The 57,507-nt window shown below is 58.5% G+C and carries 51 protein-coding genes (2 of these 51 cut by a window edge); 19 read left to right on the forward strand and 32 right to left on the reverse strand.

The annotated features are described in order from the left end of the window. The 10 genes from DWV57_RS10285 to DWV57_RS10330 all read right to left on the reverse strand — a co-directional run. Positions 1-921 carry the 5' portion of an AEC family transporter gene (locus tag DWV57_RS10285; RefSeq protein ID WP_347562394.1) on the reverse strand. 42 nt of this gene lie to the left of the window's left edge, so only the first 921 of its 963 coding nucleotides appear in the window; it begins with the start codon at positions 919-921; the stop codon falls past the left edge of the window. A gap of 3 nt (positions 922-924) precedes the next feature. Then, the gene (locus DWV57_RS10290; protein ID WP_120020723.1) at positions 925-2,463 is read right to left on the reverse strand and encodes an AAA family ATPase; all 1,539 of its coding nucleotides are present in this window, start codon (positions 2,461-2,463) and stop codon (positions 925-927) included. Positions 2,464-2,474: 11 nt separating this feature from the next. Beyond that, on the reverse strand, positions 2,475-3,905 hold the full coding sequence (locus tag DWV57_RS10295) for a VWA-like domain-containing protein (protein ID WP_347562395.1): 1,431 nt from the start codon (positions 3,903-3,905) through the stop codon (positions 2,475-2,477). Positions 3,906-3,919: 14 nt separating this feature from the next. Continuing rightward, positions 3,920-5,023 (reverse strand): leucine-rich repeat protein, encoded by a 1,104-nt coding sequence (locus tag DWV57_RS10300; RefSeq protein WP_120020724.1) that lies wholly within the window; start codon positions 5,021-5,023, stop codon positions 3,920-3,922. Between the two features lie 143 nt (positions 5,024-5,166). Next, on the reverse strand, positions 5,167-7,086 hold the full coding sequence (locus DWV57_RS10305; protein WP_120020725.1) for an ABC transporter ATP-binding protein: 1,920 nt from the start codon (positions 7,084-7,086) through the stop codon (positions 5,167-5,169). Beyond that, positions 7,086-8,837: an ABC transporter ATP-binding protein gene (locus DWV57_RS10310; RefSeq protein ID WP_120020726.1), complete on the reverse strand. Its 1,752-nt coding sequence runs from the start codon at positions 8,835-8,837 to the stop codon at positions 7,086-7,088. Before DWV57_RS10310 ends, DWV57_RS10305 begins: the two co-directional genes overlap by 1 nt. A gap of 130 nt (positions 8,838-8,967) precedes the next feature. After that, positions 8,968-9,453 (reverse strand): MarR family transcriptional regulator, encoded by a 486-nt coding sequence (locus tag DWV57_RS10315; RefSeq protein WP_243089089.1) that lies wholly within the window; start codon positions 9,451-9,453, stop codon positions 8,968-8,970. Between the two features lie 407 nt (positions 9,454-9,860). Further along, positions 9,861-10,451: a VTT domain-containing protein gene (locus DWV57_RS10320; RefSeq protein ID WP_242959224.1), complete on the reverse strand. Its 591-nt coding sequence runs from the start codon at positions 10,449-10,451 to the stop codon at positions 9,861-9,863. 155 nt (positions 10,452-10,606) lie between these two features. Then, positions 10,607-11,596 (reverse strand): 3'-5' exonuclease, encoded by a 990-nt coding sequence (locus tag DWV57_RS10325; protein WP_120020727.1) that lies wholly within the window; start codon positions 11,594-11,596, stop codon positions 10,607-10,609. Positions 11,597-11,614: 18 nt separating this feature from the next. Further along, complete coding sequence (locus tag DWV57_RS10330) at positions 11,615-12,430, reverse strand: Cof-type HAD-IIB family hydrolase (RefSeq protein ID WP_120020728.1); 816 nt, start codon at positions 12,428-12,430, stop codon at positions 11,615-11,617. Positions 12,431-12,544: 114 nt separating this feature from the next. On the opposite strand from DWV57_RS10330, the gene DWV57_RS14820 reads away from it, so the two are divergent. Beyond that, entirely contained in the window at positions 12,545-12,910 is a 366-nt protein-coding gene (locus DWV57_RS14820; protein ID WP_243112345.1) for a hypothetical protein, read from the forward strand. Between the two features lie 50 nt (positions 12,911-12,960). Here the strand turns inward: DWV57_RS14820 and mscL are convergent, their stop codons facing one another. From mscL to DWV57_RS10370, 7 genes are all read right to left on the reverse strand, one after another. Next, a complete protein-coding gene (gene mscL / locus DWV57_RS10340) occupies positions 12,961-13,413 on the reverse strand; it encodes a large conductance mechanosensitive channel protein MscL (RefSeq protein ID WP_120020729.1) in 453 nt (150 codons plus the stop codon). Between the two features lie 159 nt (positions 13,414-13,572). Continuing rightward, positions 13,573-14,064: a cytochrome C gene (locus DWV57_RS10345; protein ID WP_120020730.1), complete on the reverse strand. Its 492-nt coding sequence runs from the start codon at positions 14,062-14,064 to the stop codon at positions 13,573-13,575. Positions 14,065-14,368: 304 nt separating this feature from the next. Beyond that, positions 14,369-15,169: a gluconate 5-dehydrogenase gene (locus DWV57_RS10350; protein ID WP_118528677.1), complete on the reverse strand. Its 801-nt coding sequence runs from the start codon at positions 15,167-15,169 to the stop codon at positions 14,369-14,371. Between the two features lie 81 nt (positions 15,170-15,250). After that, positions 15,251-16,099, reverse strand: a complete 849-nt coding sequence (gene kduI, locus DWV57_RS10355) for a 5-dehydro-4-deoxy-D-glucuronate isomerase (protein WP_005944042.1) — start codon at positions 16,097-16,099, stop codon at positions 15,251-15,253. Between the two features lie 19 nt (positions 16,100-16,118). After that, a complete protein-coding gene (locus DWV57_RS10360; protein WP_097777423.1) occupies positions 16,119-17,144 on the reverse strand; it encodes a sugar kinase in 1,026 nt (341 codons plus the stop codon). Positions 17,145-17,237: 93 nt separating this feature from the next. Continuing rightward, complete coding sequence (gene eda / locus DWV57_RS10365; RefSeq protein WP_120020731.1) at positions 17,238-18,200, reverse strand: bifunctional 4-hydroxy-2-oxoglutarate aldolase/2-dehydro-3-deoxy-phosphogluconate aldolase; 963 nt, start codon at positions 18,198-18,200, stop codon at positions 17,238-17,240. A 211-nt stretch (positions 18,201-18,411) separates the two neighbouring features. Continuing rightward, positions 18,412-19,323 (reverse strand): HAD-IIB family hydrolase, encoded by a 912-nt coding sequence (locus DWV57_RS10370; RefSeq protein ID WP_120020732.1) that lies wholly within the window; start codon positions 19,321-19,323, stop codon positions 18,412-18,414. 147 nt (positions 19,324-19,470) lie between these two features. Between DWV57_RS10370 and DWV57_RS10375 the strand changes: the two genes are divergently transcribed. From DWV57_RS10375 to DWV57_RS10385, 3 genes are all read left to right on the forward strand, one after another. Continuing rightward, on the forward strand, positions 19,471-20,106 hold the full coding sequence (locus DWV57_RS10375) for a phosphatase PAP2 family protein (protein ID WP_097777426.1): 636 nt from the start codon (positions 19,471-19,473) through the stop codon (positions 20,104-20,106). Between the two features lie 199 nt (positions 20,107-20,305). Continuing rightward, on the forward strand, positions 20,306-20,980 hold the full coding sequence (locus DWV57_RS10380; protein ID WP_120020733.1) for a GntR family transcriptional regulator: 675 nt from the start codon (positions 20,306-20,308) through the stop codon (positions 20,978-20,980). 210 nt (positions 20,981-21,190) lie between these two features. Then, a complete protein-coding gene (locus DWV57_RS10385) occupies positions 21,191-22,120 on the forward strand; it encodes a hypothetical protein (protein ID WP_120020734.1) in 930 nt (309 codons plus the stop codon). Between the two features lie 72 nt (positions 22,121-22,192). On the opposite strand, the gene DWV57_RS10390 is transcribed toward DWV57_RS10385, so the two are convergent. The 5 genes from DWV57_RS10390 to DWV57_RS10410 all read right to left on the reverse strand — a co-directional run bounded on the left by DWV57_RS10390 (position 22,193) and on the right by DWV57_RS10410 (position 27,611). Continuing rightward, entirely contained in the window at positions 22,193-22,939 is a 747-nt protein-coding gene (locus DWV57_RS10390; RefSeq protein WP_120020735.1) for a J domain-containing protein, read from the reverse strand. A gap of 98 nt (positions 22,940-23,037) precedes the next feature. After that, the gene (locus DWV57_RS10395; RefSeq protein WP_120020736.1) at positions 23,038-23,877 is read right to left on the reverse strand and encodes a DUF5685 family protein; all 840 of its coding nucleotides are present in this window, start codon (positions 23,875-23,877) and stop codon (positions 23,038-23,040) included. A gap of 6 nt (positions 23,878-23,883) precedes the next feature. Then, positions 23,884-24,279: a hypothetical protein gene (locus DWV57_RS10400; RefSeq protein WP_005944061.1), complete on the reverse strand. Its 396-nt coding sequence runs from the start codon at positions 24,277-24,279 to the stop codon at positions 23,884-23,886. A 126-nt stretch (positions 24,280-24,405) separates the two neighbouring features. Beyond that, positions 24,406-26,793, reverse strand: a complete 2,388-nt coding sequence (locus DWV57_RS10405; protein ID WP_120020737.1) for a glycoside hydrolase family 2 TIM barrel-domain containing protein — start codon at positions 26,791-26,793, stop codon at positions 24,406-24,408. Positions 26,794-26,990: 197 nt separating this feature from the next. Beyond that, complete coding sequence (locus DWV57_RS10410; RefSeq protein WP_120020738.1) at positions 26,991-27,611, reverse strand: flavodoxin family protein; 621 nt, start codon at positions 27,609-27,611, stop codon at positions 26,991-26,993. Between the two features lie 189 nt (positions 27,612-27,800). On the opposite strand from DWV57_RS10410, the gene rsmD reads away from it, so the two are divergent. The 11 genes from rsmD (at position 27,801) to DWV57_RS10465 (ending at position 41,442) form a co-directional block, all read left to right on the forward strand. Continuing rightward, positions 27,801-28,388, forward strand: a complete 588-nt coding sequence (gene rsmD, locus DWV57_RS10415) for a 16S rRNA (guanine(966)-N(2))-methyltransferase RsmD (RefSeq protein WP_120020739.1) — start codon at positions 27,801-27,803, stop codon at positions 28,386-28,388. Then, positions 28,385-28,846, forward strand: a complete 462-nt coding sequence (locus DWV57_RS10420) for a hypothetical protein (RefSeq protein ID WP_005944071.1) — start codon at positions 28,385-28,387, stop codon at positions 28,844-28,846. Before rsmD ends, DWV57_RS10420 begins: the two co-directional genes overlap by 4 nt. Before the next feature lie 239 nt (positions 28,847-29,085). Next, positions 29,086-30,051 (forward strand): 16S rRNA (cytosine(1402)-N(4))-methyltransferase RsmH, encoded by a 966-nt coding sequence (gene rsmH, locus DWV57_RS10425; protein ID WP_097777433.1) that lies wholly within the window; start codon positions 29,086-29,088, stop codon positions 30,049-30,051. Between the two features lie 36 nt (positions 30,052-30,087). Next, positions 30,088-30,567 carry a hypothetical protein gene (locus DWV57_RS10430; protein ID WP_005944079.1) on the forward strand — a complete coding sequence of 160 codons (480 nt, stop codon included), beginning with the start codon at positions 30,088-30,090 and terminating at the stop codon, positions 30,565-30,567. 127 nt (positions 30,568-30,694) lie between these two features. Further along, positions 30,695-33,178, forward strand: coding sequence for a penicillin-binding protein 2 (locus DWV57_RS10435; protein ID WP_120020740.1), 2,484 nt, complete (start codon positions 30,695-30,697; stop codon positions 33,176-33,178). 194 nt (positions 33,179-33,372) lie between these two features. Continuing rightward, the gene (murF, locus tag DWV57_RS10440; protein ID WP_118528655.1) at positions 33,373-34,755 is read left to right on the forward strand and encodes a UDP-N-acetylmuramoyl-tripeptide--D-alanyl-D-alanine ligase; all 1,383 of its coding nucleotides are present in this window, start codon (positions 33,373-33,375) and stop codon (positions 34,753-34,755) included. Between the two features lie 29 nt (positions 34,756-34,784). Continuing rightward, entirely contained in the window at positions 34,785-35,795 is a 1,011-nt protein-coding gene (locus DWV57_RS10445) for a glycosyl transferase family 4 (RefSeq protein ID WP_120020741.1), read from the forward strand. A 32-nt stretch (positions 35,796-35,827) separates the two neighbouring features. Then, positions 35,828-37,156 (forward strand): FtsW/RodA/SpoVE family cell cycle protein, encoded by a 1,329-nt coding sequence (locus tag DWV57_RS10450; protein WP_120020742.1) that lies wholly within the window; start codon positions 35,828-35,830, stop codon positions 37,154-37,156. 80 nt (positions 37,157-37,236) lie between these two features. Beyond that, complete coding sequence (gene murG, locus DWV57_RS10455; protein WP_120020743.1) at positions 37,237-38,361, forward strand: undecaprenyldiphospho-muramoylpentapeptide beta-N-acetylglucosaminyltransferase; 1,125 nt, start codon at positions 37,237-37,239, stop codon at positions 38,359-38,361. A gap of 33 nt (positions 38,362-38,394) precedes the next feature. Next, positions 38,395-39,936 (forward strand): FtsQ-type POTRA domain-containing protein, encoded by a 1,542-nt coding sequence (locus DWV57_RS10460; protein ID WP_120020744.1) that lies wholly within the window; start codon positions 38,395-38,397, stop codon positions 39,934-39,936. Positions 39,937-39,963: 27 nt separating this feature from the next. Beyond that, positions 39,964-41,442 carry a UDP-N-acetylmuramoyl-L-alanyl-D-glutamate--2,6-diaminopimelate ligase gene (locus DWV57_RS10465; protein ID WP_097777439.1) on the forward strand — a complete coding sequence of 493 codons (1,479 nt, stop codon included), beginning with the start codon at positions 39,964-39,966 and terminating at the stop codon, positions 41,440-41,442. 58 nt (positions 41,443-41,500) lie between these two features. Here the strand turns inward: DWV57_RS10465 and DWV57_RS10470 are convergent, their stop codons facing one another. The 4 genes from DWV57_RS10470 to serC form a co-directional block, all read right to left on the reverse strand. Further along, positions 41,501-43,603, reverse strand: a complete 2,103-nt coding sequence (locus DWV57_RS10470) for a heavy metal translocating P-type ATPase (RefSeq protein WP_207666257.1) — start codon at positions 43,601-43,603, stop codon at positions 41,501-41,503. Between the two features lie 144 nt (positions 43,604-43,747). Further along, positions 43,748-44,029: a DUF6110 family protein gene (locus tag DWV57_RS10475; RefSeq protein WP_005944105.1), complete on the reverse strand. Its 282-nt coding sequence runs from the start codon at positions 44,027-44,029 to the stop codon at positions 43,748-43,750. 448 nt (positions 44,030-44,477) lie between these two features. After that, a complete protein-coding gene (locus DWV57_RS10480) occupies positions 44,478-45,638 on the reverse strand; it encodes a phosphoglycerate dehydrogenase (protein ID WP_120020745.1) in 1,161 nt (386 codons plus the stop codon). Between the two features lie 15 nt (positions 45,639-45,653). Continuing rightward, positions 45,654-46,736 (reverse strand): 3-phosphoserine/phosphohydroxythreonine transaminase, encoded by a 1,083-nt coding sequence (gene serC, locus DWV57_RS10485; protein ID WP_120020767.1) that lies wholly within the window; start codon positions 46,734-46,736, stop codon positions 45,654-45,656. Positions 46,737-47,067: 331 nt separating this feature from the next. Between serC and DWV57_RS10490 the strand changes: the two genes are divergently transcribed. The 3 genes from DWV57_RS10490 (at position 47,068) to DWV57_RS10500 (ending at position 49,326) form a co-directional block, all read left to right on the forward strand. Next, positions 47,068-47,490 (forward strand): BlaI/MecI/CopY family transcriptional regulator, encoded by a 423-nt coding sequence (locus DWV57_RS10490; RefSeq protein ID WP_118528643.1) that lies wholly within the window; start codon positions 47,068-47,070, stop codon positions 47,488-47,490. Positions 47,491-47,505: 15 nt separating this feature from the next. After that, positions 47,506-48,666, forward strand: a complete 1,161-nt coding sequence (rlmD, locus tag DWV57_RS10495; RefSeq protein WP_120020746.1) for a 23S rRNA (uracil(1939)-C(5))-methyltransferase RlmD — start codon at positions 47,506-47,508, stop codon at positions 48,664-48,666. Between the two features lie 144 nt (positions 48,667-48,810). Then, entirely contained in the window at positions 48,811-49,326 is a 516-nt protein-coding gene (locus DWV57_RS10500; RefSeq protein WP_120020747.1) for a hypothetical protein, read from the forward strand. Positions 49,327-49,384: 58 nt separating this feature from the next. Here DWV57_RS10500 and DWV57_RS10505 read toward each other — a convergent pair whose 3' ends face one another. From DWV57_RS10505 to DWV57_RS10515, 4 genes are all read right to left on the reverse strand, one after another. Then, positions 49,385-50,266, reverse strand: a complete 882-nt coding sequence (locus DWV57_RS10505) for an aldose 1-epimerase (RefSeq protein WP_005944142.1) — start codon at positions 50,264-50,266, stop codon at positions 49,385-49,387. 3 nt (positions 50,267-50,269) lie between these two features. After that, complete coding sequence (locus DWV57_RS14565; RefSeq protein ID WP_005944144.1) at positions 50,270-50,434, reverse strand: hypothetical protein; 165 nt, start codon at positions 50,432-50,434, stop codon at positions 50,270-50,272. A gap of 77 nt (positions 50,435-50,511) precedes the next feature. Beyond that, a complete protein-coding gene (locus DWV57_RS10510; protein ID WP_097777444.1) occupies positions 50,512-52,002 on the reverse strand; it encodes an altronate dehydratase family protein in 1,491 nt (496 codons plus the stop codon). An 85-nt stretch (positions 52,003-52,087) separates the two neighbouring features. Next, on the reverse strand, positions 52,088-53,602 hold the full coding sequence (locus DWV57_RS10515; RefSeq protein ID WP_120020748.1) for a tagaturonate reductase: 1,515 nt from the start codon (positions 53,600-53,602) through the stop codon (positions 52,088-52,090). A 327-nt stretch (positions 53,603-53,929) separates the two neighbouring features. Between DWV57_RS10515 and uxaC the strand changes: the two genes are divergently transcribed. After that, on the forward strand, positions 53,930-55,363 hold the full coding sequence (gene uxaC, locus DWV57_RS10520) for a glucuronate isomerase (RefSeq protein WP_120020749.1): 1,434 nt from the start codon (positions 53,930-53,932) through the stop codon (positions 55,361-55,363). 89 nt (positions 55,364-55,452) lie between these two features. Here the strand turns inward: uxaC and DWV57_RS10525 are convergent, their stop codons facing one another. Together DWV57_RS10525 and DWV57_RS10530 are read right to left on the reverse strand one after the other, a co-directional pair. Continuing rightward, a complete protein-coding gene (locus tag DWV57_RS10525) occupies positions 55,453-56,127 on the reverse strand; it encodes a hypothetical protein (RefSeq protein WP_243112346.1) in 675 nt (224 codons plus the stop codon). A gap of 151 nt (positions 56,128-56,278) precedes the next feature. After that, a protein-coding gene (locus tag DWV57_RS10530; RefSeq protein ID WP_120020751.1) for a M3 family oligoendopeptidase crosses the window boundary here: on the reverse strand, positions 56,279-57,507 show its 3' portion. Its footprint extends 463 nt past the window's final position; only the last 1,229 of its 1,692 coding nucleotides appear in the window; its start codon lies off the right edge, out of view; its stop codon occupies positions 56,279-56,281.

Raw genomic sequence — 57,507 nt, forward strand, 5'->3', positions numbered from 1 at the left:
GGTCAGGCTGAATGCGCTGAACAGGGTGGTGGTAACGCACACGCTGCCGGTAAGCACACCTTCGTGGCCCATCTGCTTTGCCATAACGTAGCACGCCGGGGTGGTGATGCTGCCCAGCATCACCAGCAGGGCCACCAGCTTTTCGTCGGTAAAGCCAAAGCGCACAGCCAGCGGCAGGAACAGCGCAGGCAGCACCATCAGCTTGACCACAGTAGCCACAGCGGTAGGCTTGAGGTATCCCAGAGCTTTTTTGCCCTTGAAGCCTGCACCAATGGCAAGCAAGGCCAGAGGGCTGGTCAGACCGGCCACATTGGAAAGGGCCTTATCCAGCATGGCAGGCATGGAAATGTGCAGCATGCTCCACGCAAAGCCCGCTGCAATGCCCAGAAGGATGGGGTTCGTCAGGATGCCTTTCACACTCTTTTTGAGCTTTTCAGCCATATTGCCGGTCTGAGCCTGCGCAATGGGCGCTTCCAGCATCAAAATGACCACTGCCATGATGTTATACAGCGGCACACTGCCAAGGATCATCAGGCTGGACATGCTGGCATCGCCGTAGATGCTCTGCAGAAAAGCCGAGCCGAGGATGGCAGCCGACGAGCGGTAACACACCTGAACGAACTCGCCCACAAGGCCGGTGCCCTTTAAAAACAGCTTTGCCAGCGCCCAGATCACAAGGATGCACGCCAGTGTGACCGCAAAGCAGAACAGCACATACCGGCCATCGAAGGTGGCGCGGACATCGTTTTTGCCAAGGTCGCGGAACAGCTGCACCGGCAGTGCCACATAAAACACGAACTTGTTGGCCCCGGCCACGAACGCATCGCTCAGAAAACCGGTGCGGTGCAGCACATAGCCCAGCAGCATGATAAAGAACAGCGGCATGGTGCTGTTCATGCTGAACAGAATATTTTCCAGCAAGGCTCACACCCCGCCATGACGGCGCTGTTCCGCTGAAAGCTCCTGCTGCAGAGCAGCTTTGCGGTGGTCCAGCAGCAGGTCTTTGTTGTACTGGAAGTAGCGTTCGCAGCCGTTCTCGGTGAGGAAGGCGTGGGACACCGGGTCCACCGTCAGCTCGGTGACAAACACCACCATCTCCTGGCTTTCGGCAAAGGCCTGTTCCATAAAGTCGAAAGCGGCTTCCAGCGCGGCGCTGGCGGTCTGCTGGGCCTTTTCGCGCTCATCGGCAAGGGACTGGAACTGCCTGCGCAGCAGGTCGAAGGCTTCCTGTGTACCGGCGGCGTTGGCACGGCGCAGTTCGCCCTCCCACTGGCGCAGTACGGCCAAGACCTGCAGACGGGTGGTCAGAGCATCTTTGCTCAGCAGCCCGGCGGCACGCTTTTGCTGTGTTTCGGTGTCGTAATCCATGATCTGCTGGTGGAACATTTCTGCCGAGCCGTCCGGGATATCCTCCGGAACGGTGGCAAGGGCTTTTTTGGTCTCCCGCAGAAAGGCATAGCAGCTGTCGGCCACTGCATCTGCCTGACGGGAGGCCGTGAACCGGGTGCCGAGGCCTGCAAGGATCAGGCTGACCAGCGAAAGCCGCTCGTCGAAGGGGGCCTGCAGCAGCCGTGCGAACACGGCGGGCTTTGCCTGTCCGGCCAAGATCTCCTCTACGCCGTAGTCGTCGCGGTACTTATAGTAAAGGTCGAGGTAGGCGGAGAAGTCCTCTGCGATCTTCGGGTGCTGGATGTACTCGCGGATCAGGTCTTCATCGGCCTGCAGACCCAGTGTTTCGTAGGTGTCCAGCAGATTGGAAAGATCCTCCCAGCCGCGGGCGGTCACGAACTGGGTGCCGTCCACATCGGCGTTGATCTGGTAGAAGTTCTGCGGGTGCAGCTCCAGATAGCTCAAAATGGCGCTGTGGATGTGGGCAGCGCGGGCATAGTCCTTCCACACGGGCAGGTCCGGCTCAATGTCCATGCGGCGCACGCGGTCCAGCGTAACGATATCAAAGTCGCGCACAGATTTGTTATATTCCGGTGGGTTGCCTGCCGCCACGATCACCCAGCCCGCAGGCACGGCCTGATTGCCAAAGGTCTTGCATTGCAAAAATTGCAGCATGGTGGGGGCCAGCGTTTCCGACACACAGTTGATCTCGTCGATGAACAGAATGCCCTCGGAGAGGCCGGTGGCCTCCATCTTGGCGTAGATGCTGGCAATAATCTCGCTCATGGTGTATTCAGTCACGGAGACATCTTTGCCGCCATAATTGCGCTGGCGGATGAAGGGCAGGCCCACGGCGCTCTGGCGGGTGTGGTGGGTGATGGTGTAAGCCACCAGTGCCACCCCGCATTCCCGGGCTACCTGCTCCATCACCTGCGTCTTGCCAATGCCCGGAGGCCCCATGAGCAGAATGGGACGCTGCCGGATGGCCGGGATGGCGTATTCGCCCAGAGCATCCTTGGCAAGGTAGGCTTTTACGGTGTGTTCAATTTCTTCTTTGGCTCGTTTGATATTCATAACAAATTCCCTCACGAATTGTTCAGGTCACGGTACAGGTCGTCCTCTTCGGCCAGCGCATCTGCAAGAGCATTAGCCGGGCGGGCTGCTGCGCCGGTAAATTCTTCTTCGTCCAGAACCACCTTCATGGCCCACGGCGGCACATTGGCATCATCGAACCGGTCGCCTAGAAACAGAAAAGCGGTGTCGTAGGCCGGGCGCTTGGCGGGGTAGGTGCCCATGCCGTCGGTGAAGTACAAAAGGCCCCGCAGGTTCGAGAACTTCTTCTCGGCGCAAAGCTGGTTCACGTATTCAAAGGCCGGGCGGAAGTCCGTTCCGCCGCCGCCCCGCAGCTCAAAGTGGTTCATGGCGTGGATCAGCTCGTCCTCATTGTGGATCAGGATATCCTGCCGGATGGCGTTATCAGCCTGGATCAGGTGCAGGTTCATCCGGTGAAAAAAGTTCTCCTGTCCTTTCAGCAGAGTGTAGGTCTCCGCAAGGAACGCCCGCACCAGTTCACCGGAGGTGGAGTAGCTGGTGTCGATGACAAGGGCCAGCTCCTCGATCTTTTTGCTCTCCCGGCTTTCCAGAGGCTCGATGAGGGGTAGGTTTCCGTACACCGAAAGGCCGTAGGTGTAGAAGTTCAGGTCGAACTCGTCCGGGTCCAGCTTTACTTCCTCCCGCAGCACGCAGAACCGGCGCAGAAAATCCCGGTAGCTGCGGCGGCTGCGGTTGGCGGCTTTTACCTGCTGCTTCAGGGCATCGGCACCGTCCCCGGCTTCCTTATCCCGCAGGTCCAGCTCTGTCTGCATCCGCTCCCCGATCTTCTGCCACGTTTTCTGGGGCAGCGGCGTGGGCATCTGCTGGGGCTGGTCAGGCGCATCCTTCGGCCACAGACGGTGGTCGTCGGTCACGAACTCCCGCTCCAGCTGGCGCAGCACACCGGGGGTCTGCCGGGTGAGCCACCGATACACCGGCGCGGCTGCCACCACGGTTTCCTCGGCGGTGATCTGCTGGTAGGCGTTCTGGCGCACATAGGTCAGCGGGCGCTTGACGCTGGTGCGGTTCAGGCTGTCGATAACGTTTTCCACTGCGATATCACAGGCAAGGCTCCACAGCTGCGGCTCCCGGCGGCCTTTCAGCCACAAATGCCGGAATACGCAGTGGAATATGGTGTGCAGATACAACCGGTTGAGATATTTTGGATTGTCCTGATAGAGCCGCAGCAGGTGGCTGGGCTGATAAAACAGGACCTGACCGTCCGTAGCCAGCACCCGGCAGCGCTCGTCCGGGGCGGGGGACAAGGCACTGAGCGCCATATCCAGAAAGCGGAAGTCCAGATACAGCCCGCTGCGCACCACCGCCAGCACCTCACCGCCCATGCGTGCCTGCCACTCCTCGTGGGTCTCCGGCCGCTGGGACTGGAACGGCTTGCGCGGGTCAAAAAATTTTTCTTTTGGCAACGTGTGGTCACCTCTCAAAAATCAAAATCGTACCGCTGCTTTTTGGGCTGAGGAGCATACTTTTTGTGCTCCGCATCCGCCAGCAGAGCGGCGGCAGCGGCGTTCCCGGCCTTGGCGGCAAGGGCTGAAGCTTCGGCAAAGCCGGCTTTGTCCAGCACATCCAGCGCAATGAGTGCACGCACGGCATCGTTGTCCTGCGCCTTCAGCAGGCGGGCCAGCACCCGGTCGGTGTTGGCTGCCAGAAATGCCCGGTAGTGCCCGGCGGCGGCTTCGGTCAGCTGCCACGGATACCGCAGCCGGTCAAAGCAGAGCATTGCCATCACATTGGCATCGTCGGCATCGTGGCCCTGCGGGAAGATCGCGTCGTATTCTGCGGGGAGGAATTTGTTCTCTAAAAAACACTGCCGGTAATGGTATCCTTGGCCGGAAAAGGTGTGCAGAAGAATGTGGGCGGGGGTCTCCTCGATATCCTCCCAGTAGGCGGGATACCAAAGCGCCGCCAGCGGGGCTGCTGTACCGGCAGGGCAAAACTCAGCCCGCACCGCTTCGGTGATGTTGTTCACGAGGGCAAACAGGCCGGTAGGTTCTTCAGGGCCTGCCTGCACCCGGATGGTCTCCAGCGCGAAGCAGTTCAAAAACACATCGCTGCCCATGGTCAGGCTGCCCGTGCCCACGGTGAGCAGACGAAGCTTGCGGCAGTTGTAGAATGCGCAGCTGCCGACGACCTGTAAGCTGTCCGGCAGGGTCAGCTCTTCGAGAAAGTTCCCACACACCGGGTGCAGGTCGTCTGCATCCGAACCGGCAGCGGGCGCGTCAAAGTCGAAGTCGTACCGGCGGCAGGTGCCGCCTACCGTCTGCCCAAAGGCCCGAGTCAGCCGCGCCGTGCCGTCCGGGGCCGCCTCGTAGCGGCAGGTCTTGTCTGCCGCAGGCAGGCTGCGTGGCTTTTCGGAAAAGCAGTAGTCGCCCAGTTCGGTAACAGCAAAGCTGCCGCCCTCCGGTGCTGGCAGTGTGCCGGGCAGCGCGATACACGGCTCTGTGCCGTACACCCGCACCAGCCGGGCTGTGTCTGCCGAAAGCGGCAGGATATCCAATGTAAGGGCGTTTTCCGGATATGCCATGTTCTGACCTCGTTTTCCTGCAATTCATTCAAGGTTCAGTATACCGCGAACAGGGGGTGATTGTCCAGAGCGGAGAAGAGAAAAGGAGCCGCCGCACGGCGATGTGCCGGTGCGGCGGCTCTTTTGAGAAGGTAGAAAAACGCTTAGTTTTCGGCCAGATTGCCGGTGTACAGCTGGTAATACTTGCCTTTTTTAGCGATCAGCTCGTCGTGGCTGCCGCGCTCGATGATGCGGCCCTGCTCCAGCACCACGATGCAGTCTGCATTGCGGACGGTGGACAGGCGGTGCGCAATGACAAAGCTGGTGCGGCCGTACATCAGGCCGTCCATGCCGCGTTGCACCAGCGCTTCGGTGCGGGTATCGATGGAGGAGGTGGCCTCGTCCAGGATCAGCACCGGGGGATCTGCCACGGCGGCGCGGGCAATGGCCAGCAGCTGGCGCTGGCCCTGCGAGAGGTTGGCACCATCGCCGGTGAGCATGGTGTTGTAGCCTTCCGGCAGGCGTTTGATGAAGCCATCCGCGTTGGCAAGGCGGGCAGCGGCAATGCACTCTTCATCGGTGGCATCCAGTCGGCCGTAGCGGATGTTTTCCATCACCGTGCCGGTGAACAGATGGGTGTCCTGCAGCACGATGCCCAGAGAACGGCGCAGATCGGCCTTTTTGATCTTGTGGATGTTGATGCCGTCGTAGCGGATCTTGCCGTCCTGAATGTCGTAGAACCGGTTGATGAGGTTGGTGATGGTGGTCTTACCGGCACCGGTAGAACCGACAAAGGCGATCTTCTGGCCCGGACGGCCATACAGGTTGATATCGTGCAGGACGGTTTTTTCCGGCACATAGCCAAAGTCTACATCGGTAAAGGTGATGCTGCCTTCCAGCTTGTGGTAGGTGGTAGTGCCGTCGTGGTGCGGGTGCTTCCATGCCCAGATGCCGGTGCGCTCGGTGGCTTCCACAAGGTTATCGTCGCGGTCATACTTGGCGTTGACCAGCGTGACATAGCCCTCGTCGGTCTCGCTGGGTTCGTCCATCATCTTGAAGATACGCTCGGCACCGGCCAGAGCCATGATGATGCTGTTGGCCTGCATGGACACCTGACTGATGGGCATGTTGAAGCTCTTATTCAACGAGAGAAATGCCACAACGGTGCCCAAGGTCATGCTGCCTACACCGCCTACAGCCATGGCTGCACCCACCAGAGCGCAGATGGCGTAGCTGATATTGCCCAGCTGAGCGTTGACGGGCATCATGATGTTGGCGAAGCTGTTGGCCTGCTTGGCGCTTTCCTTCAGCTGGTCGTTCAGCTCGCGGAAGCCGGCCAGAGCCTTCTGTTCGTGGGTGAACACCTTGACGACCTTCTGGCCCTCCATCATCTCTTCGATATAGCCGTTCACCTTGCCAAGGTCGCGCTGCTGCTGGATGAAGTATTTGCCGGACTGCTGGGTGATCTTTTTGGAGCAGAACATCATCAGCGCCACCATCAGCATGGTAACGATCGTCAGCTGCCAGCTGAGCATGCACATGCTGAAGAACACCGAAACAATGGTAATGGCGCTGGACACCAGCTGCGGGATGCTCTGGCTGAGCATCTGGCGCAGGGTATCCACGTCGTTGGTGTACACGGACATGATGTCGCCATGGGGATGCTGGTCAAAATACCTGATGGGCAGGCTCTCCATATGGGTGAACAGCTGGGTGCGCAGGTTGCGCAGGGTGCCCTGCGTCACATTGACCATGATGCGGGCGTTGAGCCATGCGGCCAGAATGCCGATAACGTAGATGATGCCTACCCGCAGCAGAGCTGCTGCCAGCGGGGCAAAATCGGGGTCCTGCTGCTGGGTCATGGGCACGATGTAATCGTCCATCAAAGTCTGCAGAAACAGGCTTGCCTGAACGTTTGCCAGCGCGCTGACCACGATGCAGACAAGTACAAGGATGCAGTGGGGCAGATAGTGCTGGAACACTTCGCCCATGATGCGCCCCAGCAGCTTGCCCGGATTTTCCACTTTGGGCCGGGGGCCGCCCATGCGGGGGCCGGGGCCGCGAACTTCTTTTGCCTGAGCCATTACTGTTCACCTCCCTGTTTGTCAAAGTCGCCGCCGCCCTGGGTCTGGCTGTTGTAAACTTCCTGATAGATGGCGTTGGTCTTGAGCAGCTCTTCGTGGGTGCCCAGACCATCGATTTTACCGTTATCCAGCACAAGGATGCGGTCGGCATCCTGCACCGAGGAAATGCGCTGTGCAATGATGATCTTGGTGGTGCCGGGAATTTCTTCGCGGAACGCCTTGCGGATCTTGGCATCGGTAGCGGTATCCACGGCGCTGGTGGAGTCGTCCAAAATCAGAACCTTGGGCTTGCGCAGCAGGGCGCGGGCGATGGTCAGGCGCTGCTTCTGGCCGCCGGACACGTTGGAGCCGCCCTGCTCGATCCATGTATTGTATTTGTCCGGGAAGCGCTCGATGAACTCATCGGCGCAGGCAAGCTTTGCCACACGGATGCACTCTTCCTCGCTGGCATTCTCGTCGCCCCAGCGCAGGTTATCGAGAATGGTGCCGCTGAACAGCACGTTCTTCTGCAGCACCATGGACACCTCGCGGCGCAACACGTCGAGGTTGTAGTCGCGCACATCCACACCGCCCACCTTCACGGTGCCGGTCTCGGCATCATACAGGCGGGGGATCAGCTGCACAAGGCTGGATTTTGCGCTGCCAGTGCCGCCGATGATACCTAAGGTCTCGCCGGGCTTGATGCGGAAGGTGATATCATTCAGCACCGGCTGGCCGCTGCCGTGCTTATACTTGAAGGTGACATGCTCGAACTCGATGCCGCCGTCCTTCACCTGCTGCACCGGCTGCTTTGCGGGGGGCAGGTCGGTGGTCTCGTCCAGCACTTCCACAATACGCTTTGCGGAAGCGGCAGACATGGAGATCATGACAAAGGCCATGCTCAGCATCATCAGGGCCATGAGGATGTTCATGATGTAGCCGAACAGAGCGTTCAGCTGGCCGGTGGTGATGGCACCATGCAGAACGTACTTGGCACCCAGCCAGCTCAGGGCGATGTTGCAGCCGTAAACGGCGGTGAGCATGGCAGGGTTATTGAAGCTCAGGCGGCTCTCGGCGTTCACAAACTGGTCGTACAGGCTCTGGCAGGCTTTGGTGTACTTCTCGTTCTCAAAGCCCTCGCGCACGAAGCTCTTCACTACGCGGATGGCGGAGACATTTTCCTGCACGGAAGCGTTCAGGGCATCGTAGTTTTTGAACACCCGGTCAAAGATGTGGAAGGTGGGCACCATGATGCCTGCCAGCACCGCCACCAGAAAGACCACAGCCACCACGAAGATCAGTGACAGCGGGCCGCCGATCATCACGGCCATGAACAGGGCGAACACCAGATGCACCGGGGCGCGCACGCACATGCGCTCGATCATCTGGAATGCGTTCTGTACGTTGGTCACATCGGTGGTCATACGGGTGACAAGGCCCGCAGTGGAGAACTTATCAATGTTGGAAAAAGAATAATGCTGGATGTTCTCATACATGGCATCGCGCAGGTTGCCGGCAAAGCCGGTGGATGCCTCGGCGGCGTATTTGCCGGCCAGAACGCCCAGCGCCAGCGCGACCACAGCCACCAGAAAGGTGAGCAGGCCGTACTTGAGGATGGCGTTCATATCGCCCTTTTCAATGCCCTGATCGATGATAAAGGCCATGATGGTGGGCAAAAGCACATCCATCACGGCTTCCAGAGCGGCAAAGAGCGGTGTCAGGACTGCGGCGCGTTTATACTCGCCCAGATGCGACACTAACTTTTTGATCATCTGAGTTCCCTCCTGTTACTTTTTATTTGTTTGGTACAGAACAATTTTATACAAAACATTTTAATTGTCAAGACGTTTCAAAAAATGTTCATAATTACTAATTTAACAACCCAAAATTTAGCAAACTGCATCACTGCAGAGCTTCCCGCAGCTTGTTTAAAAGCCGCAGCAGCTCGGTATTTTCCTCCGTTGTCAGCAGCCCGGCCACATAGTCGTCGGTCTGGTGGAAGCAGAGCATCGTCTTTTCGTGGAAGCAGATGCCCTCTTCGGTGAGCACCAGCTGCTTGAGCCGGGCATCCTGCGGCACGCTGCGCCGCTCAATATAGCCCTTGCGCTCCATCAATTGCAGGATGTTGGTCACGGTAGAGCGGGTGATGGAAAACTCTCGCTCAATGTCCCGCTGGAACACGGGGGTGTCCCGGTGGCGGTAGAGATACCCAATGATCCACCCGTGCATGGGGGTGGCCTGCTCCACGTCATTTTCGCGGGCAAACTGGTTGATCTTGCGGAAGATCAGGTTGTCCACCCGGCGGATCTGCGCCGGGATGACCTGTGGGCCTTCCCAAGGGGGATCGGCGTGATTGCAGCACTCGTTTTTGGTTTCGTCACACATCATGGTTTTGTCCTTCATGGTTGTTTTGGCATTGAACAGTTTCAAATAAAACTGTTTGATAGCATACATATTATACAGCAGTCAAAGTGAATGTCAAGGGGAAGGGAACGATTTTAAATGCCCTCCGCTTTGCTCTGGGCATAAAATAATTTTTATATTGCAAACCAGCCAAGCCTGCGGGCTTGGCTGGTTTGCTTTTTTACGGAAGGGGCTGTAGTTGCAAGCGGCATATTTTCCGGTTGCGCGGTCATTTCCGAAGGAAATAAGCGCAACAGATGGAGTTTGCCTTTTGGGCCATTACTGTGAAAATGCAACAGCAGACAGCCCGCAGGCTGTCTGCTGTTGCCCTATTATAAAAATATTTTTCCGCTAAATATGCCCAGAGCGAATGTGGAGGGCATTCTGAATTATTATTCCAGATTGTGTTTTTTACAGAACTGTTTGCTCACCCAGTACATCCCGCCCCACAGCAGAACGGCCAGCACCAGATACACCGGGTTCTTCATGGAACTGACCAGCGACTGCCCAAACACTGCCATCATGGCGATCATCACGCCCTTGCCCAGCAGCATGGTAATGAGATAGCGCTTTTCGTCAAAGTCCGAGATGCCAAAGGCCAGATGCATAAAGGAGCTTGGCGCGAAGGGCAGCAGCGTGAGCATGAACAGCGACGAAGTGTCAAAGCGGTTCACCCACTGCTGAGCCTTTTCCAGCTTGGGCGAGCGGGAGGCAAACTTCCAGAAGAAGCACTTGACCACCCGCCGCCACAGCAGGAACATGATGCTGCCGCCCAGCGCCACACCGGCCCAGCTGTACAGGAAACCCAGAATGCCGCCGTGAGCCGCTACATTCAGCGCCACAATGGCAATGAGCGGCAGCGGCGGAAAAAACGACTCCACCATGGCCAGCGTGATGGGGGCAATGGGGCCAAGGTTGCCAAAACTGTCCAGCAGAGTTTCCCAGAACTCCAGCGTTCCCAGCTGGCGCAGCCAAAAGTTCATTGTGCACATCCATCCCTTCCGCCTGCGCTTTCCCATCCGCAGGTTCCTCTATCCGTAGTATATCCATATTGTATGACACAAGCATGAACACAAAGCGACATTTTTTTGCCCTGTGCACAGCCTCCTTGAGATACTACGAAGCTGCCGGTGCTGTTTTACTCCGCAGCCTGCTTTTCTGCGCGGGCCTTCATGCGTTCCAATTGGGCGGTGCGCTGCTTTTCCCACCGGGCAAGAGAAGCATCGTCCGGGATCTGCAGGCAGCGGGCATAGCTCCAGTGCAGGCCGTCGCGGCGGGCCAGCTTGTAGCGCTGGAACACACCCTTGCCTGCGGCATTGCTGCTGCCGGCGCAGTGGGGGCACTGGCTCAGGGTGTACCAGCTGTTGCTGCCCTTTTTCAACCATACATCATCGGGCTTGAGCGGTGCGCCGCACTCCGGGCAGCTCATGGTGTAAATTTTGGGGTCGGTGCGCCAGGTGTACTGCTCTACATAGCCGCGGAATACCTCAAAATCCCGGTAGTCGCCGGGGGTGGGGCACAGGCTGGCCCGCAGGGATTCCTCCTCAGTGGGGTAGGCCGCAAGACCGGCCCGCAGGTCCAGCATCCGGCAGACATCGGCGGTGTACAGTGTGTCGGAAAGGGCATCGTGGAACTGCCGCTCCATGGGCAGCCCTAAGCGGGTGACGACGCTTTCCAGCGTCATGCCCTCGCCCTCTTTGCGGGGATGCTCCCGCAGGAACACCTGCTGCAGGTCGTACCAGACGGTGGGCTTTGATTCGTCGATGTTGCACAGGTACAGGTTCTGCTTGAGCACCGGTACGTCATCCATGCCCCACTCGGCAAATTCGGCATCCGGGCCGCACCACTGCATAAAGCGGCGCAGGCCCTGCACGATGGGCTCACCCTTGTCCAGATCGGCCTGCGTCAGGCCGGTGACTTTAGCAATGTGATGCTGCAGCTTACGGAAGATGCGGGGCCGCAGATGGATGGAAAAGGTGTCCAGCACGTTGGCATCCTCGTCGATCTTCACGGCACCGATCTCCACGATCTCGCCCCGGAAGGTCTGCTGCACGCCATGGTAATTAAAGGTATACGGCTGGTAGCCGATATTCCATTCCAGATCAAATAAAACCAGATTGCGTGGCATTGTTTTGTGTTCCTCTCGTTACTTTAAAATAAACTTCTCCACAGCCTCGGCCACACCGTCGTGGTCGTTGTCGGCGGCAGTCACATAGTCGGCCACGGTCTTTACCGGCGCTTCAGCGTTCTGCATGGCCACGCCCACACCAGCGTACTCGATCATGGAGCGGTCGTTCAGGCCGTCGCCGCAGGCCATCAGGTTTTCGCGGCCAAGGCCCATGTGCTCCAAAAGGGCGGCAAGGCTGCCGTCCTTGGCAACGCCCAGCGGCACGGCTTCAATAAAGAACGGGCTGGAGGGGTACAGGTCGATGCGACCGTCAAACTGCTTTTTGCCGGCGGCCCACACCTCGTCCCGGCGGGCGGGGTCCAGCGTGATGAGCATTTTGCAGATGGGGTAATCCACATACTTGGCAAGATCGTCCACGCCGGTCATGGGCAGTTTGCAGGTAAAGCACTCGCGCAGTGCCCACTTGTCGTCCGGGTGCTCGGTGACAACGCCCTCTTTATTATAGGTGATAATGGTCACGTTCTGTGCGGCGGCAAAGGCGCACAGCTCGGGTACGTACTGGGCATCCAGCTGTTTCTGGTACAAAGTCTCGCCGGTGCGGCAGTCGATGATCTTGCCGCCGTTGTAGGAAAGGATGCAGCCGCCCTTTTTATCCAGCCCCAGTTCCTTTGCCAGCGGCAGCACGCCCGCGGTGGGACGGCCGGATGCCAGCACGATGGTGACACCCTTTGCAATTGCGGCATCCAGTGCGGCGCGGGTGCGGGGTGTAACTTCCTTCTGGCTGTTGGTCAGGGTGCCATCCAGATCCAGTGCCAGAACTTTGATCTCTGCCATATAAAATCCTCTCAATTTATATAAAGGTAAAAAAGCACTTACTCTCTTATTGTACAATGAAATGCCATCATCTTTCAACCCTTGCAGAGACGTTTGTGGAAAAAGTGGTGGCACTTGAGCAGGATTTTACATCCCTTTCCGGCTTTTTACGTTGGCGCGGATGCCGCAGCCGACGAGGAGAACTGCATGCTGGGCCTGTTCCAGAAACCCAAGTACATCTTCCTGTTCATCGGCGACGGCATGGGCACTGCCCAGATCCAGTCTGCCCGCTTCTACAAGGGCACCGTGGACAACAACGGCGCTGTGACCGAGGCCGACTTCCACATTTTCCCGGATAAAGTAAAACCTCCCCGCTCTGGAACCGCAGCGACTGCGGCCGGGCAGGGAGGTTTTGCGTTGATTATGCTGTTTGCCTTTGCGGCTCCGCGGGTGAAAAAACAAATCGGGAAAGTCCGCAGACTTTCCCGATTTGTAATTTAGAAAATGATTCCGCTGAATATGGCCAGAGCAAAGCGGAGGCCATTCAAAATTTAATTGTTGATCTCCGGGAAGCCCTCCAGCTTGCTGGTGCAGTGGGGGCAGCGCACTGCCTTGATAGAGATCTCGCTCTGGCAGTAGGGGCACACCTTGGTGGTGGGCTCTGCGGGAGCTTCCGGCTCAGCAGGCTTCTTGTGCAGGGCGTTGATGGTCTTGATGACCACGAACAGCACAAAGGCCACGATCAGGAAGTTGATGATGGCGGTGATGAATGCACCAATGCCGATCATCACATCACCCACATGGATGCCCACTTCCGAGAAATCTGCGTTGAAGAACAGGCCGATGGCAGGGTTGATGATGTCGTTCACCAGTGAGTTGACGATGGCCGTGAACGCACCGCCGATCACAACACCGACTGCCATATCCAGCACGTTGCCGCGCATGGCGAAGGCCTTGAATTCTTCAAAAAACTTTTTGATGCCCTTGATCTCTTTTTCTGCCATAAGAAAATCCACTCCTTTATGCCGCAAGGGAACGTATTTGCGTCTATGATAGCGGATTTTTGGCGTGATTGCAAGGGAAAATGACAGCCTCAGCCCTCTTTAAAAAACAAAACGGGAAAGTCCTGCAGACTTTCCCGTTTTGCAAGGATGAAACAGTTTTTACTTTTCCGGTGCAGTAAAAGCGATGGGGGTAGCGCCTGCAGCGGCATCCACACTCAGCAGGGAGATGGGAGCGACCTCATAGTGCAGGGTCTCAAAGCTCTGGGTCTGGCCGTCCTCGGTGGTGAACTCCAGAATGTAGGTCACGTCGGACTGCTTGTCAGCCTCCACATCGCGGGTGATGACGATGTTCTCACCGTCAGCCAGACCGTTCTCGCCGGCCAGATTGTCGCCCTTCTCGTCGCTGCCTGCATCGTACAGGTACAGCTCGGTGACGGTAGAACCGGTGGTGTTGTACACAGTGTACTCAGCGGTGGTGGGCTCAGTAGCTTCACTGGAAGCAGCCTCAGAGCTTGCAGCCTCGGAAGAAGCGGCAGCAGAAGAAGCCGCAGAAGAGGAAGCGGCGGTGGAGGATGCGGAAGAACCGCAGGCGGTCATGCCAACAGCCAGTGCTGCAGCGGCAGCAACGATCGCAATGTTCTTGAGTTTCATGTGAAATATACTCCTTTGAAATTTCTTCGTATTCAGATCAACCAACAGGGTGTGATGGATGATGAAGACGATTATACGGGAATTTCGACAAAAAATCAAGACGTATATGTGCATTTTGAACGATGAAACAGGAACTGTTACCGATTTGACATGAAATTGGAACATTTTAACATGAGTTCACATGAAGCAATGTTTTGTAGGAAAGGCCGCTTGCCGCTTCGTAAAAAGACAGCCCCATGCAGATCTTGGTCTGCACAGAGCTGTCTGGTCGGAAGATTAAGGAAGGCGCAGCGCCCAAATGGCTTTACTTGGGCTGGCGGCCGATGTAAGCCAGAATGCCGCCGTCGGCGTACAGGATCTGGCCGTTCACAAAATCGGAGGCGTGGCTTGCAAGGAACACGCAGGGGCCCACCATGTCGTCCGGCTCACCCCAGCGGCCTGCGGGGGTCTTGGCAGTGATGAACTGGTCGAAGGGGTGGCGGCTGCCGTCCGGCTGCACCTCCCGCAGAGGTGCGGTCTGGGCGGTGGCGATGTAGCCGGGGCCCATGCCGTTACACTGGATGTTGTACTCGCCGTACTCGGAGGCGATGTTCTTGGTGAGCATCTTCAGTGCACCCTTGGCGGCAGCGTAGGCGGAGACGGTCTCGCGGCCCAGCTCGCTCATCATGGAGCATATGTTGATGATCTTGCCCTCGCGCTTTTCCATCATGTCCGGCAGAACGGCCTTGGAGCAGTTGAAGGCACCGCCTACATGCACATCGATGACCCGCATGAAGTCGGCGTGGCTCATCTCGGTCATGGGCACGCGCTTCATCAGACCGGCATTGTTTACCAGAATGTCCACCGGGCCGACCTCGGCCTTGATCTTTGCAACCATGGCGTTCACAGCGTCCTCATCGGACACGTCGGCCACATAGCCGTGTGCGTCGATGCCGGCTGCCTTGTATGCTGCAAGGCCCTTTTCAAGGCTTGCTTCGGAAGAGCAGTTGAAGCAGATGGCGGCACCGCACTTGGCCATGCCTTCGGCGATGGAAAAACCGATGCCGTGGGCACCGCCGGTGATCAGAGCCACCTTGCCCTGCAGGTTGAAAGCGGAAAGATCCATGATGTTCTCCTTCTCAAGTTAAATTTTTAGCAAAAAGCCCCGTACCGGTGGACCCGGTACGGGGCTTGTGTATGGTGCTTTTTAGCGCAGGTCAGTGGTAGCGATGTTGTCCATGTCGTCAAACTCCATGTTCTCGCCGCCCATTGCCCAGATAAACGTATAGTTCGAGGTGCCTACGCCGCTGTGAATGCTCCAAGAAGGGCTGATGACAGCATCCTCGTTGTGCATCACGATGTGGCGGGTCTGGGTAGGCTCGCCGCACATGTGGAACACCACCTGCCCCTCGGGCAGTTCAAAGTAGGTATAAATTTCCATGCGCCGCTCGTGGGTGTGGCTGGGCATCGTGTTCCAGTTGGAACCGGATTCCAGTTCGGTCATACCCATGCTGAGCTGGCAGGTCTTCAGAACATCCGGGTGGATGAACTGATTGATGGTGCGCTTATTGCAGGTCTCGACGCTGCCCAGAGGACGATGGTTTGCATCAGCCATCTTGATCAGGCGGGTCTCGTAAGAGCAATGTGCGGGAGCGGATACCATGTAGAACTTGGCGGGATGCTCCGGGTCGGCGGAAGCAAAGGTGACTTCCTTGGTGCCCTTGGTGATGTACAGGCAGTCCTTATAGCCCAGCTCGTACTTTACGCCGTCGGCCACCACGATACCGGTGGAATCCTTGCCGATGTTGAACATGCCGATCTCGCGGCGCTCCAGAAAGTAGTGGGTGCCGAAGTTTGCCCACACGTCGATGCCCTTGTCGATTGACACGGTCTCGTGCACCGGCATGCAGCCCAGCGTGACCATGCGGTCCACATGGCTGTACACAGCAACGACCTCATCGGCCTTGTACAGGCCGGTGATGAGCATTTCGTCCCGCATTTCCTCGGTGGTATAGCGCTTGAAATCCTTCTGGTTGCAGGAGTAGCGGATATCCATTCTGGACTCCTCCCTGCTCTTAGCGCTGGATACGGCCGGAACCGTCGCCGCCAGCCAGCTTCTCGACCTCGGACACGGTCATCATGTTGTAGTCGCCCTCGATGGAGTGCTTCAGAGCAGAAGCAGCAACAGCGAACTCAACAGCTTCCTGAGTGGTCTTGCCAGTCAGCAGGCTGTAGATCAGGCCGCCGCCGAAGGAGTCGCCGCCGCCAACGCGGTCGATGATGTGCAGGTCGTACTTCTTGGAGAAGCAGTACTCATTGGAAGCAACATCGTACAGCATAGCGCTCCAGCCGTTGTCGAAGGCGCTGTGGCTCTCACGCAGGGTGATAGCGACCTTCTCAAAGTGGAACTTGTCAGCCAGCTGCTTAGCCACGCTCTTGTAGCCCTCGGCATTCAGCTTGCCGCCGTAGATATCGGTAGCCTCGGCCTCGATGCCGAACACGTCCTTTGCGTCTTCCTCGTTGGAGATGCACACGTCAACATACTGGCACAGATCGGTCATGGCAGCGCGGGCCTGCTCACGGGTCCACAGCTTGCCGCGGTAGTTCAGGTCGCAGCTGATCTTCACGCCGTGAGCCTTAGCAGCCTTGCAGGCCTCGCGGCAGATCTCGACGACATTCTCGCCCAGAGCCGGGGTGATGCCGGTGAAGTGGAACCAGTCCACGCCCTCGAAGATCTTATCCCAATCAAAGTCGGAGGGCTGAGCCAGCTGGATGGCACTGTTGGCACGGTCGTAGATGCAGACGGAACCACGCTGAGAAGCACCCTTCTCGTTGTAGTAGATGCCAACGCGATCGCCGCCGCGGGTGATCATGCTGGTGTCAACGCCGTAACGGCGCAGGCTGTTGACAGCGGCCTGACCGATTGCGTGTGCGGGGAGCTTAGTGACGAAAGCTGCGTCCAGACCGTAGTTGGCCAGAGAAACAGCAACGTTTGCCTCGCCGCCGCCGAAGGTGAACTCCAGGCTGTTAGCCTGAACGAAACGCTCGTAGTTGAACGGCTGCAGACGGACCATCAGTTCGCCAAAAGTAACGACTTTCATTGGTTATTCTCCTTTTATTTACAGGTGTTTATGACCTTCTGCTGCGGGGCATCCCCGGCGCAGCAGGGCTTTCACGGATAAGGGAGCCGGAGCTCAGGCCTGAACCAGGTGGAATGCGAAGCCGCCGATCTCGTCTGCAAAGTAGCAGGCGATGGTCTTGCCGTTCTTCACAACCTTGCTGTCCAGATCGAACTTGGCACCGCGCTGAGACAGGTGATAGATGGCACGATCCACGTTGTTGCAGCCGATGGCGATGTGGCCATTGGTGCCGCGGCCGACCTTCTTCATGATCTCGAACTCCTTGTTGCCGACGAAGATGCTGGAGTTGCCGGGAGCGACCTTCATGTTCAGCAGGCTGCCGATGATGTTTGCCACCTTCATGGCCTCTTCCTCGTTCTCGGTGTTGATGCCAATGTGCATCAGCTTCAGGCCCAGCATGGTGTCAACAGCTTCCTTGCTCTGAGCAGTGATCTTTGCCCAGTCGCCGGCTTTGATCACGTCACTCTTGCACATCCAGGTGCCGCCCACAGCAAAGATCTGGTCATAGCCCAGATAGTCGTTGACGTTCTTTGCGTTGACACCGCCGGTGCACATCCAGCGTGCGCTCTTCAGGGCAGCGCCGATGTTCTTCAGCATGCCGACACCGCCGTTTGCCTCAGCGGGGAAGAACTTCAGGGCCTCGCAGCCCATGTTCATAGCCTGCTGCATCTCGCCTGCAGAGCAGGTGCCGGGCATCATGATGCCGCCCTTGTCGATGACGTGCTTGCAGACTTCGGGGTCGAAGCCGGGAGCAACGATGAAGGAAGCACCAGCTGCCATTGCACGGTCAGCCTGCTCGGTGGTCAGGACAGTGCCTGCGCCCAGCAGCATCTCGGGCATCTCCTCGTGGATCTTGCGGATGCAATCCTCAGCACATGCGGTGCGGAAGGTGACCTCAGCTGCGGGCAGACCGCCGTCAGCCAGAGCCTTGCACAGGGGCAGGGCTTCATCAACGCTGTTAAAAGCGATAACAGGGATAATGCCGATCTGATAGACCTTTTCTACGATGGGATTCATAACGCATTTCTCCTTTTAGTTTGAACTCTCTTGGTGCGCGTGGGCTGCCGTTTGGGCATGGTGCACCCACTGTGCGCTCATATTATTAGTATAAACGACGGAAATGAGTTTGGAAATGCTCAACAAGCACAATGTTTTGCATAAGAGCTTGTATACATTGCACAAAAATGACGAATGACCTGAAAATTGGGGCTGTTTTGACCCTGTTTGCTCAAATACCAAGCCTGCCGAACAGCTCTGCAACGCCGTCGTGGTCGCAGTCGGCTTCGCTCACAATGCTGCCAATGGCCTTGATCTGGGGCATTCCGTTGGCCATAACAGCGGCGATCCCTGCCTTTTCCAGCATGGCGCGGTCGTTCTCGCTGTCGCCCACGGCAAGGGTGTTCTCGTGGGGGATGCCCAGCAGGTCGGCCAGAGCCAGCAGGGCACTGCCCTTATCCACACCGGCAGCAGTCACTTCAATGTTGTCCGGCGAACCCTGCACCACGGACACGCCCGGGATAGCCTGAAACTTTGGCAGGGCAGCGGCGGTCTTTTCGGTGCTGTCGAAGAACATGCACAGTTTTTCAATCTCGTGCGCATGGCGGGACATCCAGCTCTCGATGCCGGGAATGACGGTAAAGCGGCCGTCGGTCAGGTTCTGCCGCGCCTCGGAGGAGAGAAAGTGGGCGGTGCGGGAGGTGAGCTTTGCAATGCCCTCCGGAGTCTTGATGGCAAGGCCGTCGCTGAATACGCTCAGCTCGCCATCGTACTGCTGGAACAGGTCAAAAGCTTCCCGTGCCACTTCTGCCGGCATCAGGCGGTGCATCAGGCAGGCGGGCTCACTGGTATGGCGCTGGGCGGCATTGGCATAGCGGCTGTGCACAGCACCCATGGGGGCATCGCCAAGGTCCCACACGGCGGCACCGTTGGAGGTGATGGCATACCGGATGCCGGGCAGCTTTGCCACAACAGGCGGCAGGCTGGCCAGCGGGCGGCCTGTGGCGGGCACCACCACCACGCCATGCTCTACAGCGCGGGCAATGGCTTGACGGGTGGCAAGGGTGACCTCGTTGTTCCGGTTCAGCAGGGTGCCGTCCAGATCCAGCGCGGCAAGGCGGACAGGGGGAAAGCTTTGCAACATAATGGCTCCTTTTATAATAGATACGCTCAAAAACAGAGCGCAGGTTTACAACACTCTTTTTATTTTATCGCACCGGAAAGGTTTGCGCAAGATGGCGTGATGTGGTATAATCATACGTCATCACATTGAAAATATAGGAGAAATACCATGAATCCCAAACAATTGTGGAGCCGGCGCCGCCCGCACCTGTGGTTCCAGCTGTACTGGGTGGTGTATCTGATCTGGTTCTTCTGGCTGGATCTGACCATCAAAGATCCCAAATATATCATCCACGCCCCACTTGATGATCTGATCCCCTTCAATGAGTGGTTCATCTTTCCGTATTGCAGCTGGTTTGTGCTGCTGGCTGGTGTGACGGCCCTGCTGTGGTGGTGCGACACCCAAAGCTACGATAAGCTCTGCCTGACCATGTTTTCCGGCATGACCTTCTGCCTGATCCTGTACATGCTGCTGCCCAACGGTCTGGATATCCGCCCCACAGTGGATGCGGTGGGCCGCAGCAACATTGCAATGAGCATCATGCAGCTGATCTGGAGGGCGGACGCCTCGGTCAATGTGTGCCCGTCCATCCATTGCCAAAGCACGGCCTGCATGGCAATGGCGTTCAGCCACAGCAAGCTGGCAAAGGAGCGCCCGGCCCTGAAAATTCTGGCCTGGGTGTGGGCTGCACTGATCTGTGCGTCCACCGTGTTCACCAAGCAGCACTCCATCATTGATGTGGTGTGCGGTCTGGCTGTGGCCTTTGTGTGGGCGCCGGTGGTGTACCGTTCCGCTAAAAAGTAAACGCAGCAAAAGCCCTTCACCCGGAGGGCTTTTGTGCTGCCATGAGGCCTGTCTTGACAAAACAGAGAAAAATGTTGGCGATTTTTAGTTGCAGCTACACTTGACAGCCGCCCTGTGGTTGGGTAATATGGTCTTGATAACTTCAATACTAGTATATCAATTTTTGCTTTACACCGGAGGTTGAAGGGAGAGAGACCACATGTCATCACTGAGTGCGCGCGAAACGGCATACCAGACTATCCGCAGCCGGATCATCACGATGGAGCTGAAGCCCGGTGATCCGCTGAATGACCGGGAGCTGGCCGAAGAGCTGGGCATCAGCCGCACGCCCATGCGGGAGGCTTTGCTGATGCTCAATCTGGCCCGCATGGTGGACATCAAACCGCAGAGCGGCACCCATGTGGCACCCATCAACCTGAAGTTGATGGAGATGGAGCAGTTTGCCCGCTATACACTGGAAAAAGAGATCCTGAACCGGCTGCGCGGCCATGTGACACCCCGGCAGGAGGAAGAATACCGCAGCAACATTGAGACATACCGTGAGCTGGAAGCGGATATGAGCCAGCCGGACCGCACTGCCCGTATGCTGGAGCTGGATAATGCATTCCACCGCAAATCCTTTGAGTTGTGCGGCATGGAAGCTCACTACGACCACATGCTGGCCAGCCTGCAGCATGTGGAGCGCATCCGCAAGTTCAGCCTGCAGACCGAGGAAAACAAGTCGGTCTGCTCCTCGCACACGGCAATTCTGGAAGCACTGCTGCACGGCAGCGCGGACGACGTGAGCGAAGCGCTGGAAAGCCACCTGAGCCGGTATAAGCAGTCGGTGGCGCAGGCCCGCAGCGTCCACCCGGAATATTTTATTGATGAATGAACTTGAGGGAGAAACCACTGGAAGAGGGCAGGTTCCTCTTTTTTGCATAAAATGTAAAAAAATTGAATTACTTGAATCACGTTATTGACCAAAACAGCGTTTTGCGGTAAAATCGAGGCACAACAGGCATGGTATCATGCCGGTTCCCGACGCAGCGTGCCGTGGGGCGCGGCTGTGCGATCCCTTTACAGAATAAGGAGGTCTTAAGCAATGAAGGCCAAACGATTGATAGCTCTTGCACTGGCAGCAGTGTTCATGCTCAGCGCGGCAGCAACGCCGGTGTTTGCCGCAGCAGCTCTGCCGCAGGAAAATGCAGCGCTGGAGCAGCAGAATGATATGGTTTCCATCCGGCTCAAAGCCACGGGCGACCTTGTTTATGGCTCCAACTACAAGCTGGAGGTGCAGACCAAACCTGCCGATACCCAGTATATTGGTGTTGTGGTGGGCGTTGGCGGCGAAGCGAATGGCTATGTGACGCTGGTGCTGTCGGATAAGATCCGCACGCTGCTCAAGATGATCCCGCTGCCCAAGAAGATGTCCAAGACACCGGATCAGGCAGAGGAGTTCAATGTGTACAGCTACCTCAAGCAGCTGATCGACGGCAACGATGTCAGCGTGCTGCTGCGGGTGGCCGATGAGGCCGTCTCGGTGATGGATGTGCTGCACTTCTATGTACCTACCATCGATCAGGTGTCCAACGGCCTGCGCCTTGCGCTGAACCTGATCCGCAAGTATCTGCCGGAGGGCGCGTTCAGCCGTATTTATCTGGACGAGCAGCCGGTGGATGCCGGCAACTATGTGGCCGGTGCACTGGCGCTGGAAAGCAGCGATATGAACACCGCAGGCTTTGCCATGTTCAAGATCAAGCCCAAGACAAACGGCGTGCGCATGTACTGGGCACAGCAGGCCGAAAAGCCCATGACCGCCGAAGAGCTGCAGAGCTTCAATGAAGCGGCTGTGCTGGAAGTGGATGGTCAGGTGGTGCCCACCGATAAGATCCGCTACAGCTACAAGAAGTCCGGCTGGGGCTGTGATGCCACCAGCGAGCTGCCCACAGAGCCGGGCACCTATGTGCAGACGGCAGAGATCGGCGGCAATTACTCCTGCAGCAAGATCAGCCGCAACATCACCGTAAAGTGATGTCGTAAAGCAAAAACAAGACCCCGCACCAGAAGGTGCGGGGTCTTGCTGTATCTTATGAGAAAAACGGGATCACATGCGGAAATGGAAGCCCCAGCCGCCGCAGCAGCAGTTGCAAAGCAGGTTCAGCAGGATCATGCTCCAGCACCACTGCATCAGGCCGCCGGGGCTGGTGTAGGTGGCCTGTGTGGTGCGGTAGGTCTGGCCGGGGTTCTGCATCCGGCGCAGGTGCATCTGGTACTCGGTGTTGCCCGGGTCCAGCTGCACGGCACGGCGGGCATCCTGCAGCGCATCGATGCGGTTGCCCAAGCCCTGATTTGCGAGGGAGGAAAGATAATACCACCGGGCATTGCGGCCGGTCATGCCGTCCAGCACGCGGCGGGCCTCCGCATAGCGGCCATTGGCCACAAAGTTGCGGGCGGCCTGCATCTCCGGGCTGTCGGAGCCAGAATAGCTTGCGCCCTGCTGGCCGTAACCCTGCTGGTAGCCGCCAAAGCCAAACCCGAAACCGAACGGGTCAAAGCCATCGAATCCGTCAAAACCGCCGTAACCGTTCTGATAACCCTGCTGCTGGTAGCTCTGCTGGCCGTAACCCTGTTGTTGGTAGCTGCCGTAGGGATTTCCGCCCATCTGGGGGCCGGTCTCGCCCTTGGTAATGGCATCGTAAGCCGCCTGCACTTCCTTGAAGTGCTCCTCGGCGGTAGGATCGTTGGGGTTCAGGTCCGGGTGCCAGCGCTTGCACTTGGCGCGGTATGCTTTTTTGATCTCGTCATCGCTTGCGCCGCGCGAAACGCCCAGCACCTCATAGGGGTCTCTCATGGATATACTTCCTCACGTCTCATTTCGCGCAGCCACAGTGCCGCGCAATGTTTATAGTCTACCGTATTGCCGTGGAAAAATCAAGACAAAGCCGCCATTCAGCCACGGCTGCGGGCCTGCTTGGCTGTTTTGCAGTTGTATTTGAGCCATACGCCGGAGTAAAGGATGTTGCGCAGCAGGTCTGCGTCCTCCACACAGGGCAGGCGTTCAAAGCTCTGGGCACACTGCGCCAGCAGCAGCTCAAAGATCTCTTTCATCTCTTCCTCATAGCCGGGCTGCTGACTGAGTGCTTTCAGCGGATTGTAGGCCCCCTTGCGCTGGTCGTGCTCCAGATCGTCATAGGCATCCAGCAGGTAGATGAACTTGCCCAGATGGAAGCCGATGCTGCGCAGCTCCGGCGACCAGTGATCCTGCCGGTAGTCGAACAGCTCTGCCATCAGCTCGCCAAAGCAGCCGGACACGGCATCCAGATCTTCGCTCCCGGCAGCTTCATATTCTGCCAGCCTGTCCAGACAGGTGCGGATGGCGCTGCACTGACGGGGCCAGCGGCTCTCGGCAGCCTGCTTACAGCCGGTAAGCAGCTTTTTATATCCAAGGCCCAGCAGGCTGCGGTCGTCCTTCCACTTATCCTCGGCGTTGTAGTAGTGCAAGGCTACGCTCAGATCTGCACAGTAATCGGTGGGGGAGGCCGCCCGCCATTCCACACCGCCCAAGGGGTGGATGGGGCACCGGTCGTGGCCGGAAGAAGCTTCGGTCTCGCCCTCGTACAGGCTGCACAGCAGCAGGTTCAGGAAGGTGAGGTCATAGCTCAGCGTAAAGCGGCCCCGCAGGCCGTGCAGTGCGTCGATGCGGCGGCACAGCCCGCAGTAGGCGGTGCGGTAGCGCTTTTGTGCTTCGTCCGAAAGCGCGGCCTGATTGGGCACAACATAACCAAACATGGCCGCTCAGCTCTTTTTGATGAACTGGGTGCCGCAGCGCGGGCAGGAGATCTGGATGCGGCCGCGGCCACGGGGCACACGCAGCTTCTGGCGGCACTTGGGGCAGCGGTAGTAGTGGTAGAGCTTGCGGTTGGCCCACTGATCCTTCAGACCGCGGAACTTACGGTCTACGCGGTCCTTCAGGGCATAGTACTGGTAGTTCTCCTCCGTGCGCTTGGAAATGTTGCGGCTGAGCGAGCGGTAGTAGCACAGCACCAGCAGCACCAGACCCAGCCATGTGAACAGGCTGAAGCGGGTGAGCAGCGAGATCAGCAGCAGCACGATGGACGCGATGCTCAAAAACTGGTTCAGGCCATCGGTACCGTAGCGGCCGATCATAAACTGACGGAATTTTTCTCTCATAACTCCTGCATCCTTTGTTTTGGAATCAAAGCGGGCGCGCCCGCCGTTATTTTACAGTTCTTAGGATACCAGTCAACCATGATGAAATTTTGAACAGAGTGCAAATCTATCATGAAGGGACGGAAATTAAGCTTCCCGGCAACGGATGGTCACCACGGCATCGGTATCCAGCGCACCTTCCATGCGGCAGTGCAGCACGGCGCGGCCCGCTTCGCCGGTGGTGGCAAGGTAGGTGCCCGCCATGCCGCCGCGCAGCGGCACCACGCTGGGACCAATGATCTTCAGCGGGCCGTCCACGCTCAGCTGAACGGCTTCGCCGCAGTAGGGCAGCAGGCTTCCGTTCTGGTCGATGGCGCGCAGGCTGACAGCGGCGCAGTCCCAGGTGGGGCCGTCGGTGAGGATGGGGTTGTGCACGGTGCATTCCAGCCGGACGCTCTGCACCGGCTCCCGCACCACGGTGCGCACGGTGCGGCCATGCCACACGGCTTCAAAACGGTAGGCTGCGCACGGTGTGCCCAGCACGCCGATGTATTTGTAATACATGCGGGCTACCTCGTTCCAGCTCAGCCGCAGCGAAAGCATCCGCGCCTTGGAAAGCGGCGAAAGCTCCATGGCATCCCGGCGCATCTCGTTCAGGATAGCGGCTGTCATCTGGGCGGAGGCCAGGTCCATGCCCTCGTACTTTTCCAACAAAGAACCCACAAAATCGTTGATCTCAATGGGCGGATGCGTCATGGCGGCAAAACGGCCGTGCCGATCAGGCGTGAACTCGGCAATGTAGTCGTTGCCGCGGTACAGTCGCACGCTTTCGGCGTTGGTGAACACCCAGCAGGCCGTGGGAACGCCGCCGGGCAGGTCGCCCAGTGCCATGCCGGAAGAGACCTCCAGCACGATGTCCGAGGGGGAACGCGGCGTTTTCTGGCTTGCATATACCGCCGCCGAAAGTTTCGGGTTGCGGAACATATCCATCACACCGTGGTAGCAGATGCGGTCGCCGCTGCCAAATTCCCGGTGGGTGTTGTAATCAGCCATGCACCAGCCAAAGCTGCCGGCCACACCCTGCTGCGCAATGGAATCGTTGATCCCGGCGGCATAGCGCAGAGCCTGCACCAGCCGGTGGGTCTCGTCGTCAAAGGGCTTGGTGGGCAGCTGCTGCCCGCCGAATTCGCTGATGAGGTAGCCCTTGCGGGGATCGGAAGTCACCGCGGCGCGGGCTTCGCAGGCGGCACCGCGCCCACGGTAAGAGTAATCGTTGTAGGCGTAAACATCCTCCAGCAGCTGGCTCTTGCGGTGGTTCCGCGCGCCTGCCGTGGGGCGGGTGGGGTCCAGCCGGTGGATGGCCTCGTTGGTGCGCTTATAAAACGCTTCGTCGTCGGCGCTGCCGTTCACACGGGCACCCCACAAAAAGATGCTGGGGTGGTTGCGGCACTGGCACACCATCTCGCGGCAGTTCTGCAGGGCCTGCGCCTTCCAGCTCTCGTCGCCGATGTACCGCCAGCCGGGCATCTCGGTGAACACCAGCAGCCCCAGCTCATCGCAGGCATCCAGAAACGCCGGGCTCTGGGGGGAATGGCTGGTGCGCACTGCGTTGCAGCCAAGGTCTTTTTTCAGGATCTGAGCATCCAGCCGCTGGATGCTGTCCGGCATGGCATAGCCCTGATAGGCGTAGCTCTGGTGGCGGTTCAAGCCCCGCAGCTCCACGCGCTGACCGTTCAGGTACAGCCCACCCGCCACGAACTGCACGGTGCGGAAACCGAAGCGGATGGTCTTTTCGTCCAGCACACGGTCCGGCAGACCGGCAGAGCCGGGGCGGATCAGCTGTACGGTGAGGGCGTACAGGGTGGGATGCTCGATGCTCCACGGGTGCACACCGTTCAGCACGCCGGTGATGGGCAGGGAAAGCTCGCCGCTGTAGGCGGCGCGGCTGCCGGAAGGGCTGCGGATCTCGGCCTGCAGTGTGCAGCCTACCGTCTCACCCACGGTGGAGGTATAGATGCGGAAATCGCCCTCGGCCTTTGCCTCGATGAACACATCCCGCAGGTAAGCGGGCTCCTTGATGTCCAGACTGACGGCACGGTAGATGCCGCCGTAGGTCAGGTGATCGATCTGCCCGCCAAAGGGCGGAATGTTCAGATCCTCGCGGCTGTCGCAGCGCACAGCTACAACGTTTTTCTGGCCCAGACGCAAAGCACTGGTCAGATCTACCGTAAAGGCGGTGTAGCCGCAGGCGTGGTGGAACAGCCGCCGCCCGTTGCAGAACACGGTCGCGTCATGGGCAACGGCACCAAAGGTGAGCAGAACAGTGCGGCCTGTCCACTCTCTGGGTGCAAAAAACTCCCGCCGGTAGCCGCACAGGCACTGGTATTCATTTTCGTTGCAGTAATTGTAGGGCAGCACCCGCACAGTGTGGGGGATGCGCACCGGTTCCAGTTCCAGTCCGCACTCCGGCCGCACCAGTGCCGGGTCGAACCGGGGCGTGAACAGCCAGCCTTCGTTCCAATCGTAGTGTTCCATACAAGGGTCTCCATCCTGCTAAAATCACTTTACATCTTATAGTAACACAAACTTATGAACGAAAAAAGAAGCGGAAGGCGCTTTGAAAAAGGTTTTTTGCTGTTTTTGGCACGAAATGGTGTGGACTGCAAAGAAAAAGAGGCTCAGAGCAGCTTACGGACTGTTCTGGGCCTTTGGATCAGAAATTGATTTTCCGATCAGCGGATAAAATTGGTCATGGGGCGCTTGGGGTTCTGCGGGTGTTCAAAGCCTGCGGCCCTGCCTGCTTCGATGCAGTGCAGCAGCCATGCCATGTTGCGGCCCAGCTCCTGCATTACGGCGCAGCCCTCGGCATCCTGCAGCACCTGCTCGGTGTTGGAGCCGTGCACCATGGCCCAGTAGGAGCCGTTCACCAGCGGCATGTGGAAGAACTGCGGGTACTTTACCAGTTGGTCCAGCGTGGTGGTGGTGCCGGCGCGGCGGGCCGAGCAGCAGATGGCGGCGGGCTTGTAGGCCAGATATCTGCCGCCTGCGTAGGCAAGGCGGTCCATGAAGCTGGTCATGTTGCCGGATGCGGATGCATAGTGCACCGGGCTGCCGAACACGAAGCCATCGGCAGTTTTGGCCTTCTCGATGGCCTCGTTGACCACACCGCCAAACACGCAGCCATTGCCTGCGGCACAGCCGCCGCAGCCGATGCAGCCACCCACGGGTTTGCCGCCGACATGCAGGATCTCAGTGTCCACACCGGCATCGTTCAGTTCCTTTGCAATGAGCGAAAGGGCGGTATAGGTGCAGCCCTTTTCGTGGGGGCTGCCGTTGATGAGCAGAACTTTCATGCAGATACTCTCCTTTTGGTGTCCAGAATGCGCCGCAAAAGCCCGGCGCTGCCGGTTTTATTGTAGCACAAACCGACAGACGGCGCAACGCGCGGCCCTTGACAAGAATATGCAGTTGGGTGATAATAAAGTGATACAAAAATGTGTTTGCAGCCGCATCTTCCGGCTGCAAGGAGGAGGAGAGAGAACATGCGCGTGATCGCAGGAGAAGCCCGGGGCCGCAGTCTGGAGGCCCTGCCGGGAACAGATGTGACCCGGCCCACCCTTTCGCAGGTAAAGGAGGCGATGTTCAGCATCGTCCAGTTCGACCTGCCCGGCGCACGGGTGCTGGACCTGTATGCGGGCAGCGGCCAGCTTGGCATTGAAGCACTGAGCCGCGGCGCGGCGCGCTGCGTGTTTCTGGACGAGAACCGCGAGGCGGTGAACATCATCATGCGCAACTGCAAGGCCTGCGGCGTGTTCGACCGCAGCCGCGTCAGTATCGGCGAGGCTGCGCGGTATCTTTCCGCCTGCCGAGAGCAGTTCGACATCGTACTGCTGGACCCGCCCTTCCGCAATGGTACACTGGAAAAGATCCTGCCTGCGGTGGATAAATGCACCGCGCCCGGCGGCATCGTGCTGTGCGAGAGCGAGACCGGCATCGTGCTGCCGGCCGAGGCTGGCGGCCTGACCCTGAAAAAACAGTACAAGTACGGCAGGGTGTTGCTGTGGAAATACACAAAGCCCATGCAGAACACAGACCCTGCCGAGAACGAACCGAAGGGAGAAGCACTATGAACGTGAACGAACTTTTGGATACCATTGAGGACGCTCTGGAGGAAGGTGCCAATGTGCCCCTTTCCGGCGGCAAAAAGATCGTGGATGTGGAGCAGATCCGGGATTATCTGGACGAGATCCGCGCAAACCTGCCCGGCGAGCTGCGGCAGGCCCAGCAGATCGTGAACGACCGCGCCCAGATCGTGGAGACGGCCAACGCACAGGCGCAGGCCATTGTGAAAAAGGCTGAGGAGCGGGCGCGCATTCTGGTGAGTGAAGCCGAGATCGTGAAGGCTGCACAGCAGCGCGCCGGGGAAATCACCACTGCAGCCCAGAACGAGGCCCGCACCCTGCGCCAGACCGTGACCGACTATTGCGACAACATGCTCAAGAACACCGAGGAAACAATGGTGGAAAATGCGGCACAGGTAAAGAATGTGCGCGCAAATCTGCGCCAGAACGCCAAGAAAAACGGCTGAAGACAGCCTTTTTCACACACAAATTACACATACGGCAAAAACCGAAGTTCCTGCAGGCAGAAATGACGGCCGACAGGGACTTTTTTTGTTGCATTTTGCGGCAAAAACGGGAGCACAAACCCTTGCAATCAGGGGCCTGATTTGTTAAAATAAAACTGTGTTATCGGGTAAAAGTGTGCGCTGTGTGCACAGTGCCCGGAACACGGAAAGCTTATGAACTGAGAAAGGAGGCCGCAGCGATGGAACTTGAAACACAAGCAGCCTTTGACCCGGCCTCGTTTGAGCATATCCCCGTTCTGCTGAACGAGTGTCTGGAGGGTCTTGCCATTGATCCGGCCGGCACCTACCTTGACGGCACCGCAGGCGGCGCGGGACATTCCCGCCAGATCGCCTTGCGGCTGGATGCAGAAAAGGGCGGCAGGCTGATCTCGCTGGATCAGGACCCGGACGCGGTGCAGACCGCGCGTGCCCGCCTTGCGGGCCTGCCTGCCACGGTGGTGCAGATCAACTTCCGCTATGCCGGACAAGCTCTGGAAAGCCTTGGCATCGACAAGGTCAACGGCGCGCTGCTGGATCTGGGTGTTTCCAGCCATCAGCTGGACGATGCGGCCCGCGGCTTTTCCTACCGTGCGGATGCACCGCTGGACATGCGGATGAGCCAGCAGGGCGAAACGGCAGCGGACCTTGTGAACACCGAGAGCCGCGAAGAGCTGGCACGCATTCTGCGGGATTACGGCGAAGAACCTTTCGCATGGCAGATCGCGGGCAGGATCGTGGAGGCAAGGGAGAATTCTCCCATCGAAACGACCCTGCAGCTGGCAGACATCGTGGCCAGCGCCATGCCCCCGGCGGAACGCCGCAAAAACAAGAACCCTTCCCGCCGCACCTTTCAGGCGCTGCGCATTGCAGTGAACCATGAACTGGATGCGCTGGAAGAAGGCCTGGATACCATTTTCGATCACCTTGCGCCGGGCGGCCGGCTGTGCGTGATCACCTTCCACTCGCTGGAGGACCGGCTGGTGAAGAACAAATTCCGCCGCTGGTCCACCGCGTGCACCTGCCCGCCGGAGTTTCCGGTGTGCGTATGCGGCGGCAAAGCCAAAGCGAAGCTGATCACCCGCAAACCCATTGAAGCAAACAGTCAGGAATTGGAAGAGAACCGGCGCAGCCGGTCCGCCCACCTGAGAGTTTTGGAAAAATGCTGAACGGCAGAAGCCGTTGTGTGAGGAGGAGAGCAAACCATGGGTCAGGCAGCATATGATTATAACGCGGTACGCCGCAGAAAAGCCCCGCAGACACAGCGCAAGGCAGATCTGCGGGTAGCAAAGGGCGGCAAGCGTCGGCTTTCGCCGCTGCAGGCAGCGGTGCACAACGCCATGCATCTGGTAGCAGCAGCACTGCTGGTGGGGTTTGCCATCAGCCTGCTGTGGAGCGAGTCCAAGCTGGTGGAGCTGAACGACCAGATTCAGGACGCAAAGGCTCAGCTGGTCAGTGAGCAAAGCCAGTATACTTACTATAACAGCACCCTGAACAGCAAGACCAACATCACCAGCGTGGAAGAGACGGCCGGCAGGCTGGGCCTGATGAAAATTGATCAGAGCCAGATCACCTACATCCGTTTGGGCGAGAGCGACACGCTGGAGCGCACCCAGTCCGCTGTGCGGCAGTGGACCGACTTTATCTACAACGGTGCCGTGAACATTCTTGGCACTGTAAAGTGAACCAAATACGGGAAAGCGTGCGGCAGCGCACGCTTTTTCGGTTTATACACCCTGTTTGCAGGACAGTTCCAAATTTGACAAAAGCGCGGTAGAAGGCAGCAAATGCCCGCTGCCGCAGGAGCATACCATGTCGAAATTCTTCCGAAAATTCATCAAAAAAATAAAAGGCCCCTGGCCGGAAACCAGCACCGGTGCCCGCATGAACCCCAGAACCAGTCTGATCTGCGGCGGTCTGGCCCTTGTGGTCATGGGCCTTGCTGCGGCCCGTGTGACCTACAGCCTGTATGATATCCAGATCAAAAACGGTGACACCTACCGCCAGCTGGCCGCAAAGCAGCAGCTGCTGGATACCACCATCAAGGCCACCCGCGGCGAGATCTACGATACCTCCGGCATCACGCTGGCCTCCACCAGCGTGGTGTGGACCATCTGGGCCGACCCGGACAACAGCAAAATCTTATATGCCACCACCGGCAAGGATGAGGAGGCGGTGCGCACGCTGGACACGGCCATGTGCGCCGAGGTCAGCCGGGAACTGACCCTGCGTCTGCTTTCCGGCGACGGCGAAAGTCTGGACGCGGTGGACACTTCCTCGGAAGCGTACCAGACCCAGTACCAGAAGGTTTACGATGCACTTTCCAAGACGGACACCAAGTATCAGGTGCTGGCCACCAAGGTGAACAACGCTGTCAAGCTGTCCATCGAATCCTACGTTTCCCAGTTCAACAAGGCACACAAGCGTGCCACGGAGACCTCCCGCAAGGGCAACATCTCGGTCGGCAGCGAGAAGAGCTTCCAGCGCAATTACCCCTACGGAGCGTTTGCAGCGGCAGTGCTGGGCTTTACCGATGCGGACGGCATTGGTACTTACGGTCTGGAAAAATCCTATCAGTCCACGCTGGCCGGTGTGGATGGCCGCACCATTACCCAGCGCAATGCCTACGGCAACGCCATTGCGGACGAGAATGCTACCACCTTTGCCGCCAAGGATGGCTCCAATCTGGTGCTTTCGCTGGATGTGAATGTGCAGGAGATCGTGGAACGGTATCTGAACGAAGCCATTGCAGCCAACACGGTGGAGAACCGCGGCTGCGCCATCGTGATGAACGTCAAGACTGGTGCCATCCTTGCCATGGCTTCCAAGCCGGATTTTGACCCCAACGACCCGCTGGACTACAGCGCAAATCTGGATTACCTCAACGAGCTGGTGCGCGCTGAGCCGGAGCTGTACGGCATCTACAAAAAGGATGAGAACGGCAACGAGCTGAAGGATGCAAACGGCAACCGCATTCTGGACGAGGAGGCCGATTACTCCGGCTACTTCCGCGATATCCAGTGGAAAAACAAGACCATCACCGAGTTGTACTACCCCGGCAGTGTGTTCAAGGTGATCACCTCGGCCATGGGCGTGGACTCCGGCCTTGCAAACATCAACACCACCTTTACCTGCGCCGGTGCTTACGGCGTGGCAAAGGAGACCTACCACTGCGCAGGCCACAAAGCCCACGGCACCATCACACTGGCCGAAGCTCTGCGTCAGAGCTGCAATATCTACTATATCCAGCTGGGCCAGCGCGTTGGCTCCCAGACCTTCTATAACTACTTCGATGCCTTTGGCTTTACCAGCCGCACCGGCGTGGACCTGCCCAGTGAGACGGGCTTCATGCAGTATTATAAGGCCAACCAGCTGGGCGAAGTGCAGCTGGCTTCCTCGGCCTTTGGTCAGGCAATGGCCATCACCCCGCTGCAGATGTGCACCGCTGTGGCCGCAGCCGTCAACGGCGGCTATCTGGTCACGCCCCATGTGGTGGATAAGATCACCGATGCAAATGGCAACGTGATCGAGGAGATCGGTGCCAATGTGCGCCGTCAGGTCATCAGCGAGAGCACCAGCAATGTGATCCGCCAGATCATGGAATATGAGGTGGGCGCCGGTACCGGCGGCGGCAAGTATGCCTATGTGTCCGGCTACCGTATCGGCGGCAAGTCCGGCACTTCCGAACAGTTGAACATGGATCGCCGTGCCGACGGTGACTACAAGAAGGTGGCATCCTTTGCCGCTGTCCTGCCCGCCGACGACCCGGAGATCATCGTCTATGTGATGCTGGATGACCCCAACAACGCCAGAACGGACTACTCGTCCCTGCTGGCAGCGCCCGTTGTGGGCAACATCATCAGCGAGATCGCACCTTACCTTGGCATTGCCGCCGACGGCGAGGATCGCAGCCAGACTGTGGTCACTGTGCCGAATCTGGTGGGCACCGAGTGGAGCAGTGCGCAGGTGCAGCTGAATATCAAGGGCCTCAGGCATCAGCTGGCCGAAAGCACCACCAGTCAGGCGGCAGCAGCTGTCACCTACCAGTATCCGCACGCGGGTGCAAAGGTGGCCTACGGCACCACCGTGTACCTGTATACCGATACCTATGAGGGCAGCCATACCGATGTGCCGGATGTGACCGGCAAGAGCGCGGACTTTGCCCGCCAGATGCTGTCTGCCGCCGGATTGAACTGTGTGGTGGAGGGCAATGCGAACGGCACCGTGCAGGCCCAGAGTGCAGATCCCGGTTCCAGTGTGCAGCGCGGCACCGTCGTGACCATTACCTGTGGGTAACAAGAACCCTCTCAGGCGCTTGCGCGCCAGCTCTCCCGAAGGGCGAGCTTTATGAGTGGGTACGGTAAAGTGAATCTTCTGAAGAACTGCACTTTACCGTAAGATGCAAAAGAGCTCCCCTTTCGGGGGAGCTGGCAATGCCGCAGGCATTGACTGAGAGGGTTTTACAAGATAAACGAGAGGGGACATGAACAATGGAAAAAATTTCTGCAAGCAAGCTTCTGGCAGGGCTGGTGCCCGCAGACTTCATCCGGGAAGAGGTGCAGGTGGAACTGGTGACCACCGACAGCCGCGAGGTGCGGCCCGGCTGCATTTTTGTAGCGTTCCCGGGTGAAAAATTTGACGGCCACGATTTTGCGGCCAAAGCACTGGAGAACGGTGCTGTTTATGTGGTGGTGAACCACCCGGTGGAGGGCGTGCCTGCGGAAAAGGCCATCCTCTGCCCGGACAGCTACCACGCCATGATGGTGATGGGTGCCAACTACCGCAGCCAGTATCACCCCAAGATGGTGGGTGTGACCGGCAGCGTGGGCAAGACCACCACCAAGCAGATGACCTACGCCGCCCTTGCAGGCTTTGGCGAGACCATCAAGACCGAGGGCAACCAGAACAATGAACTGGGCATGCCCCGCACCTTGATGCGGCTGGAAAGCAGCACTGAGTATGCCGTGATCGAGATGGGCATGAGCCATGCGGGCGAGATCGACCGTCTGGCCCGGGCCGCACGCCCGGATGTGGGCATCATTACCTGCATCGGTGTGTCCCACATCGGCAATCTGGGTAGTCAGGAGAACATCTGCAAGGCAAAGCTGGAGATCTGCAACGGCCTGCCGGAGGGTGCACCGCTGGTGCTGAACTATGATGATAAGTTCCTGCGCGCCGCAAAGCTGCCCGCCCACGTGAAGCCGGTATGGTTCAGTCTGGCAGATGAGAACGCTGATGTGTGTGCACTGTCCATCCGGCAGGAAGAGGACGGCATGAGCTTTGTGCTGGAAGATCAGGAAGAGGGCACCTTTGTGGTCAAGATCCCGGCCATGGGCAAGCACAATGTGGCAAACGCTCTGGCTGCCTACTGCGCCGCCACTCGCTTGGGCTGCGACCCGCGCGGTGTCATCAAGGGGCTTTCCAATTTTGAGCAGACCGGCCGCCGCCAGAAGGTGGTGCACAGCAAGGGCGTTACCGTCATTGAGGATTGCTACAATGCAAACCCCGACAGCATGAAGGCCGCGCTTGCCATGTTCAAGGAATTCCCCTGCAAGCGCCGCTTTGCCCTGCTGGGCGATATGCTGGAGCTGGGCGAGCTGTCCCGCGAAGCCCACGAGGAGCTGGGCCGTCTGGCTGCGGAGAGTGATCTGTACTGCCTTGTGACCTACGGCGAAAACGCAAAGCGCACGGCTGTGGTGGCTGCGGCCAAGGGGGTCAAGACCCTCCATGCCAACAACTACCGCGAGGCAGCGGATGCTCTGCTGAACCGGATAGAGCCGGGCGATGCCCTGCTGGTGAAGGCAAGCCGCGGCATGGCGCTGGAAAAAGTGCTGGAAATTTTCTACGCAGAGCAGAAAGATGCCGAAGAATAACCCTTTGGCATGAATTTGGAGATTGAAAAATGATTCGTTTCGCCTTGGTCGTCGCGTCGGTGCTGGGTTTTGTGCTGACTGCGGCGCTCGGCAATATGATGGTGCCGCTGCTGCGGGAGCTGCAGCGTGCGGCACGCGGTACACAGCCGGACAGCGATGCCCCGGACAGCCCGGTGCCTACCATGGGCGGGCTGTGCCTGATGGTGGGCACCCTTGCCGCTGTGGGCGTGGGCTGGCTGGCCGCATGTGCTGCACAGCCTTCCCTGCTTGGCAGCGACCGGCAGATGACCTCCCGCCTGCTCATTGCACTGCTGGGGTCGCTGGCCTTTGGCGCAGTGGGGCTGGCCGATGATCTGGCCCGCATCCGCGGCCGCTACCCGAACGGTTTAGGCCTTGGCCTGCGCCGTACGCAGCGCCTTGCACTGGAATGCACTGCTGCAGCGCTGGTGCTGGGTCTGCTGGCGCTGAACGGGTGCCTGCCCACAGGGCTGATCCTGCCGGGAGCAGGCTATGTGGAATGTGCGCTGGCACCGTTGCTGTGGGCTGTGCTGCTGGTGGCGATGGCCGAGGCGGCCCGCGTGGCCGACGGTGCCGACGGCACGGTGTGCGGCGCGGCCTTTGTAGCTATGCTGGGCCTGATGATGCTGGAAACACAGCTGGGCTGGTTTCCGCTGGCAGTATTCCCGGCGGCACTGGCCGGTGCACTGATGGCCTTTCTGCTGTGGGATTTTCCACCGGCAAAGCTGCACCCCGGCCGGTGCGGCTGCTTGTATGCAGCGGGAGCCATTGGCTGCATCCCGCTGTGCATTGGCTACGCAGAGCTGAGCATCCCGCTGGCACTGCCCTTCTGGGTGGAGGGCGGCATGGTGGTGCTGCAGGTCCTGTTCTGCCGCTGGAAGGGCAGGCCGCTGTTTGCGGCGGCACCGCTGCACTGCTGGCTGGAAAAGCGCGGCATGAGTGCAGTGAATATTTTTTACAGCCTGTGTGCACTGAGCGTGTGCGGGCTGGCGCTGGCCGTGCGTCTGGCACGCTGGGCCTGAGCGCCTGATTCTGAAAATAAGGGGGCGTGGCAATGGCAGCCACCCGCAGACAACATAAAAACCAAAAAGAAAGTGCATGGGTGCCGCCGCTGCAGCGGGACCCGGGACCGTGGAACCGGCTGCTGCTCAACTGGCTGGCAACGCTGGCCATTATCATGGTGTTCGGCCTTGTAATGCTGTACAGCGCAAGCTATACCACCGGCTACCTGCGCATGGGCGACAGCCTGCACTACATCAAGCAGCAGGCTATCTGCATGGCCATTGGCATTGGCTGTATGGTAGTCATGAGCTATGTGGATCACCGCTTCCTGCGCTGGGCGAGCAAGCCGCTGTACTGGGTGGTGCTGGCCATGCTGGCCGTCACGCTGACCTTTGCACCGCTGAACGGCTGCCGCCGCTGGATCCGTCTGGGCGGCCTGACTCTGCAAACCTCTGAGGTGGCAAAGTTTGAAATGATCCTGCTCTCGTCCCATCTGGCAGCAAGTGCGCCGCAGATCGGCCGGTTCAGCCCGTCGCTGAGAGAAAAGATCAAGCCAAAGGATTGGCTGTTCATCCGCATCGTAAGGCAGCTGGTCGTGCCGGTGCTGCCGCTGGTGCCGGTGGTGGTGCTGCTGTTTTTAGAGCCGCACATGTCCGGCATCCTGCTGACCACCGCCATCGTGGGCACCATCCTCATGCTGACCGGCTGCGGCGGTGTATTGACATGGTGCGGGGCCGCAGCGGCGGCTCTGCTGCTGAAACCGGCCCTGACGCTGGTGGAATCCATTGGCTATCTGCAGGACCGCCTGAATACATGGTCCGATGATCTGGAAGCGCTGAACGACCAGACCAAGCAAAGCTTGTACGCCATCGGCTCCGGCGGGCTGAAGGGCCTTGGCCTTGGCAACAGCGTGGAAAAGCAGCTCTGGCTGCCGGAAAGCACCAACGACTTCATCTTCAGTGTGGTGTGCGAAGAATTGGGCTTCATCGGTGCGGTGCTCATCATCGTGCTGTTCATACTGCTCATAGCGCAGGGCCTGATGATCGCCTATAAGGCCGAGAACCAGTTCTGCACCATGGTGGGGATTGGCATTATGGCGCAGATCGCCTGGCAGGTGTTCTGCAACATCGCCGTGGTCACCAACACCATCCCGAATACCGGCATCAGCCTGCCGTTTTTCTCGTCCGGCGGCACCAGTCTGATCTTGCTGCTGGCAGAAATGGGCGTGATGGTGAACATTGGGCGCAACGGAGAGCGGGCGGCGCAGCAGAGGGCAGCGGCCCACGCACAGCGGCAGGCTGCAAAGGCTCAGCGTGATGCTGAGCTGAAGGACCGTACCATCAATCTGGACGATGCCCGCCGTGCGCGCAATGAACTGTAACGACTGTTTTGAGGGCGCAGGCCAGTGGGAAGCTCCCCGATGACCTGCCCAGATGCACTAATAATAGAGGAGGAATCGTCATGCGAGTTCTGATCGCTGCCGGCGGCACTGCCGGCCATATCAACCCGGCACTTGCCATTGCAGGTGCTATCAAAAAGGCAGACCCTTCTGCCGAGATCCACTTTGCCGGCCGCAAGGAGGGCATGGAGTACCGTCTGGTAGGACAGGCGGGCTATCCCTTCCACCATATCGAGATTACCGGTTTCCAGCGCAGGCTGTCGCTGAACAACATCAAGCGCAACATCGTTACGCTGTGGAATCTGGCCCTCTCTGGCCCCAAGGCAAAGGCCATTATGAAGGAGGTCAAACCCGATCTTGTGATCGGCTGCGGCGGCTATGTGTCCGGCCCGGTGGTGCGCTGTGCCGCCAAAATGGGCATCCACACCGCCATTCATGAGCAGAACGCCTTCCCCGGCGTGACCAACAAGCTGCTGGCACCGGATGTGGATCTCGTGTTTGCCGCCGTGCCTGCTGCTGTGGAAAAGCTGGGCGCACCTGATAAGACCATCGTGGTGGGCAATCCGGTGCGCCCGGAGGTGTTCACCAAGGCAAAGGACCGCGATGCCATCCGCGCTGAGCTGGGCGCGGGCGACCGCACGGTGATCCTTTCCTTCGGCGGCAGCCTTGGCGCACGCCGCGTCAACGAGGTGGTGGCCGACCTGTGTGCATGGGAACAGCACGAGAAGAAGCCGGTGCTGCATCTCCACGCTACCGGCCAGTACGGTGTGCAGCTGTTCAAGGATCTGGAACAGGAAAAGAACTTCGCGGAGGGCGACGGCCTTGTGGTGAAGGAATACATCAACAATATGCCGGAACTGCTGGCTGCGGCAGACCTTGTCATCAGCCGCGCCGGTGCGCTGACGCTGGCCGAGCTGGAAGCTGTTGGCCGTGCAGCCGTGCTCATCCCCAGCCCCAATGTGGCTGAGAACCACCAGTACTTCAATGCCATGGAACTGCAGAAGGCCGATGCTGCTGTGGTGATCGAGGAAAAAGACCTGACCGGCGAAAAGCTGGTGAGCACGGTGTCCGACATGCTGGCACAGCCCGGCAAGCTGGCTGAGATGGGCAAAAATGCCCGCAGCCTGTCGGTGGATGACAGCCTTGACCGGATTGCAGACGCTCTGATGAAACTGGTGCAGAAGTAAAACAAAACCTAAACCGGAAAGGAGGTGTGCGCCATGCAGCAATACCGCAATAACAGAAACAACGGCAATATCTACGACCTGCGGAAAGACCTGCAGCATACTCCGCCGCCTTCACAACAAAAAGGATCTTCCGGCAGTGCGGACGGGCGCTATGGCTTCAACGGGGAACCGCTGAGCTTTGCGCCGGACCGCACCGCCAATGGTACGGTGCGCCGCACCCGTACCGATAATAGCATCGAGTTCCCTTCGCAGCCGCGCCGCACCGAACAGAGCGGCACCCGGCGCACCAGCGGCCAGAACCGGAACCGTACCGCGCAGCAAAGCCACACGGCCCAGCCGGAGCAGCGTGTATCCGGCACGGCCCGCAAGCCGCAGCAGCGCCGTTCACAGGGGCAGAAGCCGCGCAAGACAGCGGCTCAGGCAGCACAGCAGCGCTACAAAAACCAGCGTCTGCGCCCGGCACAACAGCAGCCACGCGACCCGGTACAGCGGGAAAAACGCAAGAAGCGCCGCCTGACCCGCGCTGCACTGAAGCGGCGGCGGATGCTGCGGCGGCTGATGGCCTTTGTGACCCTGCTGGCCGTGATCGCCGCCGGTGTTTACCTGACCATGACCATGCTGTTTAAGATCGGCACCATTCAGGTGCAGACGGCGGACGGCACCGTGGTGCAGGAGGTGGGCGGCTATTCCAGCAGCCAGATCCTGCAGGCACTGGGTGTGCAGACCGAAGAGAACATTTTCAGCTTTGACCCCGCCGCCAAGGAAGTGGAACTGGAAAAGCAGTTCCCGCTGCTGGAATCCATCAGGGTAGTTCGGGATTACCCCAACACGGTGGTGGTGCAGGTGACCGAGGCGGTGCCTACCTATGCCATGCAGACGAAGAGCGGCTGGCTGACCCTCTCGGATCAGTTCAAGATCCTGGCCTGCGAGTCTGCTCAGCCGGAAGAACTCAAGACCCTATACGGCGGCGAGCCGGTGTCGGTGACACCCGGCGACCAGCTGACCTTTGCAGCGCAGGCAGACCCGGCGGCATCGGATGCATCCGGTTCGGCAGCAGCTTCGGCAGCGGTGCAGACGGACGACCGTCTGGATGCGCTGAATGAGCTGCAGGCAAAGCTGGAAGAGTATGGGATGCTGGACGATGTGACCCGCATGGAATTTGCGGACACCGACCAGATGGCATTTTTGTATCAGGATCGTGTCAGTGTGCTTCTGGGTACACGGAACGATCTGGATTATAAGCTGGACCGCGCACGCTATGTGCTGACCAATGCCGACGGCAAGGGTTGTGCCCCTACCGACACCGGCAGACTGGATTTCAGCCATGTGAGCGCAGGCAGCACCCGTAAAATTTACTTTGCACAGGGCCAGCCGACCCTGCCCTCCGGTTATGTTGTGCCGGAAAAGACCGTGCCGGAAGAGCCTGACACCTCTGCTGCCGAGGATACTGCGGCAGACGGTGCAGAGGATGCCGCTGCGGCCCAGCCTGCGGACGATACGGCGGCAGCTGCGGAAGAAACACCGCTGACCGACCCCGCCCGCATGACCGCAAATAACGAAGAAAACCCCATGTGACAAAATGTTTTGAGGAGCGTGTGCAGTATGAAACTGGAACAGTTACTGGAAGGCGTGCCCTTTACCCTTGCGCAGGGCAGTCTGGACACCGAGATCTCGGATATCATCTACGACAGCCGCAAGGCGGCACCGGGCCTTTTGTTCGTGTGCATCGTGGGCACCCAGCGTGACAGCCATGAGTTTGCCGCCGACTGTGCGGCAAAGGGTGTCAGCGCACTGGTCATCCAGCACGACATCGACCTTTCCGCCATGCCGGGCGTGACCGTGGTCAAGGTGGAAAGCAGCCGCTATGCCATGGCTCTGATGAGCGCGAACCTTTTCGGCAACCCGTCCCGCCAGATGACCATGATTGGCGTGACCGGCACCAAGGGCAAGACCACTACCACCCACATGATCAAGAGCGTGCTGGAAGCTGCAGGCCGCAAGGTGGGCATGATCGGCACCAACGGCATTTATTATATGGGCCGCCACAAGGATACTGCCAACACCACTCCGGAAAGCTACGAACTGCAGAAGACCTTTCGGGAATTTCTGGATGCAGGCTGCGACACCGCGCTGATGGAGGTTTCCAGCCAAGGCCTGATGATGGACCGCGTGGCTGGTGTGCACTACAATGTGGGCGTGTTCACCAACCTTTCGCCGGATCACATCGGCCCCGGCGAGCACAAGACCTTTGAGGAGTACCGCAGCTGGAAGGGCCAGCTGTTCAAGCGCTGCGACGTGGGCGTGGTGAACATTGACGATGAGAATACCGAAGCACTGCTGGAAGGCCACACCTGCCGCCTTGTCACCTATGGCCGCGCTGAGCAGGCGGACTACCGCGAGACCGGCTTTGAACTGCTGCGCACCCACGATTTTCTGGGCGTGAAGTTCCATGTGACCGGCAAGGACGAGATGGATGTGAAGGTGAACATGCCCGGTGAGTTCAGCGTGTACAACGCGCTGGCAGCTCTGGCGGTGGGCAAGGTGCTGGGCCTGCCGGATCAGGCCATCCACGACGGCCTTGGCAAGTGCGTGGTCAAGGGCCGCGTGGAGCTGGTGCCCATCAGCAAGAAGTTCACCATCCTGCTGGACTACGCCCACAACGAGGTGTCCACAGAAAGCCTGCTCACCACTCTGCGGGCCTACAAGCCCCACCGTCTGGTGGTGGTGTTCGGCTGCGGCGGCAACCGCTCCAAGCTGCGCCGCTACGGCATGGGCGAGATCTGCGCCAAAATGGCCGATTTCTCCATCCTTACCGAGGACAACAACCGCTTTGAAAAGGTGGAGGACATCCTTGCTGATATCCGCGTGGGCATGAACAAGGGCAACCCGGACGCAAAGTTCGTGGAGATCCCCGACCGTCTGGATGCACTGCACTACGCAGTGGATCACGCGCAGGAGGGCGACCTGATCGCCGTCATTGGCAAGGGCCACGAGACCTACCGTGACCGCGAGGGTGTCAAGACCCCGTTCCTGGAGCGGGAGCTGCTGGAAGAGTATGCACAGCAGATCGGGCTGGAATAACAGATAAAAAAATAACGCCGTGTCGAATGTTCAGACACGGCGTTATTTTTTGCGGTAATTATGCTTTCAGCTGCGGAGCCTTGTTCTCCGGCAGGAGATTGGTCATGCTCTTCAGGCTGATGCCGATGGTGGAGAGATTATGCAGCATGGCAGAGGAGGCCGGCTGCAGGATGCCCAGAGCACCCAGCGCGATGAGGGCCGAGTTGAAGGTGAGCACGAAACGGTAGTTTGCATGCACGCGCTTTTGCAGAGAGTTGGCGATGGCCTTGAGGGCCACCAGCTCCTCCAGACTGTCGGCTTTGATGGTCACGTCTGCGATCTCGCGGGCGATGGCAGCGCCGGAGTTGATGGCAATGCCAATGTCGGCAGCGGACAGGGCGGGGGAGTCGTTGATGCCGTCGCCGATCATCACCACGGTGTGGCCCTCGGCCTTGGCCTGCTGGACGAAGTTTGCCTTATCCTCGGGCAGCACCTCGGCAAAGAAGCGGTCCACGCCCACCTGCTTTGCAATGGCGGCAGCGGTGCGCTCGCTGTCGCCGGTCATCATGACGGTGTTCCGGATGCCCAGCGCACGCAGACCGTTCAGCACAGCCGCAGCTTCCGGGCGCAGCGGGTCGGAAATGCAGATCACGCCCACCAGCTGCCCGCTGGCAGCCATGTACAGGTGCGAATACGCGGGCTTGAGGGCATCGAACTTCTGCTGCTCGGCTGTGGGGATGGTACACTTTTCATCCTCAAAGACGAAGTGGTGGCTGCCGATGACCACGCGCTGGCCGCCCACGCGGCTTGCAATGCCGTGGGCCACGATGTACTCCACCTCGGAGTGCATCTCTTCATGGGAAATGCCGCGCTCCTTGGCGGCACGCACCACGGCGTTGGCCATGGAATGGGGGAAGTGCTCTTCCAGACAGGCGGCCAGCTGCAGAACTTCGCGCTCGTTGCAGCCGGAGAAGGAAACCACATCCACTACCTGCGGGGTAGCGCGGGTGAGTGTGCCGGTCTTATCAAACACGATAGTGTCGGCCTGAGACAGCGCTTCCAGATATTTGCCGCCCTTGACGGTGATGTGATAGCTGCCGCACTCGCGCATGGCGGAGAGGACGGCCAGCGGCATGGACAACTTGAGCGCACAGGAAAAATCCACCATCAGGCAGGAGATGGCGCGGGTGGCGTTGCGGGTGAGCAGATAGGTGACCACCGTTGCGCCCAGACACCAGGGCACCAGCTTGTCGGCCAGCACCAGCGCACGGTTCTCGGTGCTGGACTTGAGCTTTTCGGATTCCTCGATCATGGCCACGATCTTGTCGTAGCGGTTGGAACCGCCCTCAGCCTTGGCGATAAAGACGCACTCGCCCTCCTCCACAACAGTGCCGGCATAGAGGGTGGAGCCCTCTGCCTTGCGCACCGGCATGGACTCGCCGGTCAAAGCAGCCTGATTCACCATGGCTTCGCCTTCCAGAACGGTGCCGTCCAGCGGGATCATGTTGCCGCTGCGCACGACCACCTCATCGCCGGAGCGTACTTTGGTCAGAGGCACCAGCACTTCGGTGCCCTGGCTGCGCACCCACACCTTGTCCACGTTCAGGGCCATGCTGCGGGCCAGATCGTCCAGACTCTTCTTGCGGGTCCACTCTTCCAGCAGAGAGCCCAGGTTCAGCAGGAACATCACCGACCCGGCGGTGGCAAAGTCGCTGCGCAGGATGGACACGCCGATGGAAAGAGCGTCCAGCACTTCCACTTCCAGTTTGCGGTGCAGCGCGCAGCGCACACCCTTCCAGAGAAAGCGGATGGAGCGGAAGGCGGTGTAGGCAGCGTCAAGGGGCGCGGGCAGGAACAGCTTGCGCAGGCAGCGGCCTGCCACCAGATCAAACATCTTATCCTGATATTCACGGTTCAGCCTGCGGCTGTCGGCGGAGGTGACCAAAGCGTCATACTCGGCCACATCGAACTTATAGCCTGCCAGAATGGCAATGGCAGCGGTGCGCTTGCCGGTATAGGTAATGACCACATCGCCGGTGCGCTCGTAAACGGCGGCATGGACGATGGCATCTTTGTGGTTCAGATATGCTTCCAGCACATCGGCACGGTGCAAAGTCATGCGGACGTTTTCCACATGCACACGCATCCGGCCTTTGCCTTCATGCAGAATGGTACATTTCATATATCAAATATCCTTCTCTATCTTTTTGCCGCAGCGTCAGGCTGCTATACCCTGCACGCCTGCGGCCCCACTCTCACAAAAAAGAGCCGCCCGAAGGCGGCTCGAAAGCCACGTTGGGGCTTTCAGTGCTTTACGAACCGAAAATTACTCAGCGGTCTCTTCGGTGGTCTCCTCGGCGGCATCTTCGATCACAGCAGCCTCGGCTTCAACAGCACGAGCCTCGTTGATGGCCTTTGCATCGGCCAGAATGTCACCAGCCTGCTCCTGAACCTTGCTGACGGTTTCCATGGTGGAGTCCTTCATGCGCAGCACGGCAGCAGTGGTCTGGGTGTAGACCTTCTTGGCATCCTTGCTGGACAGCAGCTTGAAACCGGCAGAGCCGAACAGAGTACCGGCGGCGAACAGTGCGATCTTCTTGATATCCATAGTAACTTCCCTACCTTTTCTATTTCCTGTCAGAGGCCCTGCACCGCAGGACCTGTAAGATGAATATACCGGCCCAAAAGCCGGAGAACAGGGTGGACATTTCCCTTCTGTCGAGCCTATTGTAGCACAGAATTTACCATTTTCAAGCTTTTTCTTGAATGTTAATACATGTAAACTTTTTACGATGTGTAGTTAGAAAAAGCTATCTCTAACGCGTTTTTTAAGACAAACTACAGTTTGTAAATAGAAACTAACCGGCAGATGGGACGAGAAAGAATTTCCAGTTTGTAAAAAATCCTGGTTTGGAAATGCAGTTTGCCGCTACGGCCCTTCTCTGTGAAAAAGCAACCCGGAAAAATCCGCAGACTTTTCCGGGTTGCTAAAATAAAAATTGTTTTCCGCTGAAGATGCCAAGAGCGACGCGGCGGACATTTTAAACCGTTTTGCTTTACAGGATGCGCACCCGGACCACGGCGGGGATGGCAGCCAGCTTTTCGGCCAGCTTCTTGTCCACAGCACCGGTGGCATCCAGCATGGTGTAGGCCATGTTCTTCTTGCTCTTGTTCACCATGTTCTCGATGTTCAGGCCGGCTTCGGTGGTCAGGGCGGTGATCTGGCTGATCATGCCGGGCTCATTTTTGTGGATGATGCAGATGCGCTTGCCGCCGGCTCTGGGCTGGTTGACCTCCGGCATGTTCACCGAGTGGATGATGTTGCCGTTCTTCAGGTAGTCGCTCAGCTCCTTTGCAGCCATCACGGCGCAGTTGTCCTCGGCTTCCGGGGTGGAAGCGCCCAGATGGGGGGTGCACACGATGCCGGGCTTGCCCAGAATGGCCTCAGACGGGAAGTCAGTCATGTAGCCGGACACCTTGCCGGTCTCCATGGCTTCCAGCAGGGCTTCGGTGTTCACCAGTTCGCCGCGGGCGTAGTTCAGGATCTTCACGCCGTCCTTGCACAGGGCAAGGGTCTGGGTGTTGATGGTGTCCCTGGTGGTGGGCAGGTAGGGCACATGGATGGTGATGTAGTCGCACAGGGGCAGCATGTCGTTCAGGTTCACGCAGTGGTGTACCTGACTGCTCAGGTTCCATGCGGCATCAATGGAGATGTAGGGGTCGTAGCCGTAGACCTCCATGCCCAGCTCAATGGCGCAGTTGGCCACGCGGGAGCCGATGGCACCCAGACCGATGACACCCAGCGTCTTGCCCTTGATCTCGTTGCCCACGAACTGCTTCTTGCCCTTTTCCACGGTCTTTGCCATGGCAGGGTCACCGGCAAGGCCCTGACACCACTGGGCAGCAACAGCCACATTGCGGCTGCCGGCGATCAGCATGCCGATCACCAGCTCGGCCACAGCGTTGGCGTTGGCACCGGGGGTGTTGAACACCACGATGCCCTGCTCACTGCAGCGGTCCAGCGGGATGTTGTTCACGCCGGCACCGGCGCGGGCGATGGCCAGAAGATTGTCGTTGAAGGCGGTATTCAGCATGTCGGCGCTGCGCACAAGGATGCCGTCCGGGGCATCGGTGTCCACAGCCACCTCAAACTGCTTGTTGTTCAGCTTTGCCAGACCCACCGGGCTGATGGCGTTCAAAGTTTTGATCGTATACATATCTGAATTCCCCTCTTATGCATTTGCCTTGCGGAACTTCTCCATGAAGTCCACCAGCTTATCCACGCCCTCGGCAGGCATGGCGTTGTAGATGGAAGCGCGCATGCCGCCTACCAGACGGTGGCCCTTCAGGTTCACGAAGCCTGCTTCTGCAGCTTCGGCGCAGAACTTCTTGTCCAGATCTGCATTGGGGCTGGTGAAGGTGACGTTCATGGTGCTGCGGTAGCGGTGCTCCACAGGATTCGTGAAGAAGCCCTGACCGTCCAGATAGTCGTACAGCACCTTGGCCTTGGCTTCGTTGATCTTCTGCATGTTGGCAAGACCGCCGATGTCGTTTTCCAGATACTTGAGCACCAGACCGGTCATATAGATGCACCAGCAGGGGGGCGTGTTGTACATGCTGTCCTTGCCCAGCAGGGTGGTGTAGTTCATCATGGTGGGCACATTGTCGGCGGCATGGCCCAGCAGGTCGTCGCGGACGATGGCAATTGCCATGCCGGCGGGAGCTACATTCTTCTGCACGCCGAAGTAGATGCAGCCGTACTTGGTCACGTCCACCGGCTTGGAGAGGATCATGGAGCTCATGTCTGCTACCAGAGGCACATCCTCCACCTGCGGCACCTCCACGAACTGGGTGCCGAAGATGGTGTTGTTCTGGCAGATGTGGATGTAGCTGGCATCCTTATCATAGTTGATGGCGTTCACGTCCGGGATGTAGGTGAAGTTCTTGTCCTTGCTGGAAGCAACGATGTTCACCTCACCGAATTTGGCGGCTTCCTTGGCGGCAAGGTTCGAGAAATTGCCGGTGACAAGGTAATCTGCCTTGCCGGTGGTCATGAAATTCAGCGGGACCATGGCGAACTGCTGGGTCGCACCGCCCTGAAAGAAACCGACCTTGTAGTTGTCGGGAATGTTCATTACCCGGCGCAGGGTGGCCTCGGTGTCCTTGATGATGGCATCGAACCACTTGCTGCGGTGGCTCATCTCCATCACGCTCTGACCGCTGTCGCCATACTCGAGCAGCTCTGCCTGTGCCTGCCTGAGCACCTTCTCGGGCAGCATGCTGGGGCCTGCGCTGAAGTTGTAAACTCGTGCCATAATGAACTCTCCCTTTCCTGTATCGCACAGCACCGCGGTTTTTTGCGGTGCGTTCTGTTGATTGCTGTAGCCGTAGTATACCGGTTTTGCAGGGATGAAAACAAGAGCATCTTTGCACAAAGATACGGCGCAAAAGCCCCTGTGCGGGCACAAAGCACACAAATGTCCTTGATAGAAAAACAAAAACAAAGACAAATGTAAAATAGAGCTGAAAAAGCCTGATTCCATCGGCGTTTCCGGCTCTTGCGCTTTGGCGCAGAAATTGGTATAATCATAAAACAAAGACAAACGTAAAAGCAAAAAAGATGCCAAAAGGAGGGAGAACAGCAGGATGTATGGCATCCCGGACAGTGTAAAGCCGCTTTCGGCGGCAGAGGAGCAGGTGATGCTGGCGGTGTGGGCCTGCCGTGCGCCCGTCACCCGGCGGGATATCGACGCAAAACTGCGGGCGAAGGGCTGGGCACCGGCTACCGTGCTGAACTTTCTCTACCGGCTGGAAGAAAAGGGCTGGGTGAAAAGCGGCAAGGATGGCAACCGCAATACCTACACTCCGGTCATCACCCAGCGCGCCTACAACGTGTGGAGTATGAGGGAACGGCTGGATACCCTTTTTGGAAATGATCTGGCCGCGGCGGTGCGCGCGCTGGTCAGCGAGAGCGGCTGCGGCCAGAGCGAGCTGGAACAGGCCATGAAGGTGCTGGAGGAAAAGCATCTGGAAGCGGAAGAATATGATCTGTATGACCCTTATGGGTAAAAAGGAGAACGGAAGATGGATTGCAAACTGCGTGCCAAAAACTGCGGCGGCTGCCCGATGCTGGGCATGGACTACGCCGCACAGCTGAAGCAGAAAGAAGAGACCGTGAAAAAGCTGCTGGGCAGATTCGGCCCGGTGGAGCACATCCGGGGCATGGAAACGCCGTACCACTATCGGAACAAGGTGATCTCCACCTTTACCACCGGCTGGGGTGGAAAACTTACCTCCGGCATCTACGCGGCAAACAGCCACAAGGTGCTGTCGGTGGAAAGCTGCCTTTTGCAGGACGAAGTGCTGGATAAGACCATGCTGGCCGTGCGCGCAGCGGCGGGCATCTGCCATTACCAGCCTTTTAATGAGGATAAGGGCACCGGCCTTCTGCGTCACTGCCTGCTGCGGCGCGGTGTTATGACCGGGCAGGTGATGGTGGTGCTGGTGACGGCTCAGCCGGTGCTGCCGGGTGCCAGAAACTTTGTCAAAGCCCTGCTGACCGAGGCAGAAAAGCAGAGTGTGACCATCACCACCATCGTCCAGAACGTGAACGACCGCAAAACCAGCGTGGTGCTGGGCGATATGGAAAAGGTGCTGTACGGCAAGGGCTTCATTCTGGACGAGCTTTGCGGCAAGACGTATGCGCTCAGCCCGCGCAGTTTTTACCAGATCAATCATACCCAGACCGAAGTGCTGTACGGCCTTGCGGTGGACGCGGCGCATCTCACCGGCAAAGAAGTGGTGCTGGATGCCTACTGCGGCATCGGAACCATCGGCCTGACCGCCGCCGACCATGCAAAGCAGGTAGTGGGCGTGGAGGTGAACCGCGAAGCGGTGCACGATGCCATAGGCAATGCAAAGCACAACGGCGTGAAGAACGCCCGCTTCTTTGCCGCCGATGCCACCCGGTGGATCGGCGAGGCTGCCGCCGCAGGCGAGCGGGCAGACGTGATCTTTATGGACCCGCCGCGGGAGGGCTCTACGCCGCAGTTTATCGAAAGCGTGGCCCGCATGGCCCCGAAACGTGTGGTCTATGTGAGCTGCAACCCGGTCACACTGGCCCGGGATCTGGAGCTGCTGACCCGGAAGGGATATAAAGTGGAGAGCAGCACGCCGGTGGATATGTTCCCCCACAGTGAGCATATCGAGGTCGTGTGTTCGATGGTTAGATTCAAAAAGCATTGATCTAATGTGAAGTAGGGTGAACCGTTTTATGTATTCTGTTACACAGCGTATAAAAATGATCCAGCAATATGAAGGAAAATAAGAAGACCTGTGCAGTCTGGTGAAAAATAACAACACAAATAGCACAGAGAAAAGGAGCATCCCATGAACGCAAATATCAATTATGATGAGATCCCGGATACCAGTGCCGTGCAGGAGGATCTGCTTGCGGCGCTGAGCAGCCAGCATATGACCGTGCACACGAATGAGGAGCCGGACTTCGACTACATGGAAAACGGGGATGTGGCTTTTGTGGTCAAGAATCCGCACAGCGAAGAGGATCTGCTCATTGAACTGGGCGGCGAGTTCTCGCTCTTCTTCGGCCTGTGGCATGGGCAGTACAAGGCCGTGGAGTACGACTACGACCGCATGAAGAAGGACATTGCAGCCATTCTGGCGGGCAATGCCGGTGCGCTGAGCCTGTATGCCGACGGCAGGTGGCAGGGCAGCGCCCTCTGCCCGGAGAAGGTGTCTGCTGATGCCGACATGGAAAAGCTGCTGGAACGCTGCTGGCAAAAGCAGGAGCCGAAGGAAAAACTGCTGGCACAGGGCGGCAGGGTGGAACTGCTTTATTGGGACCCGGCGGAAAATAAGAGCTTTATGATTCCGGCAAAGAACTGAATTATAACAAAAAGGACACACCACAACGGTGTGTCCTTTTTGTTATACGATATGAAGCTTAGACCTTCTCGATGGTGATGCTCCAATCAGCGGTCATGGCCTCGTCCGGCTCCAGCACTTCGTGCTTGCCTTCCTCATTGACGCTGTTGGCCCAGCCGTTCCACGGCTCCATGCACACAAAGCTCTCGGCATCCTGCTGCCACAGCACGGCGTGGTCGAAGCTGTCGTCGGCATCCACAGTCACCTTGTGGCCGCTGCCGCTGTCGGTGAGGGTCATGGGGAACTGCACGCCGGTCAGCAGGCGCACGCTGTTATCGGCACCTTCCTTGCGGGTGAGGGTGATCTTTTCCGGGGCAGCGGGCTGCTCGCCCTTGGCGCTCTCGGAACAGGTGGCGCACTTGATATCGAAGTCCACATTCTCCAGCTTGGAAGCCTTGAAGTAGGGGTGGAAGCCAAAGCTGAAGGGCATGTTGGTGTCGCCCTCGTTGATCACGGTCATGTTGATGGCGGCAGTGTTGCCCTCAAGGTTATAGTTCATCAGCACGGTGAAATCGAAGGGATAGAGGAACTTGGTCAGCGGGGTGGACTCCAAAATCAGGGTCACGCCGTCCGGGCCGACGCTTTCCACATCCCATGCGCACAGGTCGGCAAAGCCGTGGTTCTCCATGGGGTATGCCTTGCCGTCAAAGATGTGCACGCCGTTATCCGGCAGGCCGCAGTTGGGGAACAGCACCGGCACGCCGAAGCGGGGACGGTTGCACTCGGAAAAATTGGGGTGGCGGGTCCAGATGTACTCCTCGCCGTTCAGGGAGAAGCCGGTGATCATGCCGCCGCGCTCCGGGGTGATGACCAGCTCGGTCTTTGCCTCGGCATCGGTGATAACGTACTGCTCATAGCAGGCACCGTTTTCGGTGACATAACGGGTGGTGATCTGATTCATAGTTCAGTCCTCCTTATGTTTCTGGTTCTGTGCCAGTTTTTCAAAATAATAATCAATACCATAGCGGATGAGATATTTTATGACCCTTGCAATAACGGCCACGATAGCGGCAAAAATGCCGCCGTAAAGCAGAAACGCATAGATCATCATGCGAGTGGTCATAGCCATAAAAACACTTCCCTTCCGTTTTCATGCACAAAGAGGCTGCCGTACAGCCAAAGTGCCATACAGCAGCCTCGAAACGATCACAGAACGACACCGTCCTTGAAGATGGAGATCTCGCGGAAGCCGTGCTTCTCGGCCTTGGTCTGCTCACCGCTTGCAACGCGGATGACCAGATCCAGCAGATCCTTTGCGGCCTCGTCGATGGTCTTTTCACCATCTGCGATCACGCCGGTGTTGAAGTCGATCCAACCGGACTTCTTCTGAGCCAGCGGAGTGTTGGTGGAGATCTTCAGGGTGGGAGCCGGGGCCGAGAACGGAGTGCCGCGGCCGGTGGAGAACAGGATCAGGTGTGCGCCTGCGGCGGTCATGGCCGTGGCAGAGACCAGATCGTTGCCGGGGCCGTACAGCATGTTCAGGCCCTTGGTGACAACGGGATCACCGTAGCCGATCACGTCCATGATGGGGGCGGTGCCGCCCTTCTGCACGCAGCCGCAGCTCTTGTCTTCCAGCGTGGTGATACCGCCCTGTTTGTTGCCCGGAGAGGGGTTATCGTAGACCACCTCGTTGTGGCTGATGAAGTAATCCTTGAAGCCGTTGATCATGTGCTCAGCCTTGACAAAGACGTCATGGTTGATGCAGCGGTCCATCAGGAAGCCCTCGGCACCGAACATCTCGGGTACCTCGGTCAGCACGGTGGAACCGCCGCGCTGGCCCATCATGTCGGAGAAGCGGCCGATGGTGGGGTTGGCGGTGATGCCGGACAGGCCGTCCGAGCCGCCGCACTTCATGCCCACCACCAGATCGGACACGGGGATAGGCTCACGCTTGAACTGCCCGGCATAGGCAGCCAGCTCCTTGAGGATATCGCGGGCAGCGGTGAACTCGTCGTCCACCTCCTGACAGGTGAGGAACTTCACACGGTCGTGGTCGTACTCGCCCAGCTCTTCCACGAACTGATCGTGCTGCAGGTTCTCGCAGCCCAGATGCAGCACCAGAACGGCGGCAGCATTGGGGTGGCGCACCAGCGCAGCCAGCAGCTTGCGGGTCTGTGCATGGTCGTGGCCGGTCTGGCTGCAGCCGAAGGGATGGGTGAAGGTGTACAGGCCCTCGATGGAGCCGGTGACCAGATCCTGATTGTCGGCAACGATCTTCTTGGCGATGTCGTTGACGCAGCCCACGGTGGGGATGATCCAGATCTCATTGCGGATGGCGGCACGGCCGTCCTTGCGGCGGAAGCCCATAAAGGTCTCTGGCTCGACCTTGGGCAGGGGAGCCAGATCCGGGGCGGGGTTGTAGCTGTACTCTACCTCACCGGACAGGTTGGTGTGCACGTTGTGGGTGTGCATCCAGCTGCCGGGAGCGGCGTCAGCGGTGGCGTGGCCGATGGGAAAGCCGTACTTGATCACGTTCTCACCGTTCTTGATGGGCTTCACGGCCATCTTGTGGCCCTGCGGAATGTCCTCCAGAGCGGTCACGGCAAGGCCGTCCACTTCCACCAGCGTGCCCTTGGCAATGGGGTGCAGGGCAACGACCACGTTGTCGATGGGGCTGATATGAATTGCCTGCGGCATAGTAGTTCTCCTTATCGTATCGCACAAAAGGGCTGCTGCCCAAAGCAGCAGCCCTTTGTTGTGCGGGTAGGTTGTTTTTTCAGGCTTACAGGCAGCTCTTGTAAGCAGCCTCGGCACCCTGAGTGCGGATCATTTCCAGATCAGCCAGAACAGCGGCCTCGAGACCCTCGATCCTGGTCAGATCCTGATCCCACATCTGGGTGTTGGTCAGCACGGCGTGCACCAGCTGAGCAGCGGTGTCGTCCTTGTGTGCATAGTAGAAGTCCAGTGCCCATGCGTCATCCTGGATCTTGTAGGTGTTGCCGGCAGGACGCTTGCAGATCAGGCCGTCCTCGGTGCGCTCCTGAATGTCGCTGGAATAGAAGGCAATGTAGGCTGCCAGAGACATGGTCAGGCACTTGGGCAGCTGCTTCTGCTCCTCGATGTAAGCCAGGAAGGAAGGCATGTTGCGGGCCTTCCACTTGGAGGTGGAGTTCAGGGAGATGCTCATCAGCTCGTGGTTGACGAAGGGGTTGTTGAAGCGGTCCTCAACAGCGGAAGCAAACTCTTCCAGATCCTTCTTGTCCAGCGGCAGGGTGGGAATGATCTCCTCGTGCAGCATCTTGTTCATGAAGCCGCGGATGGTGTCGTTGTGCATGCAGTCACGCACGATGTCGAAGCCGGCCAGATATGCGCCCAGAACGAAGCCGGTGTGTGCACCGTTCAGGATGCGGACCTTGCGCTTCTTGTAGGGGGTAACATCGGGCACGACCATGACGTTCACGCCGGCCTTCTTGAACGGCAGCTTGTCCTCCAGCTCAGCGGGGCCTTCGATGACCCACACGCCGAACACTTCGCCCACGTCCAGAGCGGCATCATGGTAGCCGTTGGCCTCTTCCATGGCAGCCAGTTCCTTGGGATCGCGGATGCGGCCCGGAACGATGCGGTCCACCAGAGTGGAGCAGAAGGTGTTTGCGTTGTTCATCCAGTCGATGAAGGCAGGCTCCAGATTCCAGTCCTTGGCGTAGTTGTTGCAGCACTTCTGCAGCTCCTTGCCGTTGTTGTCGATCAGTTCGCAGGACAGGATGGCCAGACCCTTGTCAGCAGCACCGTTGAATGCCTTGTAGCGCTCGAACAGCACGCGGGTCAGCTTTGCGGGGAAGCTGTTGGGAGGAACCTGATCGAACTGGCTGTCACCCTGCGTGTAGGCGATGCCGGCTTCAGTGGTATTGGAAACGATGGTCTCGAGATCCTCAGAGCGTGCCAGCTCCAGCACTTCGTCCCACTTGCCGTCGATGTAGGGGCACACACAGTCGGACACGCAGGAGATCACGCGCTTTGCATCGACCTTCTGGCCCTTCTCACTGCCGCGCAGGTACAGGGTGTACAGGCCTTCCTGCTCGTTGATCCAGTCTGCCATCTGGGGGAAGTTGCCAATGGGCTGCACCAGCTTGACCTTGCCGTTGTAGCCAGCCTTCTCGTTTGCAATATCGTAGAAGTAGTCCACGAAAGCACGCAGGAAGTTGCCCTCGCCAAACTGCATGACCTTGACGGGTGCATCCTTCAGGATGTAGCCGTTATAGCCGGTGCCTTCCAGAACCTTGTAGTTCAAAGTTTCCATCTTGTTGATCTCCTTTATAAACTTGCTTTGCTCACCAGAAGGCCGCTTTGCCTGCCCTCTGTTCCTTACCCCTATTTTATGCTGTTGTATACAAATAAGTCAAGAGCTTTGTGCAATATTTTTAGCCCTAAGGTGACGATTTGGGGCATTTCCAGCGAAAAGCACAATTGTGTGCTAGAAAATTTGTCACTTTTTCAGTTGTATACATGCGCATTTTCCGTTATACTAAAGGTAAGACAAACCTGCCCGTGCAGGCGGGTGTCCCGTTGTACACAAGGTTTGACGGATTTTTAACAAAAACCATCAGAGAAAAGGAGTTATCGACCCATGAAAGCATTTATGGATAAGGACTTCATGCTCCAGTCTCCCACTGCTCAGCATCTGTACCACGACTACGCTGCGGATATGCCTATCTGCGACTACCACTGCCACATCCCTCCCCGTGAGATCTACGAGAACCGCCGCTTTGAGAACATCGCTCAGGTATGGCTGGGCGGCCGCAACCCGGACGGCAGCTACTTTGGCGACCACTACAAGTGGCGCGTGATGCGTTCCAACGGTGTGCCTGAGGAGTACATCACCGGTGATAAGCCCGACCGCGAGCGCTTCCAGAAGTTTGCAGAGGCTCTGCCCATGGCCATCGGCAACCCGATGTACCACTGGACCAACCTCGAGCTGCATGTGTTCTTTGGCTACGAGGGCGTGCTGAACGGCGACACCGCTGAGGAAGTGTGGAACCTGTGCAACGACAAGCTGCAGCACGATCCCAAGCTGACTGTCCGCGGCCTGATCGAGCAGTCCAACGTGGCCTTCATCGGCACCACCGATGACCCCATCGATGATCTGTACTGGCACAAGAAGATCAAGGAAGATCCCACCATCAAGTTCACCGTGGCTCCTTCCTTCCGCCCCGATAAGGCCATCAACATCAACAAGCCCGGTTTTGCCGAGTACATGGGCAAGCTGGCCGCTGTTGTGGGCAAGGAAAAGCTGGCCTGCATCGACTGCGTCACCGACGCTCTGACCAAGCGCATCGAGTTCTTTGCAGAGATGGGCTGCCGCGCTTCGGACCACGGTCTGGATTACATCCCCTACCGCGAGGCCACCAAGGAAGAGGTCAACGCTATCTACCAGAAGGTGATGGCCGGCGAGACCTGCACCACCGAAGAGGCTGAGAAGTACCAGACCTACATCCTGATCCATCTGGGCAAGCAGTATCACCGTCTGGGCATCGCCATGCAGATCCATTACAACTGCCTGCGCGGCGTGAACCGCAAGATGAACGCTCTGCTGGGACCCGACACCGGCTATGATATGATCAACACCGCTACCTGCGGCGGCGAGATCGCAAGCCTGCTGAGCGCCCTGAACGACACCGACGAGTGCCCCAAGACCATCATCTACAGTCTGAACCCCGCCGACGATGCACAGATCGGCACCATTCTGGGCTGCTTCCAGAATAGCGAGGTGCCTGGCAAGATCCAGCACGGCTCCGCATGGTGGTTCAATGACCACAAGATCGGCATGGAAGAGCAGATGACCCGTCTGGCAAGCCTGGGCCTGCTGGGCAACTTCGTTGGCATGCTGACCGACAGCCGCAGCTTCCTGAGCTACACCCGTCATGACTACTTCCGCCGCATCCTGTGCAACGTCATCGGCCAGTGGGTCGAGGATGGCGAGTATCCCAACGACGAGAAGGCTCTGGAGAAGATCGTCAAGGGCATCTGCTTCGACAACGCAAAGCGCTACTTCAACCTGTAAGAGAAGTGCCTGAACTGAATAAGGCATAACACAAAGCCCCCGGAACGGTGTGAAACGTTCCGGGGGCTTTTGCTGTAAGCAGATAATGTTTACTTTACAAGGCTGCGCAGCACGACACGTGCAGTGGAAACGTCGGAACCAAGCAGGGTGTCGTAGGCATTCAGGATGTCGCGGATGGCCTGCAGGTTGTCCTTGGTCAGAGTGTAGGTCTTGGTGGAGCCGTCCCTGCCGGTAAAGGTGGCGGTGACGCTCTTGGCGGCAAGCCACTCGTTCAGCCAGCTGGTGCTGTCGTCCATATCGAACAGCTCGTAATCAAACCAAGACTTGAGGTCGTTGTCGTAGCCGCCGATGAACTCTTCATCACAGGTGAAGTCGTAGTAGTTATCCTCGGTCTCTACCCGAACAGATTTCATGTCCAGCTTTTTATTGCCGAAGTAGGTCATGCCCAGACTGAGATACACGGTGGGATCATCGTTGGTAACGAACAGGTAGGGGTACAGACCGCAGGAGGCCTTTTCCATGCTGGCCTCCTCGTAGGGAGAGTCGATCTGCCAGCCTTCGGCCTCGCTGTCATAGGTGACGGTGAGCTGGGACAGGGCAGAGCGCAGCTGCGCTTCCGACACCGCATTGGTCACAGAAAGCTCTGCTGGGGCAGGCTCGTCCGGAAGGGCGGGGCTCAGGGCAAAGGCGGAGATGCCGCCCATCAGGATGGCGGCGGTGCACAGGCAGGCAGCACCGCGCTTGAACAGTCCGGTCAGTTTCATAGGAATCTCCTTTCGCTTCACAGAAACGCTTTTTCTCTGTCCAGAGCATACCAGATTTTACGGCCTCTGACAAGCAAAACGGCATGAATCGCCCTTCAGATGCATCAAAACGACCGTTCAGATGGTGCGCAGTGCGGATGAAAACGGCTTCTTACACCTGATGGTTTTCCAGCCAGTCGGTCATCTGCTGGGCGATGCCCTTGATGCTGCCTTCCTCAAAGGGGACTTTCAGCCCTGCGGTCTCCAGCAACTCGGTGTAGCTGGCCATGCCAGCACGGCGCACGAGGCGCAGATAGCGCTCCCACGCATCCTTGTGGTCGGTCAGGCTCAGTAGGAAGAACTGCAGTGCGGCCATGGTGGACAGGCAGTAGTCGATATAGTAGAAGGGGCACTCATAAATGTGCAGCTGACGCTGCCAGCCTGCACCGCGGCCATAGAAGGGCAGATTGTCAAAATCGATCCACGGGCGGTATTTCTTTTCCAGCTTGAGCCACTCGGCATTGCGTTCATCGGGGGTCAGATCCGGGTTCTGGTACATGATGTGCTGGAACTCGTCCACCTCACAGCCGTAGGCAAGGAACACAAAACTGTCCTCAGCGTGGAGCAGGGCGTATTTGTTGGTATCCCGGCCGAAGAGCAGATGATGCCACGGTGCGGTCAGAAACTCCATGGCCATGGAGTGGATCTCGGCGCTCTCCATGCCGGGGCATTCCAGATCGGCGGGCACTTCGGGATCACGCTCGGCCACATAGCCCTCAAAGGCGTGGCCGCACTCGTGGGTCAGCACGTCCACATCGCCGGAGGTGTTGTTCCAGTTGGCAAAAATGAAGGGGGCCTTGTAGCTGGGCAGGCTGGTCATGTAGCCGCCGGACATCTTGCCGGGGCGGCTCTCCACATCGAACAGCTCGTTGTCCTGCATAAAGTCGATGAACTCGGCGGTTTCCGGGCTAAGCTCATGGTACATGGTGCGGGCGGCATCCATGCGGGCTTTGTAGCCGGGAATGGGCTTGGGATTGCCGTCCTTGAACATGATGGGCAGATCGGTGAAGGTGGGGCGGGCGATGCCGGTGCGCTTTGCACGCAGGGCCATCACCTTCTGCAGCTGGGGCACCACATCGTTTGCCACCTGATCGCGGAATTTCCGGATCTCCTCCGGGCCGTAGCCGATGCGGTTCATGCGCACATAGGAAAGCTCACTGTAGTCGTGATAGCCCATCACCCGGGCCTGTGCATTCAGGTTCTTCACGATCTCGCCGTACAGCTCGTCCAGCTCGGCACGGTGGGCATCAAAATAACCGGCCTCGGCCTCGTAGGCGGCGCGGCGCACGGCGGGGTCCAGATCCTCCTTGTAAGGGCCCAGCTGCGGGATGGTGAGCTGTT

Origin of the sequence: Faecalibacterium sp. AF10-46 (assembly GCF_003604105.1) — a bacterium.
GTDB lineage: Bacteria > Bacillota > Clostridia > Oscillospirales > Ruminococcaceae > Faecalibacterium > Faecalibacterium taiwanense.

Bases quoted from the DNA above. Each gene is read 5' to 3' on its own strand.
- rsmH (WP_097777433.1), top strand. From the start codon at position 29,086: ATGGAACTTGAAACACAAGCAGCCTTTGACCCGGCCTCGTTTGAGCAT.
- kduI (WP_005944042.1), bottom strand. From the start codon at position 16,099: ATGGATATCCGCTACTCCTGCAACCAGAAGGATTTCAAGCGCTATACC.
- murG (WP_120020743.1), top strand. From the start codon at position 37,237: ATGCGAGTTCTGATCGCTGCCGGCGGCACTGCCGGCCATATCAACCCG.
- uxaC (WP_120020749.1), top strand. From the start codon at position 53,930: ATGAAAGCATTTATGGATAAGGACTTCATGCTCCAGTCTCCCACTGCT.
- DWV57_RS10500 (WP_120020747.1), top strand. From the start codon at position 48,811: ATGAACGCAAATATCAATTATGATGAGATCCCGGATACCAGTGCCGTG.
- DWV57_RS10400 (WP_005944061.1), bottom strand. From the start codon at position 24,279: ATGAGAGAAAAATTCCGTCAGTTTATGATCGGCCGCTACGGTACCGAT.
- DWV57_RS14565 (WP_005944144.1), bottom strand. From the start codon at position 50,434: ATGGCTATGACCACTCGCATGATGATCTATGCGTTTCTGCTTTACGGC.
- DWV57_RS10475 (WP_005944105.1), bottom strand. From the start codon at position 44,029: ATGGATATCAAGAAGATCGCACTGTTCGCCGCCGGTACTCTGTTCGGC.
- DWV57_RS10350 (WP_118528677.1), bottom strand. From the start codon at position 15,169: ATGGATCTTTCCGCTTTCAACCTGCAGGGCAAGGTGGCTCTGATCACC.
- DWV57_RS10490 (WP_118528643.1), top strand. From the start codon at position 47,068: ATGTATGGCATCCCGGACAGTGTAAAGCCGCTTTCGGCGGCAGAGGAG.
- DWV57_RS10290 (WP_120020723.1), bottom strand. From the start codon at position 2,463: ATGAATATCAAACGAGCCAAAGAAGAAATTGAACACACCGTAAAAGCC.
- DWV57_RS10450 (WP_120020742.1), top strand. From the start codon at position 35,828: ATGGCAGCCACCCGCAGACAACATAAAAACCAAAAAGAAAGTGCATGG.
- DWV57_RS10510 (WP_097777444.1), bottom strand. From the start codon at position 52,002: ATGCCGCAGGCAATTCATATCAGCCCCATCGACAACGTGGTCGTTGCC.
- DWV57_RS10460 (WP_120020744.1), top strand. From the start codon at position 38,395: ATGCAGCAATACCGCAATAACAGAAACAACGGCAATATCTACGACCTG.
- DWV57_RS10360 (WP_097777423.1), bottom strand. From the start codon at position 17,144: ATGAAAGTCGTTACTTTTGGCGAACTGATGGTCCGTCTGCAGCCGTTC.
- DWV57_RS10380 (WP_120020733.1), top strand. From the start codon at position 20,306: ATGTCATCACTGAGTGCGCGCGAAACGGCATACCAGACTATCCGCAGC.
- DWV57_RS10345 (WP_120020730.1), bottom strand. From the start codon at position 14,064: ATGAAACTCAAGAACATTGCGATCGTTGCTGCCGCTGCAGCACTGGCT.
- DWV57_RS10410 (WP_120020738.1), bottom strand. From the start codon at position 27,611: ATGAAAGTTCTGCTCATCAACGGCAGCCCCCACGAAAAGGGCTGCACC.
- DWV57_RS10330 (WP_120020728.1), bottom strand. From the start codon at position 12,430: ATGGCAGAGATCAAAGTTCTGGCACTGGATCTGGATGGCACCCTGACC.
- eda (WP_120020731.1), bottom strand. From the start codon at position 18,200: ATGAATCCCATCGTAGAAAAGGTCTATCAGATCGGCATTATCCCTGTT.
- DWV57_RS10385 (WP_120020734.1), top strand. From the start codon at position 21,191: ATGAAGGCCAAACGATTGATAGCTCTTGCACTGGCAGCAGTGTTCATG.
- DWV57_RS10305 (WP_120020725.1), bottom strand. From the start codon at position 7,086: ATGGCTCAGGCAAAAGAAGTTCGCGGCCCCGGCCCCCGCATGGGCGGC.
- DWV57_RS10370 (WP_120020732.1), bottom strand. From the start codon at position 19,323: ATGTTGCAAAGCTTTCCCCCTGTCCGCCTTGCCGCGCTGGATCTGGAC.
- DWV57_RS10375 (WP_097777426.1), top strand. From the start codon at position 19,471: ATGAATCCCAAACAATTGTGGAGCCGGCGCCGCCCGCACCTGTGGTTC.
- DWV57_RS10435 (WP_120020740.1), top strand. From the start codon at position 30,695: ATGTCGAAATTCTTCCGAAAATTCATCAAAAAAATAAAAGGCCCCTGG.
- DWV57_RS10525 (WP_243112346.1), bottom strand. From the start codon at position 56,127: ATGAAACTGACCGGACTGTTCAAGCGCGGTGCTGCCTGCCTGTGCACC.
- mscL (WP_120020729.1), bottom strand. From the start codon at position 13,413: ATGGCAGAAAAAGAGATCAAGGGCATCAAAAAGTTTTTTGAAGAATTC.
- DWV57_RS10395 (WP_120020736.1), bottom strand. From the start codon at position 23,877: ATGTTTGGTTATGTTGTGCCCAATCAGGCCGCGCTTTCGGACGAAGCA.
- rsmD (WP_120020739.1), top strand. From the start codon at position 27,801: ATGCGCGTGATCGCAGGAGAAGCCCGGGGCCGCAGTCTGGAGGCCCTG.
- rlmD (WP_120020746.1), top strand. From the start codon at position 47,506: ATGGATTGCAAACTGCGTGCCAAAAACTGCGGCGGCTGCCCGATGCTG.
- DWV57_RS10405 (WP_120020737.1), bottom strand. From the start codon at position 26,793: ATGGAACACTACGATTGGAACGAAGGCTGGCTGTTCACGCCCCGGTTC.
- murF (WP_118528655.1), top strand. From the start codon at position 33,373: ATGGAAAAAATTTCTGCAAGCAAGCTTCTGGCAGGGCTGGTGCCCGCA.
- DWV57_RS10480 (WP_120020745.1), bottom strand. From the start codon at position 45,638: ATGTATACGATCAAAACTTTGAACGCCATCAGCCCGGTGGGTCTGGCA.
- serC (WP_120020767.1), bottom strand. From the start codon at position 46,736: ATGGCACGAGTTTACAACTTCAGCGCAGGCCCCAGCATGCTGCCCGAG.
- DWV57_RS10470 (WP_207666257.1), bottom strand. From the start codon at position 43,603: ATGAAATGTACCATTCTGCATGAAGGCAAAGGCCGGATGCGTGTGCAT.
- DWV57_RS10515 (WP_120020748.1), bottom strand. From the start codon at position 53,602: ATGGAAACTTTGAACTACAAGGTTCTGGAAGGCACCGGCTATAACGGC.
- DWV57_RS10465 (WP_097777439.1), top strand. From the start codon at position 39,964: ATGAAACTGGAACAGTTACTGGAAGGCGTGCCCTTTACCCTTGCGCAG.
- DWV57_RS10325 (WP_120020727.1), bottom strand. From the start codon at position 11,596: ATGCCACGCAATCTGGTTTTATTTGATCTGGAATGGAATATCGGCTAC.
- DWV57_RS10420 (WP_005944071.1), top strand. From the start codon at position 28,385: ATGAACGTGAACGAACTTTTGGATACCATTGAGGACGCTCTGGAGGAA.
- DWV57_RS10445 (WP_120020741.1), top strand. From the start codon at position 34,785: ATGATTCGTTTCGCCTTGGTCGTCGCGTCGGTGCTGGGTTTTGTGCTG.
- DWV57_RS10315 (WP_243089089.1), bottom strand. From the start codon at position 9,453: ATGATGTGTGACGAAACCAAAAACGAGTGCTGCAATCACGCCGATCCC.
- DWV57_RS10300 (WP_120020724.1), bottom strand. From the start codon at position 5,023: ATGGCATATCCGGAAAACGCCCTTACATTGGATATCCTGCCGCTTTCG.
- DWV57_RS10310 (WP_120020726.1), bottom strand. From the start codon at position 8,837: ATGATCAAAAAGTTAGTGTCGCATCTGGGCGAGTATAAACGCGCCGCA.
- DWV57_RS10505 (WP_005944142.1), bottom strand. From the start codon at position 50,266: ATGAATCAGATCACCACCCGTTATGTCACCGAAAACGGTGCCTGCTAT.
- DWV57_RS10430 (WP_005944079.1), top strand. From the start codon at position 30,088: ATGGGTCAGGCAGCATATGATTATAACGCGGTACGCCGCAGAAAAGCC.
- DWV57_RS10390 (WP_120020735.1), bottom strand. From the start codon at position 22,939: ATGAGAGACCCCTATGAGGTGCTGGGCGTTTCGCGCGGCGCAAGCGAT.
- DWV57_RS10320 (WP_242959224.1), bottom strand. From the start codon at position 10,451: ATGAACTTTTGGCTGCGCCAGCTGGGAACGCTGGAGTTCTGGGAAACT.